Here is a 46,625-nt window from a genome sequence, read left to right as displayed (position 1 = left end):
CGCGATTCGCCCCCGGGGGTGTCGGGCGGGGGGGGGCGCCGGGGGGGGGGGCCCCGGGGGGGGGGGGGGGGGGGGGGGGGGGGGGGGGGGGGGGGGGGCCCCCCCCCCCCCTCGACAGGTGGTCCCGGGGGCGGCCCCGGCACGTCGGCTACTGCGGCCAGGCGGCGTCGATGTCGGCGGCGGTCTTCTGGATCGACTGCCCCTCCGCGAACCAGGCGGTGAGCGACTTCCACTCCTGCCCGGCGCCCACGGCGGCCGGCATCAGGTCGGAGCCGTCGAAGCGGAAGGTCGCCGACGGGTCGGTCAGCGCCTCGGCCGACAGCTTGTCGATCGGGTCGGTGTAGAGGCTCTTGTCCACGCCCTGGTTGGCCGAGACCCAGCCGCTCGCGGTCTTCACCCGGCTGCTCGCCCAGTCCGAGCTGGACAGGTAGTTCTGCACCGCCTGCACCTCGGGCCGGCCGGAGAAGGCCGCCAGGAACTCTCCGCCGCCCTCGACCGGGTTGGCGACCGACGGGTTCACCGCGGGCAGGTGGAAGGCGAAGACGTCCCCGTCCGGCCCGACCTTGGTGCCCTTGGGCCACTGCGCCTCGTAGAACGAGGCCTGCTGGAGCATCAGGCACTTGCCGCTCAGGATCGGCGTGCCCGCGTCCTGGAAGGTGGTGGTGGCGATCGACTTCACGTCGCCGAAGCCCGCGTTGACCCAGGCCGGGTTCTGCATCCAGTCGGCGACGGTCTTCATCGCGGTGGTGATCTTCTGGTCGGAGAACTTCACCTGGTGGCCGACCCACTGGTCGTACACCTCACCGCCGTACGAGCCGAGCACCACCTCCTCCAGCCAGTCGGTGGCCGGCCAGCCGGTGGCCGTCCCGGAGGCGATGCCGCCGCACCACGGCCTGGCGCCACCCGCCTTGGCGATCCGGTCGCCGAGCGCCATCAGGTCGGCCCAGGTCTTGGGCACCTCGTAGCCGGCCGTCTTGAAGGCCTTCGGCGAGTACCAGACCAGGGACTTCATGTTGGCGCTCATCGGGGCCGCGTAGAAGGTGCCGTTGACCGAGCCGTAGGTCTTCCAGATCGGGCTCCACTTGTCCTGGTTGGCGACGGTCTGGGCGGGCGGCTTCACCACCTTGCCGCTCTTCACCATCTGCGCCAGCAGGCCCGGCTGCGGGATGATCGCGAAGTCCGGGGCGTTGCCGCCGGAGACCCGGACCGGCAGCTGGGACTCGAAGTCGTTCGAGCCCTCGTAGCTGATCTTGATCCCGGTGCACTTGCCGAACTCGGCCCAGGACTTCTCCAGGTTGTCCGACTCCGGGCTCAGGATCGAGGCGAACACGGTCACGGTGGTGCCCGAGTGCCCGGCGTACGGCTGGTACCTGGCGCAGTCACCGGACAGCGACGCGGCCGACCCGCCTCCGCCACCACCCGAACCGCCGGAGCTGTTGGAGCAGGCCGCGGTCAGCGCCAGCACCGCCACCAGAGCTGGTACGGCGGCCAGGCGACGGCGGTAACTCACGTGCGGTGCGGTCGGGTTGAGGGTCAATGCGGTTCTCCTCGCCAGAGCATGCTGCCGACGGTGGACTGAACGACATTGCGCTGTACCGGAGATGGGCCTGCGGGGAGCAGCGGGACGGGCGGCCGAACTGATCGAAGACGTTAACGCAGCCGTCGGCCCGCGCCAAGGTGCACGACTGCCCCCGACCGGAAACCCGATCGGGGGCAGGTGACATGACGTGGCGTCAGAACAGCCGGATCGGCAGCTCCAGCAGACTGTTCACCACCAGCGAGGGGCTCGGCCGCAGCTCGGCGTCCGGCACCGCGAGCGACAGCCCCGGGAAGCGCTCGAACAGCGCGGGCAGCGCGATCCCCGCCTCCAGCCGGGCCAGCGGGGAGCCGGGGCAGACGTGCGGACCGTGGCCGAAGGACAGGTGGCGGGTCGGGTCCCGGGTGATGTCGAAGACCTCAGCCGTCACCCCGTGCTGGAGCGGGTCGCGGCCGATCGCGTTGTACGAGACCAGCACCGGCTCGCCCGCCGGGATCACCACGTCACCGACCGGGATGGGCTCGGCGGCGAAGCGGAACAGGAAGTTGCTGGTCGGCGGCGTCCAGCGGAGCGACTCCTCCACCACCGCGTCCCAGGAGACCCGGCCCGAGCGGGCCAGCTCCAGCTGGTCCGGGTGGGTCAGCAGGGCCCGCACCGCGTTGCCGATCAGGTTCACCGTGGTCTCGTGGCCGGCTGCGATGATCACCCGCAGGGTGGCCGCCGCCTCCGCGTCGGTCAGCGCCCCGCCCTCGGTGTCGGCCGCCAGCAGCACGCTTGCCAGGTCCTCGCCGGGAGCCGAACGGCGCTGCGCCACCAGGTCGTTGACGAAGGCGTTCAGTCCGGCGACGGTCGCCTGGATGCCCTCCGGGTTCGGCTTGATGCCGAAGAACCGCTCGTACAGGTCGCGCAGCAGCGCGTGGTCCGACTCCGGCACGCCCAGCAGCGAGCAGATCACCGTCATCGGCAGCGGGAAGGCGAAGGCCGTCTTGAGGTCCACCACCGGCTCACCCGCCGCCAGGGCGTCCAGCAGCGCGTGGGTGACCTCCTCGACGCGCGGGCGCATCAGCTCCACCCGGCGCGGGGTGAAGGCCTGGGCGACCAGCGCCCGCAGCCGGCGGTGCTCGGCGCCGTCGGTGGTCACCATGCTCGGGCCGGGCACCGCCAGGCCGATCAGCGGCCAGGTCTTCGACACCTCGCCGCGCTGGTAGGCCGCCCAGTGCGCGGCGTCCTTCACCAGCCGGGCGTCCGTCAGCAGGTCGCGCGCGGCGGCGTGCTGCGTCACCGCCCAGGCGCGGACCCCGCCGGGCAGCTCGACCGGCACCGCCGGGCCGGCGGCCCGCAGCAGCGCACCCTCGGCCGCGTTGTCGCGGGCCAGCGGGTCGAGGACGATTCGGGCCGGAGCAGCGGTCATCGACAACTCTCTTTCGAACGGCTGGTGTTGAATGATCAGGCCGGGTGGCCCGGGGTGAACGAGACCGGGAGCGCCACCAGCCCGCGCACCCAGGCCGACGGCCGCCACACCAGCGCGTGCTCGGCCACCGCCAGCCGCAGGTCCGGCAGCCGGTCGAGCAGCACCTCGATCGCGGTGGTGGCGATCACCTCGGCCGCCTCCTGGGCCGGGAAGGGACAGCCGTGCTCGCCGTACGAGTAGCTCATGTGCGCCCGGTTCCCCTCCGCCGGGCGGCCGTCCGCCTGCCGGACCGCCGGGTCGGCGTTGGCCCCGGCGATTCCGAGCAGGACCATGTCCCCCTCGCCGATCCGCTGACCGCCCAGCTGGGTGTCCCGGACCGCCCAGCGGCCGACGAAGATCTGGGTCGGGGTGTCCTCCCAGAGCGCCTCGTTCAGCGCCTGGCTGATGCTGCGCCGGCCGCCGGCCAGCGAGGCGGCGAACCGCTCGTCGGTGAGCATCAGCCGCAGCGCGTTGGAGATCCAGTACGAGCTCGGCTGGTGGCCGGCGATCAGGAGCACCCGCAGGTCGCGCATCACCTCGTCGTGGGTCAGCCCGGCCTCGTGCGCCAGCATCCGCGAGGCGATGTCGGCGCCCGGGTACTCGGCCTTCTCCTCCACCAGCGCGAGCATCAGCTCCAGCAGCCGCTGGGCGCCGGCCGGCGCGTCCGGGCCGCCGTCCAGCATGGCCAGCAGCGCCGCGATCAGCTGCGGCGCCTGCTCCTCGTCCAGGCCGAGCACCCGGCACAGCACCAGCAGCGGCATCCGGTGCGCGTACTCGGCGACCAGGTCGGCCTCGCCGCGCCCGGCGAACTCGTCGATCAGCCGGTCGGCGATCTCCTCGGCGTGCTTGCGCAGCTCGTACGGGTCGATCCCGGCCAGCGCGTCGGTGACCGCGCGCGAGCGCCGGACGTGCTCCTCGCCCTCGGCGTAGAGGATCGAGGGGACGGGCGCCATCATCGGCTTCAGCGGCCAGTCGGCGGGCAGCGTCGCCCAGGCGTGCCAACGGCTGGAGTCGCGGCCGAACAGCTGCGGCTGGCCGGTCACCTGCTGGAGCTCGCGGTAGCCGATCACCAGCCAGGCGGGCACCCCGCCGGCCAGCTCGACCGGGGCGACCGGGCCGTGCGCGGCACGCAGCTCGCGGTAGAGCTGGGATGGGTCGGTCTGGAAGCGCGGCCCGTACAGCGGCGTGGCGCCGGCGTGCGCCGGGCAGCCCGGGGGCGGGGTGGCGGCGGGCTCGGTCACGGGGTGCTCTCCTCGTAGATCGCGGTGCGGGACCCTGCCGGGGCGGGCTCTTCCCCTCCGGCGGCTACCGGGGCGGACCAGTCGGCGGTGACCGGGGCGGCCCCGTCGGCCGGGGAAGCCTCATCGGCCCCGTCGGCCAGGCTCGCCGCGTCGGCCCCGGCCAGGGCGGCCAGATGGTGGACCAGGGCGATCAGCACCCGCTTGCCGGACTCGCGGTCGCGCGCGTCACAGTCCACCAGCGGCACCCCGGCCGGCAGGTCCAGCGCCTCGCGGACCTGCTCCAGGGTGTGGCTCGGCTCGCCGAAGTTGTTGCGGGCCACGATGAACGGCGTGCCGTGGTGCTCCAGCCGGTCGATCGCGTACCAGGACTCCTCCAGCCGCCGGGTGTCCACCAGGACGACCGCGCCCAGGGCGCCGCTGAACAGCCGGTTCCAGAGGAACCAGAAGCGCTCCTGCCCGGGCGCGCCGAACAGGTACAGCACCTGGCGCTCGGAGAGGGTGATCCGGCCGAAGTCGAAGGCGACCGTGGTGGAGCGCTTGCCCCAGGTGCCGGCCGGGTCGATGCCCTCGCCCGCCCTGGTCATCACCTCTTCGGTGTTCAGCGGACGGATCTCGCTGACCGACCCGACCAGGGTGGTCTTGCCCACCCCGAAGCCGCCGACCACGACGATCTTCAGCGCGTTGTCGGCGGTCGCCCGCAGCGGGGTGCGCGAGCCGGCGGGCCGCACGCCGTCCCCGGCGGCGGACCGGACGTCGGCATCGGACCGGACGTCGGCGTCGGGCCGGCCGTCGGCATCGACCCGGCCGTCATCAGCGGCCCGGACGTCAGAGCTGTTGGAGGCCATGCAGCACCTGCTTCAGCGTGTCGAGGTCGGGCAGCCGGGCCTTGTTCGGCGCGAACCGGGGGTGGCGGGCGGTGACGGCCCCGGACTCCAGCAGGTCGCCGAGCAGGATCTTCACCACCGAGACGGGCAGCGCCAGCTCCGCCGCCACCTCCACCACGGCGGTCGGGGCCTCGCACATCCGCAGGATCCGGGCGTGCTCCGACTGCATCCCGGGCGCCGGCTGCCGCTCGGCGACGATCAGGGTCACCAGGTCGAAGGCGTTCTCCGGAGCCCGGCTGCGTCCCCGGGTGATGGTGTAGAGGCGGTCGGGGTCGTCGTCGCGCCCCGGCAGCACCGGCCCCGCGGTCATATCGTCGCGCTCTCTCGCACGGCCTCGCCTTCCGTACCCCGGGCGGGCGCGCTGAGATGGACCCCGATCTGCTCGATCAGGCCGTGCATGTTGTGGCCGACCACGCCGACGTCCGCCTCGTCGTCCGTGACCACCGCCAGGTGGGCTCCCTCGCCGGCCGCCACGATGCACAGGATGCCGCCGTGGAACTCGGTCATCGACTGCCGCACGCCTCCGCTGCCGTCACCGAACTCGATCGAGGCGCCGTGCGCCAGGCTCTGCAGGCCGGAGGCGATGGCGGCCAGCTGGTCGGCCTGGTCGGTGCTCAGTCCGGCGGTGTGGCAGAGCTTGAGACCGTCGGCGGAGAGAACCAGCGCGTGCCGGGTGCCGGGGGTCGCCGCCAGCAGGTTCTCCAACAGCCAGTCGAGGTCGCGGTCGTTGGCACTGCTCATCAGGTGTCCTTCTCGGTGACGGGGGAAGCGTCGGGCATGGTGTCGGGGTCCGTGGTCGGCGCCCCGGCAGGGGGCTGCTCGGCCCCCGCGGGACGGGCGGCGGCCCGTCGGAACGCGCCGAACCGGGCGGCCGCAACCGCCGCGTCGGCTCCTGCGGGCTTCGCGGCCCGGTCCGCCGCGGGAGCGGCGGTGGCCAGCGTCTGCCCGCGACGGCGCTGCGGCAGGCCGCTGTCGGTCATCCGGGCGGGCGCGGCCGGCAGCGCGGGCGCGGTGGCGGTCTGCGCCCCGGGCAGCGGTTGTGCCCCGGTTCGCGCCCCGACGGGGGTCCGCTGCGCGGAGGGCGCCGGAGGCAGGGAGGCGGGGGCGGGACGCGCCGAGGTGAGCGCCGGGCGCGCGTTCTCCGCGGACGGCGCCTGCGCCGGGACGGATGCCTGGACGGGCGCCGGGGCGGCAGTCGGTGCCAGGTGGGTGACCAGCTGCTGCGGGATCAGCACCACCACCCCGGTGCCGCCACGCGCCGACGGCCGGAAGGAGATCTGCAGCCCGTGCTTGCGCGCCAGCACGCCGACCACCGCCAGCCCCAGCCGGGTCCCGGCGGAGAGCGTGGCGAGGTCCAGCGGCTCGGCGGAGACGGCCCGCTCGGCCCGGCGCAGCCAGCTGTCGCTCAGGCCCAGCCCGCTGTCCTCGACGGTGACCGCCAGCCCGGCCGGCACCTCCTCGACGTAGACGTGCACCTCGGCCGGCGGGGCGGAGAAGTTGGTGGCGTTGTCCAGCAGTTCGGCCAGCGCGTGCATCACGCCCTCGGCCGCGTGCCCGGCGACCGCGGCGGTGCTGGCGTTGTGCAGCCGCACCCGCTGGTAGGCGCCGATCCGGCCGAGCGCACCGCGCAGCACCGACTCCACCGAGATCGGCTTGGCCCAGCGGCGCCCCGATCGGGCACCGGTGAGCACCGCGATGCTGTCGGCCATCCGGCCCGCCTGGGCGGTCGAGTGGTCCAGGCTCAGCAGGTCGCCGAGGACCTCCTCGTCGTGCCGGTGCTGCATCTCGCGCAGTTCGGCGTGCATGCTCGTGGCCAGCGCCTGGACCCGCCCGGCGGCGGTCGCGCAGACCGCGAGCGCGGCGGCCCGCAGCCGCTCGCCGCGGCCGATCTCCTCGCCGACGGCACGCAGCAGCGCGTACTGGGGGTGCTTGCGGTGGACGGCCAGCGCACTGTCCACGGCCGCGCCGGCCCGCAGCTTCGTCACCACCTCGGGCAGTACGCCGTCGACGATCCGGGCCAGCTCGGCACGCTCGGCCTCGGCCCTGGTCCGCTCCGCCTCCACCCCGGCGCGCTCGGCGTCGAGTTCGGCCCGCAGCCGGGCCAGCTCGGCGTGCACGGCGGTGACGTCCGCCTCCGCCCTGGCCTGCTCGGCACGGGCGGCGTCCCGCTCGGCGAGCGCGGCGGCGGCGTGGTCGGCGGCGGCCGTCTCGGCCTGCCGGGCCCTGCCAGCGGCGACCAGCGCGGCCCGGGTCTCCTCGTGCTGCGCGGCCAGTTCCTCGGTCAGCCCGCGGTTGCGCTCAACGCCGGTCGCCGCGAGCCCGACGGCGATCAGCCAGAGCACCGTGACGGCGACCACCGCGAGGGCGGTGAGCGGCTGGTGCGCGCCGAACGCCCGGGTGACGCCGACCGGCGCGGCGACCAGCGCCAGCAGCACGGCCACCGCGGTCAGGGCGACGGTGCGCGGCGCGGGCCGTCGGCGCGATCGGCCGTCGGGGCTGGTGGCTTCTCTCATCGGTGCGGTCCTCGGCAACGTCGGCGGGCGGCGGCGCGGGCAGCGGGTCGGCGACGGTCGCGGCCGCCGACAGCTGGTCGGGCGCGATACCGGACCGCCCGGCGACGCAGCGAATCGCCTCCGGGCATCTGATCGGTTCACGCTTTCGGCCGATCATATCGATTCAGACATAGGCCTCAAGCGGACAGTTGACGGCCAGTCTCCCGCCATCACGCCGACCCCCCAACCACCCAGCACCACCGACGGCACCCGCCGGGGCGCCACGGCTCACACCCCCGGGGAAGCCCCGAGCCTCCCCTCGACCGCCCGCCGCACGGCGTCCGGGTCCAGCCCGTGCTCGACGACCAACCTGGCCCCGAGCCCCTCCCCCTCGCGCAGCACCCCGAGCAGCAGGTGCCCCACCGCGATCTCCCTCGACCTCAGCCGCAGGGACTCGCGCAGCGACAGCTCCAGCGCCTTCTTCGCCCGGGCCGTGAACGGGACATGCCCGGACGCGCCGCTCCCCCTGCCACCGCCGGAACGGAACCAGCCCCGGCGCTTCGACTCCTCCTCAGGCGGGGCGTCCAGCGCCCCCTTGCCGAAGACCGACTCGACGGCCTCGCGCACCGCGCCCAGGTCGACCCCGATCGAGGCCAGTGCCTGCGCCGGATCCCCGTCGCCCGAGCGGCTGCGCACCGCCCGCCGCGCCGCCTCCCGGTCCAGCCCGGCGTCGGTCAGCACGGCGACGGCCGGATCCTCGGGCCGACCCAGGATCGCGAGGAGGAAGTGCTCCGTCCCGACGTGCTCGTGCCCCAGCTCCCGCGCCTCCTGCCGGGCCGCGACCACGACCTGTCGCGCCTCTTCCGTGAAACGCTCGAACACCGCTCAGCCTCCGTCCTCGTCCTTGCCGGATCCGCGTCGGGCGTACTTCTTGTGGACCGCCTGCCTGGTCACCCCGAGGCAGACCGCGATGTCCTGCCAGGACCAGCCCTGGGACCTGGCGTTGCCCACCTGAAGGCCCTCCAGACGGTCCGCCAGATCGCGCAGCGCACGCACCGCCCGGAGCCCCACGGCGGGGTCACGGCTGCTCGCGGCAGCCGCGAGTTCTCCGCTCTCGCTCATGCCGTCAACTTTGGTTGACATCCACTCGGATGTCAACCCTGGTTGACGTGCGAACGGCCTCAGCGACCGCCGAACCGTCGCTCCAGCGCCTCCTCGAAGGTCCCCCGACCCACCGCCCGATCCGGCGTCAGGTTGCCGCCCTCCCGCAGCCCGCGGCCGACCGCTCCCGGCAGGTGCAGCGGCAGCAGCACCCGGCGCTTGCCCGCCGCCCGCAGGTAGGTCCCGGCCAGCTCCCGGTACGAACGCACCTGAGGGCCGCCCACCTCCGGCGCGAAGCCGGCGGGCTCCCGCCCCGCCAGGTCCACGACCGCCTCGGCCACCTCGCGGACGTCCACCGGCTGGAACGCCGCCCCACTCACCACCGGGAAGACCGGCAGCCGCACGGAGGCGTCGAAGAACTTCAGCACCAGGTCGTGGAACTGCGTCGCCCGCAGCACCGTCCAGCCCACGCCCGACTCCCGCACCACCCGCTCGCAGGCGAGCTTCGTCCGGTAGTACGCGATCGGCACCCGGTCGATCCCGACGATCGACACGTACACCAGGTGCCGCACCCCGGCCTCCCCGGCCCGCGCCACCAGCGTCCGGACCCCGGCCACGTCCTCCTTCTTCTGGGTGGTCGCACAGTCCACCACCACCTCGGCCCCGGCCAGCGCCTGCGCCATCCCGGCCCCGCTCACCAGGTCCCCGACCACCCACTCGACCCCGTCGCCCCCGGCCCGCACCCGCCGGCTCAACCCCCGAACCGCCACCCCGCGCGCCACCAGCAGCCGCACCACCTCCCGCCCCAACGTCCCCGTCGCCCCGGTCACCAGCACCGTCCCGGCCATCGCCCCGCTCCTCTCGTCACATGCCTTCACCCCCTACGGACCGGACTCCACCCCCGAACGTGACATCGGCACGCCCGGGGACTCGACCTGGGCCGTCCGGACCCGCCTGACCGAGGTCCGGATCCGGTGGCAGTTCGCGCACACGACCTCGCACTTGGCGATCTCCGCCGCGATCTCCACCCACGGCTTCCTCTCGGCGATCATCTGCGACACGCTCGCCGACTTGGCTCCGCGCACGTGGTCCCAGTCGAGCCCCCGCGCCCATCCCCGCCAACCGCAGTCGGCGCAGCCCCGCGCCAGTTTCAGTCGGTCATTCCGGTCCTGCGACTCCACCCTCCGGGCCCAGGACGGGGGCATCCGTTCGCTTGACCGCCCGCGCTGGCGCATCGTCCGCGCCCGATGGCAACGGGCACAACGAACCTCGCACTTGGCGAGCTCGGCCAGCAGCCGCTCCTTGCTGACGCACAGCTGTACGAGGCGGGATATCGTCCCTGCCTTCTGCGCCGGGTCCAGGTGGTCGGGATCCAGCCCCCGCACGTCGGCATAGCCGCAGTCGACGCATCCACTGGACTTCCACTCGGTCACCACGGCCTGAAGCCTCGCCCGCGATCTCCGCAGATCGTGCCCGGCACCGAGCCTCGCCCGCCGGGCACGCTGCCGTTCCAGGGCCGCAGCCCGAACCTCCGGCCGCTCCCACTTCTTCCGCCGAGCCCGGTTCGCAGCCTCGCGGGCCTCCGGTTTCGCGGCCCTCGCCCGGACCACCCGCTTGCACTCGCTCTGCAGACCGCTCGGCCGACTCGCGTTCCTCGGGAACTCCGAGGCGGGGTGGTGTGCCCGGCACGCAGGGCACCAGATCGGGGTCTCGGGGGTGATCTCCGCCGCCGGTGGCCGTCGCGGCGCACGCCTTCCCGCTCCTGTCTCCATGCGCGCAGCAAAGCAACCCCGACTGACAAAAAGGCGGGGCGGGGACGTGAAGTCCCCGCCCCGCCTCAGGTTTTCACCTCATCGGGTGAAAACGGGGTCGGGCGCGGTCAGCTGCAGCCGCTGGTGGAGCCGCAGCCCTCGCAGAGGTAGCAGCTGCCGGCGCGGCGCATCTTGGTGCCGCAGGAGAAGCAGAGCGGGGCGTCGGCGTTGAGGCCGAGCTGGATCTCCATCAGCTCCGTGGAGTTGTGGGCCTGCTTCGGGGCCGCCTTGGGCGCCTCGACGGCCGGGGCCGGAACCACGGCCGGCCTGGCGGCGACTGGGGCGGACTGGGCGAGCGACTCGGTGTCGAGCTCCTCGGCCTCCAGCGGCTCGTACGAGCCCGTCTCCAGGTGGCGCTGGCGCTCCTCGACGGAGTGGATGCCGAGCGCCGAGCGGGTCTCGAACGGCAGGAAGTCGAGCGCCAGACGGCGGAAGATGTAGTCGACGATCGACTGCGCCATCCGCACGTCCGGGTCGTCGGTCAGACCGGCGGGCTCGAAGCGCATGTTGGTGAACTTCGAGACGTAGGTCTCCAGCGGCACGCCGTACTGGAGGCCTACCGAGACGGCGATGGAGAAGGCGTCCATCATGCCTGCAAGGGTCGAGCCCTGCTTGGACATCTTCAGGAAGACCTCGCCCAGACCGTCGTCCGGGTAGGAGTTGGCGGTCATGTAGCCCTCGGCGCCACCGACCGTGAAGGAGGTGGTGATGCCCGGACGGCCCTTGGGCAGGCGCTTGCGGACCGGGCGGTACTCGACCACCTTCTCGACCGCGGCGGCCGGGGCCTCCTCGGTCTTTTCCTCGGAGTCCTTCTTCTTGGCCGAGAGCGGCTGGCCCACCTTCGAGTTTTCGCGGTAGATGGCGAGCGCCTTGACGCCCATCTTCCACGCCTCGAAGTAGATCTCCTCGACGTCCTCGACGGTCGCGGCGGCCGGCATGTTCACGGTCTTGGAGATGGCGCCGGAGATCCACGGCTGGATCGCGGCCATCATCCGCACGTGCCCCATCGGGGAGATGGAGCGCTCGCCCATCGCGCAGTCGAACACCTCGTAGTGCTCGGGCTTCAGGCCCGGCGCGTCCACCACGTTGCCGTGCTCGCCGATGTGGGCGACGACCGCCTCGATCTGCTCGTCCTGGTAGCCGAGGCGCTTGAGGGCGCGCGGGACGGTGCCGTTGACGATCTGCATCGAGCCGCCGCCGACCAGCTTCTTGAACTTGACCAGGGCCAGGTCGGGCTCGACGCCGGTGGTGTCGCAGTCCATCATCAGGCCGATGGTGCCGGTCGGGGCGAGCACCGAGGCCTGGGCGTTGCGGAAGCCGTTCTGCGCGCCGATGCGCAGCACGTCCTGCCAGGTCTTGTTGGCGGCCAGCCGGACCGGGGAGTCCAGGTCGTCCACCGAGACGGCGTCCAGCGAGGCGTCCGCGTGCTGCTTCATGACCTGCCGGTGGGCGGTCGCGTTGCGGGCGTAGCCGTCGTACGGGCCGACCACGCCGGCGAGTTCGGCGCCGCGGCGGTAGGCGGTGCCGGTCATCAGCGAGGTGATGGCGCCGGCCAGGGCGCGGCCGCCCTCGCTGTCGTAGGCGTGGCCGGTGGCCATCAGCAGGGCGCCGAGGTTGGCGTAGCCGATGCCGAGCTGGCGGAAGGCGCGGGTGGTCTCGCCGATCTTCTCGGTGGGGAAGTCGGCGAAGCAGATGGAGATGTCCATCGCGGTGATGACCAGTTCGACGACCTTGGCGAAGGCCTCCGCGTCGAAGGAGTCGTCGTCGCGCAGGAACTTCATCAGGTTGAGCGAGGCGAGGTTGCAGCTGGAGTTGTCCAGGTGCATGTACTCGGAGCAGGGGTTGGACGCGTTGATGCGGCCGGACTCCGGGCAGGTGTGCCAGTGGTTGATCGTGGTGTCGTACTGGATGCCGGGGTCGGCGCAGGCCCAGGCGGCCTCGGCCATCTTGCGGAACAGCTTCTTCGCGTCGACGGTCTCGATGACCTCGCCGGTCATCCGGGCGCGCAGGCCGAATTCGGTGCCGTTCTCGACGGCGGTCATGAATTCGTCGTTGACGCGGACGGAGTTGTTGGCGTTCTGGTACTGGACGGAGGTGATGTCGTCCCCGCCGAGGTCCATGTCGAAGCCCGCGTCGCGCAGGGCGCGGATCTTCTCCTCCTCCTTCACCTTGGTCTCGATGAAGGCCTCGACGTCCGGGTGGTCGACGTCGAGGACGACCATCTTGGCCGCGCGGCGGGTGGCGCCACCGGACTTGATGGTGCCGGCCGAGGCGTCGGCGCCGCGCATGAAGGAGACCGGGCCGGAGGCGTTGCCGCCGGAGGAGAGCAGTTCCTTGGAGGAGCGGATCCGGGAGAGGTTGAGGCCGGCGCCGGAGCCGCCCTTGAAGATCATGCCCTCTTCCTTGTACCAGTCGAGGATCGACTCCATGGAGTCGTCGACGGACAGGATGAAGCAGGCGCTGACCTGCTGGGGCTGCTTGGTGCCGACGTTGAACCAGACCGGCGAGTTGAAGCTGAACACCTGGTGGAGGAGGGCGTGGGTCAGCTCGTGCTCGAAGATCTCGGCGTCGTCCTTGGAGGCGAAGTAGCCGTGCTTCTCGCCGGCGGCGCGGTAGGTGAGCACCACGCGGTCGATGATCTGCTTCAGGCTCCACTCGCGCTGCGGGGTGCCGACGGCGCCGCGGAAGTACTTGGACGTGACGATGTTGACGGCGTTGACCGACCAGAAGTCGGGGAACTCGACGCCGCGCTGCTCGAAGTTGATCGAGCCGTCGCGCCAGTTGGTCATGACGACGTCGCGCCGCTCCCAGCGGACCTCGTCGTACGGGTGCACGCCAGGAGTGGTGTAGATGCGCTCCATCCGGAGACCGCCCTTCGGGGCCTTGGCGCCCTTGGCCGCGGCCTTCTCGGACTTCGACCCGCGTGCGGAACCGCTCGTGGTGTCTGTCACTTTTCCTCCTCCTGGGCAAACGCCCGAAGTGCCCCTAAAAGTCCGGGCACTGCTGGTTCGTTCTTCCGGTGTGCGGGCAGGCGGAGACCCAGCCTGCTTGCGCACGGTTTGTAGTGTTTCGTGCCCCGATTTCGGGCACGCGTGGGCCCCGCGGGGCCGTGGTGGTGCGGAACAGGGCCCGCCAGGGGCCCGGCGCCCGCTAGGGCGCGGCGGCGGAGACGGACACGCAGGTGTCGTCCGTCTCCGGGGTGTGGGGCTGCTCTGCGCGGAGTTCCGCGATGGCGGCCTCGAAGTCTTCCAGTCCGTCGTACGCCTGGTACACGGAGGCGAAGCGCAGGTAGGCGACCACGTCGAGTTCCTTGAGCGGGCCGAGTATGGCCAGCCCCACGTCGTGGGTGGTCAGCTCGGCGTTGCCGCTGGCTCTCACGCACTCCTCGACCCGCTGGCCGAGCTGGGCCAGCGCGTCCTCGGTGACGGGACGGCCCTGGCAGGCCTTGCGGACGCCGGTGATGACCTTCTGCCGGGAGAACGGCTCGGTGACGCCGCTGCGCTTGATGACCATCAGTGCGGCCGTCTCCACCGTGGTGAAGCGGCGACCGCAGTCCGGGCACTGCCGACGGCGGCGAATGCAGCTGCCGTCCTCGGTGGTCCGGCTGTCGACAACACGGCTGTCGGAGTGCCGGCAGAAGGGGCAGTGCACCTCGGGATCCCTCCCTGGCAGAACGTTCGGACCAGTCGAGTCTATGCGATGTGCCCCCGGCCTCGGCAAGCTGATCATGCGGGGCGACCACTAGTACTGGGCACGGAGAGGACTGTAGCCACTACATCTAGGCCTCAGGGGGAGGTGGACGCCCTGGCGTGTCGGTGCCGATTAGACTGCCGAGGTCGAGTTCTTCTCGAACATTTACTCGATGTACAACAAAGCCTTGATCGAGTCAGTCAACTCCCGAATAATTCACTCGAACGTGTGTTTGGCGCAACCTTTCGATAGGAGGCGCGTTGGGCTGGAAAAGGGAGAGGACAGCCGTCGAGAGGGGCCGCCGTGAACACGATCGAAAGCAACACCATCCCGGTGCAGGAACACTCCCAGTTCAAGGTGGGGCAGCGCACCACGAATCAGCAGGGTGTGGACATCAACATGGACCGTAGCGAAGACCACCGTCTCTCCGGCGCGGCCCTTTCCGGGACGCCCCGCGTCCCCGACCAGCCGATCGAACACTCCGCCGCCATGGACGACAACCACCCCTCCCCCGCCCGCGCCATGCCCGGCCGCCCGCCCGGCATCCGCACCGACGAGGCCGGGCTCACCGAGCGCCAGCGCCGGGTGATCGAGGTCATCCGGGATTCCGTGCAGCGCCGCGGTTACCCGCCGTCCATGCGCGAGATCGGCCAGGCCGTCGGCCTGTCCAGCACCTCCTCGGTCGCCCACCAGCTGATGGCCCTGGAGCGCAAGGGCTTCCTCCGCCGGGACCCGCACCGCCCGCGCGCCTACGAGGTCCGTGGCGTCGAGGTGGCCCGCCCGAACACCGCCGAGACGGCCGGCCGCCCGTCCACCTCCTACGTCCCGCTGGTCGGCCGGATCGCCGCCGGCGGGCCGATCCTGGCCGAGCAGACGGTCGAGGACGTCTTCCCGCTGCCCCGCCAGCTGGTCGGCGAGGGCGAGCTGTTCGCGCTCACCGTGCGTGGCGACTCGATGATCGAGGCGGCCATCTGCGACGGCGACTGGGTCACCGTGCGCCGCCAGCCGGTCGCCGAGAACGGCGACATCGTCGCCGCGATGATCGACGGCGAGGCCACCGTCAAGCGGCTCAAGCGCGAGGACGGCCGGATCTGGCTCATGCCGCACAACTCCGCGTACGAGCCGATCAACGGCGACAACGCGACCATCCTGGGCAAGGTCGTCGCGGTCCTGCGCCGCCTCTGACGTACGGCGCACAGCGCCACAGGCCACCGCACCCGGGGCCACCACACCCGGGGCCGCCGCACACGGGAGAGGGGCTCCACCGCGACCACGGGGAGCCCCTCCGGCGTTCGTGTACCGCGGCGGGGCCCTCAGCCCCGCTTCACCACCGGCCGCACCGGCGCCGCCGAGGCGTCGATCGCCGCCAGCGAGCGGCGCACCTGGTTGCGGTCCGTGGTGTACCAGAACTCCGGCATCGAGGACCGGAAGAAGCCCCCGTACCGCTTGGTCTCCACCCGGGGGTCCAGCACCGCGACCACGCCCCGGTCGTCGGCCGCGCGCACCAGCCGGCCCGCGCCCTGCGCCATCAGCAGCGCCGCGTGCGTCGCCGCGACGGCCATGAAGCCGTTCCCGCCGCGCTGTTCGACGTCCTTCTGGCGGGCGCTCATCAGCGGGTCGTCCGGCCGGGGGAACGGGATCCGGTCCATCACCACCAGCTGGCAGGCCGAGCCGGGCACGTCCACGCCCTGCCAGAGCGAGAGCGTGCCGAACAGGCAGGTGGTCGCGTCCGAGGCGAACTCCCGGATCAACTCGCCCAGGGTGTCCTCGCCCTGGAGCAGGACGCGGTTGTCCAGCCGCTCGCGCATCGCCTCGGCGGCCGTCTGGGCGCCGCGCATCGAGGAGAACAGGCCCAGTGTCCGCCCGCCGGCCGCGCCGATCAGTTCGGCCAACTCGTCCAGCATGTCCGGCCGTTCCGGGTCCCGCCCGGGATCGGCCAGGTGCTTGGCGACGTACAGGATGCCCTGCTTGGGGTACTTGAACGGCGAGCCGACGTCGATCCCGCGCCAGTGCGGGACGGCGTCCTCCCCGAAGCCCGGTTCGGGGTTGTCCCCGTCGGTGCGGACGTCCGGCAGCCGCGTCTCGGACGGCAGGCCGACCGAGGCGGCGACGCCGTTGAAGTCCCCGCCGAGCTTGAGCGTGGCCGAGGTGAGGACGACCGAGCGCTCCTTGTACAGGCCCTCTCGCAGCAGCCCGGAGACGCTCAGCGGGGCGACCCGCAGCGAGGCGGTGCCCAGCCCGTAGCGGTCGCTGCGCTCGATCCAGACCACGTCGTACTCGGAGTCCTCCAGCAGCCGCTCGGCCGTCTCGTGCAGCGCCTCGGCCGAGGCCATCGCCTGCTTGCGGACGGCGTCCTCGTCGCTGAGCCCCTTGTCCCTGGTCTCGCCGAGCGAGGTGATCACCTGCCGGGAGGCGTCCCGGATCGCGGTGACCGCGTACGCCAGGTACTCGGGCAGTTCCTCGACCCGCCCGGGCTGGGCGGTCTCCATCAGGCCGTGGTAGTTCTCGGCGGCGGCCTGGAGCGCGTCGACGGCCTTCTCGTTGGCCAGCCGCGCGGCCCGCTTCACCGCCCGGTTGACCGCGCCGACGGTCAGCTCGGCGGTGGCCGCGCCGGTGACCCGGTTGACCAGCTCGTGCGCCTCGTCCACGATCAGCAGCCCGTGCTCGGGCAGCACCGGCGCGCCCTCGATCGCGTCGATCGCGAGCATCGCGTGGTTGGTGACCACGACGTCCGCCAGCTTGGCCCGCTCCCGCGCCTTCTCCGCGAAGCACTCCTGCCCGTACGGGCAGCGGGTGGCGCCCAGGCACTCCTTGGAGGTGACCGACAGCTGGGCCCAGGCCTTGTCGGAGACGCCGGGGCTGAGGTCGTCGCGGTCCCCGGTGTCGGTCTCGTCGGCCCAGTCGCGCAGCCGCAGCACGTCCTGCCCGAGCTTCCCGGTGGGCCCGCCGAGCGCGTCCACCGGGTCGAACAGGCCCTCGCCCTCGTCGCTCGGCGTGCCCTCGTTGGCCCGGTGCAGGCACAGGTAGTTGGAGCGGCCCTTGAGCATCGCGAACAGCGGGCGGCGGCGCAGCACCGGGTGCAGCGCGTCGACGGTGCGCGGCAAGTCCCGCTCCACCAGCTGGCGTTGCAGCGCCAGGGTGGCGGTGGCGACCACCACGCGGTCGCCGTGGGCGAGCGCGGGCACCAGGTAGGCCAGGGACTTCCCGGTGCCGGTGCCGGCCTGGACGAGCAGGTGCTCGCCGTGGTCGACGGCGTCGGCGACGGCCTCGGCCATCCGGACCTGACCGGGGCGCTCCACACCGCCGACGGCCGCCACCGCGGCGTGCAGCAGTTCGGGGATCCGCGAGCGCGGGACGGCTACGGCTTCCTCGGCCTCGTCGCCGAGGTCCGCCGCCCGCTGGGATTCGGAGTCGTGGGATTCGGAGTCGTTCGTCATGACCCTCCCACCCTACGGGGCGGGGGTGACAATCCGGTTCCGTTGCCCGGGCAGTCGCACGTCCACGGCGACCAGCGCGTTGGGCACGGTCCCGTACCGGGCGGCGTGCGGGCGGTGCGGGCGGTCCTGGTAGCCGTCCAGCAGCAGCCGGTTGCGGTTGAGGCAGAGCCGGTCGATCCGGGGGCGGAACAGGTCGAACAGCTCGAAGCGCTCGCTCAGCTCGGGGAAGCGGTCCTGGTAGCGCAGCACCTCGGCGCGCAGCAGCGCCCAGAACTCGGTCTCGGGCAGTCCGGTCTGCGCCTCCAGGAGCGGGGCGAGGTAGCGGAAGACACCGATGAACAGCCCGGAGTGGATGAACTGGCAGAGCCCCTGCGGGCTCTCCCGCAGCAGGACCTCGGCCACCTCGGCGGGCAGGCCGTGGAGTTCGGGCAGGCCCTGGGCGCTGAGGTTGACGTCGTCCACGAAGTCCTTGACCGCGAGCCGGGCGGGCGCCTCGGAGGAGTCGAAGACCACGATGGCGTTCTCGCCGTGCGGGGAGAAGACCAGCCCGTAGCGGTAGAGGAAGTGCAGCAGCGGCGGCATCATCGAGGCGAACAGCCGGGCGGTCCACTCGGCGGGGGCGAGGCCGGAGCGGTCGATCAGCTCGGCGGCGAGCGCCCGCCCGTCGGAACCGGTCTGCAGCAGCGCGGCCAGGGTGCGGGCCCGCTCCCCCTCGGCCAGGAAGGGCCCGAGCGGCTGGCGCCAGATCGCTCCGAGCAGTTCCTTGTACTGGTACGGCGCCTCGGGCAACTCGCGGTAGAGCGGGTGGTCGACGGTGACGGAGGCGATCTCGCCGAGCAGGATCACCCGGCACTCGTCGCGCAGGTACGGGTCGGCGTCGCGCACTCCGAGCAGCCAGGCGGTGACGGTGGGCGCGGCCAGCGTGCGCTCGACCGGCAGGCCGCGCCAGACCAGGGTGTTGAGGATGGACAGCGGCAGCTTGACCGTGCAGCGCTCGGGGTGGGCGGTGTTGAAGAAGGAGCGGATGGACTGCTGGGGCAGTCGTGGGTCCCCGTCCGAGGGCAGCGGGACGATCTCGCCGGAGGCGATCCAGGGCGCGAACAGCGGCAGGATCGTCTCGTCCCACTGCCAGGGGTGGACGGGCAGCAGCAGGTAGTCCTCGGCGTCCGGGCCGAGCGCGGCGCGCAGCGCGTCCACATCGTCCAGCTCGCGGGCGTACAGCTGCTCGGGCCGCTCGAGTCCGGGCACGCCGCGGTACTCGGCGAGCCGGCGGTGGACGGCGATCCAGGGCAGCGGGCGGGGGCTGCGGGCCTCGGGGGCCCAGCGGGCGGCGTCGGCGGAGGAGAAGCCGATTCTGCCCTTGTTGGGGACGATCCAGGGGTGGCCGGTCTGCCGGCCCTCCAGGGCGGTGTGGTCGAGGTCGGCGAGTTCGGCGGCGGTCAGCGCGGTGGCGAGCTGGCGGGCGTCGGCGGTCAGGGTGGCGGAGAGCTCGCGGATCAGGTGGCCGGTGGTCTCGCCGCGCATGCCGAGGGTCTGCCGGGCGTACGGGAGGAAGCGCAGCGGGTCCAGTCCGTCGGGGCGGGAGCAGCGGACGGACTCGGGGTCGACCTGCCAGCTGTCGTAGGCGCCGCGCCGGGCGGTGAAGCGGTACTCGGCCTCGGGCAGCTCCAGCCGGTACTCGCCGGGCGCGTCCCCGGGGACGGGCCGGAGCAGCTCCTCGTAGGCGAACTCGCCCAGCATCTTGGCCAGCAGGGCGCGGCCGGCCCGCTGCCAGTGCCCGGCGGTGAGGTGCGGGGGCAGGTGGAGCGGCGGTTCAGCGGCCGACGGTTGCGGCACGGGTCAACTCCTGGGGGCGGGGGACGACGGTGGTCTGGTCGAAGGTCGCGGACGCGGCGGCCGTGACGGGCGGCGCGAAGCCGGTCCAGGCGGTGCGGCCGGGCAGCCGGTGGACGGTTCGCCCGGTGACGGCGTTGAGGATCACGGCGGCCCGGTGGGCGCCGAGTCCGAGGTCGGGGGTGCCGACGCCGTGGGTGTGCAGTTCGGCGTTCTGGACGTACAGCCCGCCGGTGAGTTCGGGCCGGGTGGCGACCCGGTGGTCCAGGTCGACCCGGTAGCGCCCGGCCTCGTCCCAGTCGATCAGTTCGGCGAGCGGTTCGAGGGCGGCCGGGCGGGCCGCCCGGTAGCCGGTGGCGAGCACCACGGCGTCGGTGCGCAGCAGGTGTTCGGCGCCGGAGTCGGTGTGCCGGCAGTGCAGTTCGAGGCCGCCGCAGGGGCCGGGGCGGGCGGCGGTGACGGCGGTGCCGGGGGTGATCTCGACCGGGGCGGTGTCGATCGGGCGGCCGATGGTGCGCTCGTAGAGGTGGTCGTGGATCTCGGCGAGGGTCTCGGCGCTGGCGGCCTTGTGCAGCTGCCACTGGGCGGCGACCAGCGCGTCCCGGACGGGTGCGGGCAGGCCGTGGAAGTAGCGGGTGTAGTCGGGGGTGAAGTGCTCCAGGCCGAGCTTGGAGTACTCCATGGGGGCGAGTGCCCTGGTGCGGGTGAGCCAGCGCAGCCGGACGCCGTCGCCCTCGTGCTGCCGGAGCAGGTCGAGGAAGACCTCGGCGCCGGACTGTCCGCTGCCGACCACGGTGATGTCCCGGGTGCCGGCCAGGTCGGCGCGGCGGTCCAGGTACTCGGCGGAGTGGAAGGCCCGGGGGTGGCCGGCCAGCGCGGCGAAGGCCTCGGGCAGGACCGGCCGGGTGCCGACGCCGAGGGCGAGGTTGCGGGCCCTGGCCTCGGAGCGCCGGCCGGTGGCGGTGTCGGTCAGCTCGACGCGGTACCAGGGGGCGTCCCAGCGCAGGGCGGTGACCTCGGTGCCGAAGCGGCAGTTGGCGAGCCGCTCGGCGGCCCAGCGGCAGTAGTGGTCGTACTCGCGGCGCGGCAGCTGGAAGCGCTCGGCGAAGTAGAACGGGAACAGCCGGTCCTGGTCGCGCAGGTAGTTGAGGAAGGACCACGGGCTGGTCGGGTCGACCAGGGAGACCAGGTCGGCGAGGAACGGCACCTGCATCCGGGCTCCGTCCACCAGCATCCCGTGGTGCCAGCGGAACTCCGGGCGCTGGTCGCAGAAGAGCGTGCGCAGGCCGGGGACGGGCTCGGCGAGTGCGGCGAGCGAGAGGTTGAACGGACCGATGCCGACGCCGAGCAGGTCGTAGGGAGGGGGTGTCGTGGTGTCCACAGGGTTGTCCTAGGCGGGGAGTTGGGCCTGCGCGACGGGCCCGTCGGCCCGGTCGCGGACCATCAGGGCGGCGCGCTTGTCGGGCAGGTCGAGTTCGGCGACGGCCCGGAATCCGGCTCGTTCGAAGGCCCGGACGGACCGCCGGTTGCGGACGTCCGGCTCGGCCACCACCCGTTCGCAGCGCGGGTTCCGGAGCAGAATCAATTCTGCGAGGGCGGCCAGGAGGACGGCGCCGAGCCCGCGGCCACGGCTGGCGGCGGGACCGAGCAGCAGGTGCACGCCGGTGTCGTGCGGCCGGGCCGGGTAGTGCGCGGCGAGCGGGTCGAGGTCGGCGCGGTAGACCTCCCAGTAGCTCAGCGGCTCGCCGTCGAGCAGGCCGAGGCACGGGGTGCTGCGGCCGTCGCCGTCCAGCTGGGCCCGGACGTGCCGTTCGGTGACCTCCGGCGGCCCGGCGAGTTCCCAGAAGGCGTCGACCTCGGGGTCGTTCATCCACCCGGCGAGCAGCGCCAGGTCGGCGGGCAGCCGGACCGGGCCGAGCCGGAACTCGCCGGCCGGGGTGGGGACGGAGCCCCACCCGGGCGGGTCGCAGAGCATCAGGCGCCCGCCACCGGGTTGGGGATGTCCACGTACACGGACTGGCTGGCGACCGGGCCGACCAGCTCGTCCATGCCGTTGATCCGGGTGAGCAGGTTGGCCTTGCAGGGCAGGGTGGGCGCGTCCAGCAGCAGCGCGGGCAGCGCCGAGCCGGTGGCGGCGGCCCGCGGGCCGGCCAGGAACCGGCGCAGCGCGGCCAGCAGCACCGTCTCGTCGGCGAGCCGCTGGGAGCCGAAGGCGCCGATCAGGCCGAGCACGTGGTTGATGCCGAGGTAGTAGGCGAAGTGGTGGTCGATCACCTCGTCCGGCAGGAAGGTGTCGCTGTCCGTGCCGAGCCCGGGCAGCCGGGCGGCGAGCCTGGCGGTGGCGCTCTCCCGGTAGTAGTAGCCCTGGTTGTCGCGGTAGCGGCCGCCGCGCGGCCAGCCCGCGGCGTCCAGCAGCACGAGGCTGTTCTGCTGGTGCGCCTCCAGGGCGATGCCGCCCCGGCCGTCCAGCCAGAGGATGGGCAGCACGACCGCGTCCAGGTAGCGCAGGAACCATTCGGCGGCGACGGTCGGCAGCGGGCGGGCGAAGCGGGCGGCGAGCGCCCGCAGGGTGTCGCCGAGCCGGGAGGGCACGGTGTCGCCGGTGCCCAGCGGCTGTTCGGCGACCAGTCCGGCGACGCACAGCGCGCGCTCGGTGGGCGCGAAGGGCTGGGCGCGCAGCACGGTGTCCAGGCCGCCCGGGTCGCCGAGGTCGGGGTGGTCGACGCCGATCCAGGCCGGGTCGCGGACGATGTCGAAGCCGGGGTGGGCGGCCCGCCACTCGGCGGCCAGTCCGCTCTCCAGCAGCCGGTGCATCTCCAGGCCGCGGTGGAGTTCCTTGCGCAGGTTCTCCCGGCGGGAGTTGGTGATCCGCAGGCCGAGCGAGAGCTTGAGCATCCACGGGGTGCCGGGCCGGTAGACGGTGCGCACCGAGGAGGTGGGGTACCAGGGCTCGCCGGCCGGGCCGAGGTCGTGCAGCAGCCCGTCGGCGAGCAGTGCGGCGACGGCCGGGCGGTGGGCGAGTTCGCGGGCCTGCCAGGGGTGCAGCGGGACGGCGGCGGTGCCGGGCGGCAGCGTCGTGCCGCCGTCGAGGAGGCCGGCGGTGAGTTGTTCGGCGCTCTCGGCGACGGCGGAGCCGGCCGCGAGCAGCTCGCGGTCCACGGCGTACCAGTGCAGTTGGAAGGAGCCGTGCAGTTCGGGCGAGTAGGCGGCGCTCTGGGCGGGGCCGAGGCCGTCGCGGCTCTTCGGCGTGGGGTGCAGCGGGTGGCCGAGCAGCAGGGACTGCTCGGCGACGAGGAAGTGGGAGCGCTCGGGGCCGCCGGGGGTGGCGGCGGTGCGGCGGTGGGCGAGGATCTCTGCGGTGCGCACGACCGAGTCGGCGACCCTGGCGGCCAGGTCGGCGACCTGCCCGGGGTCGGGCCGTTCGGCGGCCGCGGCGGCGAGCAGCGCGGCGGTGGTGACGGCGTCCACCGGGGCTTCGGAGACGTCGCCCGCCGCGGTGGCCTCCCCGACCGCGAGGGTGGCGGGCCCGAAGCGGTGCCAGCCGCCGGGCGACCAGTAGCGGACGGGGGCGGTGAGCCGGGCGGCCCCGCCGAGGACGGCGATCCGCAGCCGGCCGTCCGGTCCGGGCCGGGCTCCGGTCTCGCGCGTCCAGCAGCGCAGCAGGGCCTCCAGTCCCGCCTGTTCGGCGGCGACGGCCGGGTCGGGGTGCAGCAGCAGGTCGTGCTCGAGGTCCGCCCGTTCCACGGCGGGCGGCGGTACGGGCGGTGCTCCGGTGAGGGCGGCGGTGCTCAAGGCTGCTCCTTGGGGCGCGTGGGGGTGCGGACGCGCACTGTGGTGGAGGGGATCGGCGGGCACCCGCACCGTCGCGTCAGGTAAGGGTTACCTATCCATGACGGGTGATCACAAGGACGGCTCACTCGTCCGGGTGAGAATCGGCGATTGTCCACCTCCGGGGCCGATCGTCCTGCTGGGCCGGTGCGCCGGCCGGGCCCGGGTCACGGATCGGTGACCTCCGGCCCGCGCCGCAACCCGGGGGGCGGGCACCGTCGTCCTCGTCTGCGATGGAAGACTCCAGGACGGCGGAGCGCCGCACCGCGAACCGGCCGGGCCCGTACCGCTCCGGTCCGAAGCCGCCGGCCCGGCACCGTCAGGGGGCCCGGCACCGCCCGGCACCCGGCACCGATCGAACGAGCACAGGGGGAAGCGCACAGATGCCCACGATCCACCGGTCAGCCCTGGCCGCCGCCCTGGCCGCGGGCACCCTGCTCGCCGTGACCGCCTGCGGGCCGGACGGCCCGGCGGGCGGCGGAGGGACCGCCGCCGCGGCGCCGCCCTCCTCCTCCACGGCCCCGACCGCGGGCTCGGGCGGGGTGATCGGCGGGCTCACCCTCCCGTCCGGGATCCCGACCAGCCTGCTGGAGGGGCTGCCCAGGAGCTGGGACGACCTGAAGAAGTGGAAGTACGAGGACTGGGACAAGTGGGCGTCCAAGCACGTCTTCAACAACCCGGTGGTGAAGGACTTCTGGGACCCGGACAAGATGGGCGACTCCAAGCCCGCCGACCCGGCGCCGCCCGCCGCCAAGCCCGCCCCGGCCACGCCCGCGCCGGCCACCGACGACGGCGTGACCGACCCCGAGCCCGCGCTCGTCAAGGCCGTGGCGATGCCCCGCCCGTACACGAAGCAGCCCTCCGGCAAGGTGTTCTTCTCCGCCCAGGGCGGCCGCGGCAACTGCTCGGCGACGGTGATCGCCGACCCGCAGCACCCGGGCAAGAGCAACCTGGTCTGGACGGCCGGCCACTGCGTGCACGAGGGCAAGGGCGGGAACTTCTACAAGGACCTGGTCTTCGTGCCCGCCTACAACAACTCGGGCGCCTCCAGCGGCGGCAAGCGCGCCCCGCTGTCCGAGCTGGCCCCGCTCGGCACCTGGTGGGCCGACCAGGTCACCACCTCGCCGCAGTGGATGGTCGAGGGCGGCGGCAGCGGCGACGCCGCCAACCAGTACGACTTCGCGGTCATGCGCGTGCACAACCAGAACGACACCGGCAAGTCCCTGGAGGAGACGGTCGGTTCGGCCGTCCCGGTCTGGTTCGACGCCCCGCGCGACCAGCTCAAGGTCGCGGCCGTCGGCTACCCGCTGATGAAGCCGTTCGACGGCCAGGAGCTGTACAGGTGCGAAGGCGGCAAGCCCACCCGGCTCTCCTTCGACGCCAAGCGCCCGACCATGCTGACCATCGGCTGCAACATGACCCAGGGCGCCAGCGGCGGCGGCTGGTTCGCCACCATGCCGGACGGCAGGACCGCCCTGGTCAGCAACACCTCGATCGGCACCCAGGAGCACACCTCGCTGAGCGGTCCGTACCTGGAGGCGGTCGCCCGGCAGGCGCTGGACTGGATCTCCAAGAAGTGACCGGCCACCCGGGACGCGGCAGCGGCCGCCACCGGGGGCGGTGACGGAACCACCAGCACAGCACGGGGGACGAGCCAGCATGCCGAGAACCACCAGCCGCGGGCGCCGGGCCGCGACGGCCGGCGCCGCGCTGCTCGCCGCGCTCGCGCTGGGCGCGGCCGGGTGCGGCCCGGACGGCCCGGCCCGGCCCCCCACCGCGCCGCTCGCCCTGCCGAGGTCCGCGCCCACCAGCACCGGCGACCTGACCGGCTGGAAGGTGGAGGACTGGGCCCGCTACGTCGCCGACAGCGCCTTCGCCGACGACCCGGCGCCCCGCCCCTGGACGGCGGCCCGGATGGACGCCGCCAGGCCCCGGCCCACCCCGGAGTACTCCCTGACCGCCCCCGCCGCGCCCGGCGTCGAGCGGGACGCCCCGCCCGCCGCCGTCCCGGCCGCGCCGCAGCCGCACCCGTACGGCCCGGCCGGCTCGGTGGTCGGCCGGCTCTTCATGACCACGCCGCAGGGTGACGCGGCCTGTTCCGCCACCGTGGTCTCCGACCCGGTCAACCCCGGCCGCAGCAACCTCGTGTACACCGCCGCGCACTGCCTGCACGACGGCAAGGGCGGCGACTGGCTGCGGAACCTGGTCTTCGTGCCGGGCTACAACCGGGACGGCCGGCTGGTCCACGGCAAGCCGAACCCCGACCAGCGGGCCGCCCCGTACGGCCGGTGGACGGCGGTGCGCGCGCTGGTCTCGCCGACCTGGCTCCAGGAGGGCGGCGTCGGCGCCCGCGACCAGTACGACTACGGCGTCCTGCGGGTGAGCGGCGAGGACGGCTCCGGCAGGTCCCTGGAGGAGGCGGTCGGCGGGGCGGTGCCGATCTGGTTCAACGCCCCGCGCGAGCAGATCACCGCGGTCGCCGCCTACGGCTATCCGGCCGAGCGGCCGTTCGACGGGCTGGAGCTCGCGCACTGCGACTCCCCGGTCGCGCCCGGGCGGCTGTCCTTCGACCGGAGCCGGCCGCCGATGTACGTGATCGGCTGCACCATGACGGCCGGCGCCGCCGGCGGCGGCTGGTTCGTCACCAGGGACGGCAAGCCCAACCTGATCAGCGTCGGCGCGGTCGGCGACCGCAACCCGGCCGACTACCAGGCCGGCCCCTCCCTGCAGGACCAGGCGAAGCAGGCCTTCGACTACTTCGCCAAGAACGTCAGGTGACCCGGCCGGCCAGGGCGCGCGAAGGGCCCCGGGACGAACACCGTCCCGGGGCCCTCGGTACGCTCCGGCGTCAGCCCTGCAGGGCCACCGCGAAGTACTCCAGCTCGGCGGCCAGCTCGGCCTGCACCTTGGCGTGCAGCAGGGTGCCCTCGCCGGTGTGCTCGGTGGAGAGCAGCTCCCCCTCCGCGTGCACCCGGGAGACCAGCGCGCCCTGGGTGTAGGGCACCAGGGCCCGCACCTCGACCGCCGGACGCGGCAGCTCGTCGTCGATCAGCTGCAGCAGCTCCTCGATGCCCGCGCCGCTGCGGGCCGACACCACGATGGCGTGCGGCTCGCGGCGCAGCAGCCGCTGGAGCACGTGCGGATCGGCGGCGTCCGCCTTGTTGATCACCACGATCTCCGGCACGTTCTGCGCGTCGACCGAGACGATGACCTCGCGGACGGCGGCCAGCTGCGTCTCCGGCTCGGGGTGCGAGCCGTCCACCACGTGCAGGATGAGGTCCGCGTCGGCGACCTCCTCCATGGTCGAGCGGAAGGCCTCGACCAGGTGGTGCGGCAGGTGCCGGACGAAGCCGACGGTGTCGGCCAGGGTGTAGAGCCGCCCGCTCGGGGTCTCGGCCCGGCGCACGGTCGGGTCCAGGGTGGCGAACAGCGCGTTCTCCACCAGCACGCCCGCGCCGGTGAGCCGGTTGAGCAGGGAGGACTTGCCGGCGTTGGTGTACCCGGCGATGGCCACGGACGGCACCTGGTGGCGCTTGCGCTCCTGGCGCTTGGTGTCGCGGCCCTTCTTCATGTCGGCGATCTCCTTGCGGAGCTTCGCCATCTTCTCGCGGATCCGGCGCCGGTCGGTCTCGATCTTGGTCTCACCGGGACCACGGGTGGCCATGCCGCCGCCCGAGGTGCCGGAGCCACCGCCACCCATCTGCCGGGACAGCGACTGACCCCAGCCTCGCAGCCGCGGCAGCATGTACTGCATCTGCGCGAGCGAGACCTGCGCCTTGCCCTCCCGGGACTTGGCGTGCTGGGCGAAGATGTCCAGGATCAGGGCCGTCCGGTCGACGACCTTGACCTTGACCACGTCCTCCAGGTGGATCAGCTGCCCGGGGGTGAGCTCACCGTCGCAGACCACGGTGTCGGCGCCGCTGGCGGCGACGATGTCCCGCAGCTCCTTCGCCTTGCCGGAGCCGATGTAGGTGGCCGCGTCGGGCTTGTCACGGCGCTGGATGACGCCGTCCAGCACCTGGGAGCCGGCCGTCTCGGCGAGCGCGGCGAGCTCGGCCATCGAGTTCTCCGCCTCCTCCAGCGTGCCGTCCGTCCAGACGCCGACGAGCACCACGCGCTCCAGGCGGAGCTGGCGGTACTCGACCTCGGTGACGTCTTCGAGTTCGGTGGAGAGGCCGACGACCCGGCGCAGGGCCGCTCGCTCGCTGCGGTCGTACTGGTCGCCGTCGTAGTGGTGGCCGAGGTCCTCGTCGATGGCCGCGAGGTCCTCGTCCATGAGGGCTTCCGCCCGCAGACCGTCGAGGCGGCGCGGAGCGTCGGCGTGGTCGCGGGTGTCGAACGTGGAGGTCATTCTGTCCTTTGGCTCGCTGGTACGGGTGGCCTTCGGGGACCGCGGTGACGGTCCCGTACGGAGTCTGCCCAGCTGCCGCCCCGGCTACCGTCCGGGCGGGGTGAGCTACCCCTCAGGTCCGCGGACGCGAACCCGGGCTCCTGTGCCCGGAGAACGCCGTGGACCGGCCGTGAATTCCCCATGATGGTCGCACGCCCGACGCGGGCCGGTCATCCCCATTTCCCCCGCGCCACCGGGCCGGGGGCGCGCCCCGGGGGCCGCTCCCCCGCCTCCCGGGCGCCCTCCGGGGCGTGCGGGCGGCTCACGTCGTACACCCCGGACACCTTGAGCATCGCCCGCATCAGCCCCGGCAGCGCGGCCGGCTCGGGCAGTTCGACGGTGTAGGTGTGCCGGACCCTGGACTCCTGCGGCGGCTCGACCTCGGCCGAGACGATGCCGACGCCCGCGCCGGAGATCGCCGCGGTGAGGTCGGCGAGCAGCCGGGGCCGGTTCAGCGCCTCGGCCCGCAGGGTCGCCCGGTGTCCGGCCGCCGGCGCGCCCTCCGGGCACCAGCGGACCTCCAGCTCGGCCCGCCCGTCCGCGCGCATCCGCTCCCCCGCCGGACAGCCGGTGCGGTGCACCGCGACCGCCGCTCCGCCGCGGATCGGGTAGCCGGCCACCTCGTCCGGCGGCACCGGGGTGCAGCAGCGGGCCAGCCGGACCGAAGCCCCGGGCCGGCCGGCCACCGCGACCGGGGCGCCCGGCCGCCGGGTGGCGGGGCGCCCGGGCGGGGCGGGCTGGCCGCCGGCCGGGCCGGTGCGGACCACCGGCTGCCGGGCCGGGTGGCCGGCCAGCCAGCGCTCGATGGCCAGCCGGGCGGCCGGGGTGCGGGCGTGCGCCAGCCACTCGGGGGCGGGGCCGGAGGGCTGCCCGCCGCCGGCCGGGAGGGTCTCGGTGAGCACCGCGATCTGGTCGCCGTCCTCCAGCACGGTGGAGAGCGCGGTGAGCCGCCCGTTGACCCGCGCGCCGATGCACCGGTGGCCGGTCTCCTCGCCGAGCAGGTAGGCCGCGTCCACGCAGGTGGCGCCCGCCCTCAGCTGAAGCGTTTCGCCGCCCTCCGTCACCACGGTGATCTCGCGGTCGCCGGCCAGGTCGGCGGTGAGCGTGGACCAGAAGGCGTCCGGATCGGGCGTCTCCTGCTGCCACTCCAGCAGCCGGCTGAGCCAGCCCGGGCGGGCCGGGTCGGTGCGGTCCAGCTCGTCGGTGTCCTGCACGGCGCCGGCCGGGGACGGGTCCCCGAGCGCGACCACCCCGGTCTCGGCCACCTCGTGCATCCGCCGGGTGCGGACCAGCACCTCGACCACCGCGCCGCCGCTGAGCGCCACGGCGGTGTGCAGCGACTGGTAGAGGTTGAACTTGGGCGCGGCCACGAAGTCCTTGAACTCCCCGGGCAGCGGCGTCCAGCAGGTGTGCAGCTCGCCGAGCACCGCGTAGCAGTCGGCGTTCTCCTCGACCACCACCAGCAGCCGCCCGAAGTCGGCCGGACGCGGCCCCTGCGGCCGGCCGTCCGGGCCGGGCACGGCGGCCCGCCGGAGCAGCACCCGGTGCAGCGAGACGCAGTGCCGGGGCCGTACGGTCACCTCGGCGGACACCCCGGCCTCGGCCAGCTGGCGGGCCAGCCGGCGGGCGAAGGGCTCCAGCAGGGTGTCCGGCTCGGACTCGTGACCGGCCATCAGGGCGCGGGTGCGGGCGTGCTCCTCGGGGTGCAGGGTGGCGAAGACGATGTCCTCCAGCTCCGCCTTGAGCACCTGGATGCCGAGCCGCTCGGCCAGCGGGATCAGCACGTCCCGGGTGACCTTGGCGATCCGCACCTGGCTGGCCGGCTTCATGTGCCGGATGGTGCGCATGTTGTGCAGCCGGTCGGCCAGCTTGATCACCATCACCCGGACGTCGTCCCCGGTGGCGACCAGCATCTTGCGGAAGGTCTCGGCCTCGGCGGCGGCGCCGAAGTCGACCTTCTCCAGTTTCGTCACCCCGTCGACCAGGTAGGCGACTTCGGGCCCGAACCCTGCGCCCACCTGGTCCAGCGTCAACTCGGTGTCCTCGACCGTGTCGTGGAGCAGCGAGGCGACCAAGGTCGTCGTCCCGGCGCCGAGTTGGGCCAGGATCATGGTGACGGCCAGCGGGTGGGTGATGTACGGCTCGCCGCTCTTGCGCTTCTGGCCGCGGTGGCTGGCCTCGGCGAGCCGGTACGCGCGGGCGAGCAGGCCGAGGTCGGCCTGCGGATGGTGCCGGCGGTGCACCCGGACGAGCGGTTCCAGGGCGTCCGGCACGGGCGGCCGGCCGGTGGCGAGCAGTGCCGCCCGCCCGGCCCGGCCGAGGGCGGCCAGGCCCAGCTCTCCGAGGGGCCTCCTGGCCCCGGCCGGCCGTACGGTCGTCGGCTGCCCCGTCAGGGGCTGCCCGGCTGCTTCGATGGTCATCGGCACCTCCGGCAACGGTCGCCGGGCGCCGCCCCGTGCAGGGGGGTGATCTTGACACCCCTCCCCATGGGGTGATCGACCCGGTGGTCCATGCTACCGAGCAGAGCACGTTCCGCGACGCCCTGATTCCCGTCCGCGACCGGTATCACCCGATCGGGGGGATTCGTCACCGCACGAATTGGGCAAACCGGGCCTCGGGCCCGGCAGACCTCAGCGCACCGACTCCCACCAGCGCCCGTCCAGGCGCCCCTCGGCCACGATCACCGCCGGCCCGGCCATCTCGACCCGGCCGTCCGGGTGCTCGGTGATGACCAGTCGGCCGCCCAGCACGTCCACGGTGTACGAGACCGCCTCGCCGGTGACGGCCGGGTCGGCACCGTCCCGGCGGATGGCGGCCACCGCCACCGCGCAGGCACCGGTGCCGCAGGAGCGGGTCTCGCCCGAGCCGCGCTCGTGCACCCGCATCGCGACGTGCCGCGGCCCGCGGTCCACCACGAACTCGACGTTGACGCCCTCCGGGTAGGCGCCGGCGGGGCTGGTGAGCGGCGCGTCGAACAGGTCACCGGCATGGTCCAGGCTCTCCACGAAGGCCACCGCGTGGGGGTTGCCCATGTTGACGTTCAGGGCCGGCCAGCGCCGCTCGCCGACCGCGACCTCGATGCCGTCGGGGCCGGGCAGCCGGGCCCGGCCCATGTCGATGGTGACGTCGCCGGGCGTGCCGTCCTCGGCGGCCTCGGCGACCTTCGCGGTGAGCACCCCGGAGCGGGTGGCGACGGCCAGCTCGCCCGGCTCGGCCAGGCCGGCCTCGACCAGGAAGCGGGCGAAGACCCGCAGGCCGTTGCCGCACATCTCGGCGATGCTGCCGTCCGAGTTGCGGTAGTCCATGAACCACTCGGCCCGGTCGGCCATCCCCGCGGCGGCCGGGTCGGCGGCGGCGCGCACCACGCGCAGCAGCCCGTCCCCGCCGACGCCGGCCCGCCGGTCGCACAGCGCGGCGACGGTCTCGGGACCGATCTCCAGCGCGCCGTCCGGGTCCGGGACGATGACGAAGTCGTTCTGGGTGCCGTGCCCCTTGAAGAAGGGGATGCCGACCTGCTGGGGAGAGGATGCGCTCACCCCTCCGATGGTACTGAGCGGCGAACCACCCGCTCGCCCCCGGGCGCTCCCGGACCGGCGCCACCCCGGACGTTCCCGGACCGGCGCCGCCCCGGACGTTCCCGGACCGGCGCCGCCCCGGACGTTCCCGGACCGGCGCCGCCGGTGGGCGCTCAGCGCAGGTACGCGACCCGCCAGACCGCGAGCGCGCAGGCGGCCACCGCGATCAGGGTGTAGACCACGATGGCCTTCCAGCCGGCCCGTTGCCCGGAGCCCCGGCGCGGCAGCCCCGGCCACTTGTAGCCGGCGTGCCGGGCGGCCATCGCGCCCCAGCCCATCGAGGCGGCGGTGAGCAGCAGCCCGAGCATCCCGACCATGGTGGCGCGGGCCCCGGCCGAGCCGAAGGCGAGCGGGAAGGCGAACATCAGCGAGCCGAGGGTGCCCAGCAGGGCGATCGGCAGGGTCTGCCACCAGCGCAGCCGGCGCAGCGGGCGGATCTCCCGCTCGTGCACCGCGCCGCCGGGCGGGGTGCGGGTGTCCAGGGCGGGCACCGCGGCCGCGTAGGAGGTCGGCGCCTCCAGGCCGGTCAGCACGGGGAGGTCGCCCATCGTCGACTCGTCGAACTCCTCGGCCGGCGCGGTGACGCTTCCGCTCTGGCCGGAATCGGGGCCGGTACCCGTCGACACACGGCCTCCCCTGACAGTTCGACACGAGCGGACTCGCGGCCGGGCACGGTCGGCCCGTTCGGCCGACCCCTACGGCATCGATGATGGCATGTCCAGAGGGGCGTTCCGGGCCTGACCGGGGTCGACGGGTGATCCGTGGCCATCACGTGATCGGGCCGTGACCGCCGGTTCGTCCTGCACGGTCCCCTGCGCGCGCAGGTGCACCGCCGGATTGGCCAAAAACCCTTCCTACGCGGCCGGAACTCCCTGACGGCCGATCAGTTCGAGGGACTGTTCCAGCAGCTCGACGGGGTCGGTGCCGGCCGGTCGGGAGAGCCAGTTGATCCGGTCGTCGCGGCGGAACCAGGACTCCTGACGGCGGGCGAAGCGCTTGGTGGCCCGGACGGTCTCGGCCCGGGCCTCGTCCTCGGTGCACTCGCCGGCGAAGTGGTCGAGCACCTGCTGGTAGCCGAGCGCCCGGGAGGCGGTCCGCCCCTCCCGCAGCCCGGCCTTCTCCAGCTCCCGCACCTCGTCCAGCAGCCCGGCCTCCCACATCCGGTCGACCCGCAGGGCGATCCGCTCGTCCAGCTCGGGGCGCAACACGGCGACGCCGATCTGCACCGCCTGGTAGACGGCGGTGTTGCTCGGCAGGTTGGCGGTGAACGGCTGCCCGGTGATCTCGATGACCTCCAGGGCCCGGACGATCCGCCGGCCGTTGCCGGTGAGGATCGCCTCGGCGGCCGCCGGGTCCAGCTCGGCGAGCCGCCGGTGCAGCTCGTACGGGCCGGACTGCTCCAGCTCGGCCTCCAGCCGGGCCCGCACCGCCGGGTCGGTGCCCGGGAACTCCATCTCGTCGATCGCCGCCCGGACGTACAGCCCGGAGCCGCCGACCAGGACGGGCGTGCGGCCGGCGGCGAGCAGCCGGTCGATCTCGGCCCGGGCCAGCCGCTGGTACTCGGCGACGCTGGCGGCCTCGGTGACGTCCCAGATGTCCAGCAGGTGGTGCGGCACTCCCCCGCGCTCGGCCGTGGTGAGCTTGGCGGTGCCGATGTCCATGCCCCGGTACAGCTGCATCGAGTCGGTGTTGATCACCTCGCCGTCGAGACTGCGGGCGATGGCGACGGCCAGGTCGGACTTGCCGGCGGCGGTCGCGCCGACAACCGAGACGACATGCGGGGTACTGGAGCTGCTCACCGCTCCAGTCTCCCAAAACCGCCGGGTGACCGGAGACCGGGCCGCCACCCGCCCGCGGCTGCGCGACGATATGACTGTTTCCCGGAGACTTTCCGGCCGTTTCCCCGGTTGAGCCGGTTTTGCGAACGCTTTGCCGGGCCCGGACGTTGTCCGGGAAACAGCGGACGAAGGAGATCGCCATGGGCCTGATGGACAACCTCAAGGGCAAGGCCGAGGAACTCAAGGACAAGGCCAGCGAGTTCGCGGGCAAGCACAGCGACCAGATCGAGAAGGCCGTGGACAAGGCCGGCGGCGCGATCGACAAGGCGACCAAGGGCAAGTACAGCGACAAGATCGAGCACGGCGCGGGCAAGGCCAAGGGCGCGGTCGGCGACTTCGCCCACAAGCCGAAGCCGGGCGACGCGGAGCAGCCCCCGCAGTCCTGACCGGCCGTCCTGACCGGCCGTCCTGACCCGGCCGTTCCTGCCTCGCGGCCTGCCCGTCCCGGTCGGCTAGGACCAGGACGCCACGAAGTACCCGACCCCGTACGGCGCGTCCTGGTAGCCCAGCCGCCCGGTGAGGCCGGCGCCCTCCGCGGCACCGGCCAGCACCTGCCAGGGCGCCCGGCCGTCGGCCTTGAGTTCGGCGGCCAGGCCGGCGTCCAGGACGGCCAGGGCGGGCAGGTCGGCCGTGCCCAGGGCGGCGGCCAGGGCGGTGTCGAAGTCCTCGGCCCGCTCGTCCAGGTAGCCGGGCGCCTTCACCGAGCGGCAGGCGCTGCCGTCGCCGAGCACCAGCAGGGCGACCCGGTCGGCGAGGCCGGCCAGGCCCTGGCCGAGGCCGAGCATCCGGTCGGCGGGGGCGTCCGCGGGCACCGCGCAGGCGTGCGTCGGCAGGCTCACCCCGGCGCGCTCCAGGAGCCAGGCGCCGACGGTCAGCGAGGGCGCCAGCTCCGGCCCCTCGACCCGCTCGCCGGGCAGCTTGGCGACCAGCGGCACGCCGTAGCGGTGGAAGGAGCCGGCCCCGCCCTCGGTCCACACCTCGGCCACCGGCCCGGTGCCGACCACCACGACCAGCTGCGGGGCGGCCTCGACCAGCGCGGCCAGCGCCTCGTCGCAGGCCGCGCGCAGGCCGTCCAGCTCGGGCGCGGCCCCGGCGGCGACCTCGGGGACGAGCAGCGGCGGACAGGGGCACACGGCGGCGGCTACCAGCATGTGGATCACTCTAGCCGGGAAGCCGAACGGCCCGGCCGGAGCTGGGGAGCTCCGGCCGGGCCGTCAAGGACCGTGGCGTCAGTCGCCGCAGCAGGCCCCGCCCGCCGGCGCGGCGAGCGGCAGCTCGGCCGGGGCGCCGATCTTCGGCAGGCCCAGCATCACGCCGGCCGGCTTGGCGGCGGCCGCGGCCTGGCGCTTCTCCCAGGCGTCGCCGGCCCGGGTGCGGCGCACCGCGAGTGCCGGGCCCTCGGCGAGCAGGTGGTGCGGGGCGGCGTAGGTGATCTCGACGGTCACCATGTCGCCGGGGCGCACCGGCTCCTCCGGCTTGCCGAAGTGCACCAGCCGGTTGTCGGGCGCGCGACCGGAGAGCCGCCGGGTCTGGTCGTCCTTCTTGCCCTCGCCCTCGGCGACCAGGATCTCCAGGGTGCGTCCGACCTGCTTCTTGTTCTCCTCCCAGGAGATCTCCTCCTGGAGGGCGATCAGCCGGTCGTAGCGGGCCTGCACGACCTCCTTCGGCACCTGGTCCTCCATCTCCGCGGCGGGGGTGCCGGGGCGCTTGGAGTACTGGAAGGTGAAGGCGTTGGTGAAGCGGGCCTCGCGGACGGCGTGCATCGTCTCCTCGAAGTCCTCCTCGGTCTCGCCGGGGAAGCCCACGATGATGTCGGTGGAGATCGCCGCGTCCGGCATCGCCTCGCGGACCTTGCGGATGATCCCGAGGAAACGCTCCTGCCGGTAGGAGCGGCGCATCGCCTTGAGGACGCGGTCCGATCCCGACTGCAGCGGCATGTGCAGCTGGTGCATCACGTTCGGGGTCTCGGCCATCGCGGCGATCACGTCGTCGGTGAAGTCGCGCGGGTGCGGCGAGGTGAAGCGGATCCGCTCCAAGCCGTCGATCTGGCCGGCGGCGCGCAGCAGCTTGGAGAAGGCCTCGCGGTCGCCCAGGTCGGAGCCGTAGGCGTTGACGTTCTGGCCGAGCAGGGTCACCTCGATGACGCCCTCGTCCACCAGCGCCTCGATCTCGGCGAGGACGTCGCCGGGGCGGCGGTCCTCCTCCTTGCCGCGCAGCGCGGGGACGATGCAGAAGGTGCAGGTGTTGTTGCAGCCGACCGAGATGGCGACCCAGGCGGCGTACGCGGACTCGCGGCGGGTCGGCAGCGTGGAGGGGAAGGTCTCCAGCGACTCCAGGATCTCGACCTGGGCCTTGCGCTCGACCGCGGCCCGCTCCAGCAGCGCCGGCAGGTGGCCGATGTTGTGGGTGCCGAAGACCACGTCGACCCAGGGGGCGCGCTTGACGATGGTCTCGCGGTCCTTCTGCGCCAGGCAGCCGCCGACGGCGATCTGCATGCCCTTGTGGCGGGTCTTGACCGGCGCGAGCTGGCCGAGGTTGCCGTACAGCTTGTTGTCGGCGTTCTCGCGCACCGCGCAGGTGTTGAACACCACCAGGTCCGGGTCGCCCTCGGGCCCGGCCTTGACGTAGCCCGCGTCCTCCAGCAGGCCGGACAGCCGCTCGGAGTCGTGGACGTTCATCTGACAGCCGTGCGTGACGACCTTGTAGCTCTTCAATCCGCTCTCACCGCTCACCAGACCAGGGTACGGGCAGCGGCGAAGCGCTTTTCCCGGAGCTTCCACCCCCCGTTCCACTCCCGTTCGGCCGGAGCGCCTGGCAGTATCCCTGCATGGCCCCCACCACCCCGTCCCGTCTCGGCGCCGCCGTCCGCGCCGCGGCCCGCAGCCCGTTGTGGCGGACGGTGCTGGTGCTGGTACTGCTGGTGGCCGGGTTCGGCGGCTGGTGGCTGTCGGCGGGCCGCTCGCCCGGGTACCCGCGCGGCGAGGTCCGCTTCGCCACCGGGGTGCAGCGCGGCGTCTACGACCGGTACGGGCAGCTGCTCCAGGCGCACGTCTCCCGGGCGATGCCGGGCGTACGGCTGGCGCTGGACAACTCCGAGGGCTCGGTGGACAACCTCACCCGGGTGATCGACGGCCGGGACACCTTCGCGATAGCCACCGCCGACGCGGTCGCCGACTACCAGCGCCCCGGCAAGGAGAAGCTGCGGGCGATCGCCCGGCTGTACGACGACTACCTGCAGCTGATCGTCCCGGCCTCCTCGCCGGTGCGCCGCACCGCCGACCTCAAGGGCCTGCGGGTCGGCGTCGGCCTGCCGCAGTCCGGGGTGAACCTGGTGACCAAGCGGCTGCTGGCCACCGCCGGGCTGGACCCGGACCACGACATCGTCCCGGTGCCGAAGGGGATCGGCGAGGCCGCCGACGACCTGCGCGCGGGCAGGCTGGACGCCTTCTTCTGGTCCGGCGGCCTTCCCACCAGCGCGCTCACCGACCTCTCCGACCACTTCCCGATCCGGCTCGTGCCGCTGAGCGACCTCTCCGAGGCCCTTCACAACGCCGAGGGCGGCGGCACCGACGCCTACCGGGCGGCCACCATGCCCAAGGGCACCTACCCGAACGCCGAGCCCAAGGACGCCGTCGCCACGGTGGCCGTGCCCAACCTGCTGATCACCCGGGACGACGCGGACCCGGGCCTGGTCGAGGGCGTGACCCGCGCGGTGATCGACAGCCGGGACCAGATCGGCGCCCAGGTGCACGCCGCCCAGCTGGTCGACCTGCGCACCGCCGTCTACACCGACCCGCTCCCGCTGCACACCGGCGCGGCGCGCTACTACCGCTCGGTGAAGCCGTAGGGCCCGCCCACACGGCTCCGGCCCGCACCTCTCCGGCCCGCGCCTATCCGTCCTCGGCGGCTCCGGCCCGCGGCTGTCCGGCCCGCGCCTATCCGTCCTCGGCGGCTCCGGCCCGCACCTCTCCGGCCCGCGCCTATCCGTCCTCGGCGGCTCCGGCCCGCGGCTGTCCGGCTGCGGCTACTCCGGCCGCGACTACCCGGGCCGCGGCACCGCCAGCGTCACCGCCAGCCCGGTCGGCGTGACCGGCGCGAAGCCGAGCGAGCCGCCGCCGGCCGCCAGCAGGGTGCGGGCGATGGACAGCCCGAGCCCCGACCCGTCCACGTTCTGGTGCCGCGGGCTGCGCCAGAACCGGTCCCCGGCCCGGGACAGCTCGTCCTCGGTGAGGCCGGGCCCGGCGTCGGTGACGGTCACCGCGACCTCGTCCCGGCGCACCGCGACCCGCAGCCGCACCTCGCTGCCGGCCGGGCTGAACTTGAGCGCGTTGTCCAGCACGGCGTCCAGGGCCGAGCCGAAGCCGATCGGGTCGGCCATCCCGATCGCCCGCGCCGGGCCCTCCCAGCGCAGCCCGATCCCGCACTGTTCCGCCGTCGGCCGCCAGGCGTCCACCCGGGCCAGGGTGAGCTCGGCGAGGTCGGTGCGCTCCGGTTCGGGGCGGGCGTGCTCGGCCGTGGCCAGTCCGAGCAGGTCGTCCAGCACCCGGGCCAGCCGGGTGCCCTCCTCCCGTACGCCGCTGAGCTCCTCCTCGTGGCCCTCGGGCAGTTCCAGGCCGAGCAGCTCGACCCGCAGCAGCAGCGCCGACAGCGGGTTGCGCAGCTGGTGCGAGGCGTCCGCGACGAAGGCCTTCTGCTGGTCCATGGCGAGCACCACGTGGTCCGCCATCTCGTTGAACGAGCGGGCCAGCCGCTGGAGTTCGGGCGGTCCGCCGCCGGGGGCGACCCTGGCGGCCATCCGGCCGGTGGCGATGTCGTGGGTGGCCCGGTCCAGGGTGCGCACCGGGCGCAGCACCCACTCGGTGAGCCGGACGGCGAGCAGCACGGCGACGATCATCGCGGCGGCCTCGCCGCCGCCGATCACCAGCCACTGGTGCAGCACCCGGGTGCGCAGCGCCTCGGTCGGGGACTCGCTCAGCACCACCGCGACCACGTCGCCGTCGCGCACCACCGGGGCGGCGACGGTGATCGTCCGGTCCGGCGTCCAGGGCCAGACCTGCGGCGGGTTGTGGCTGCGCCGCCCGTCCAGCGCCTCCTGGAAGGCCTGGGCGCCCCAGCCGCCGGCGGGCACCCGCCAGTCCTTCGGGGCGGCGGCGATCGGCTGGCCGTCGCGCTGGAAGATGCCCAGGCGCACGCCGTACAGGTCGTGGTAGCGGCGGACCTCGGCCTCGATGGCGCGCTTGCGGCTGAGGTCGCCCGGGGCGGGTTCCGGGTCGCCCTTGCGGGCGGAGTCGGCGGCGCCGGAGGTGGGCAGGTCCTGGGCGAGGCGGGCGGCGTCGTCGAGCCGGTCGACGACCACCTTGGTCTGCTCGGCCGCCGCGACCGCCGCCGCGAGCGGCAGCCCCAGGGCGGCCAGGACGCAGAGCATGAGGGCGATCAGGATGCCGAGCAGGCGGGTGCGCACGTGCGGTCAGTGCTCCGCGGGTGCGGGCGGGGCGGGTTCGGTCGCGGGGGCCGTCGGACGGTCGGGGATCAGCCGGTAGCCGACCCCGCGCACGGCCTCGACCAGGCCGGGCAGCGCCAGCTTGTTGCGCAGCGAGCCGATGTGCACCTCCAGGGTGCGCCCGTTGCCCTCCCAGCCGCTGCGCCAGACCTCGCTGAAGATCTGCTCGCGCCGGTAGACCACGCCCGGGCTCTGGGCGAGCAGGGCGAGCAGGTCGAACTCCTTGCGGGTGAGCGGCACGTCGCGGCCGTCCACGCTGACCCGCCGGCGCTCCCGGTCGATCCGGATGCCGCGGGACTCCAGCGGGCCGCGCTGCTGGGGCACGGTGTCGGGCGTGGGCGCCGGCACCGCGGCGGGGGCGGCGCCGCGGCGGGCCACGGCGTGGATGCGGGCGAGCAGTTCGCCCATGTCGTACGGCTTGGTGACGTAGTCGTCGGCGCCCAGGTTGAGGCCGTGGATCCGGGAGCGGACGTCGGCGCGGGCGGTGACCATGATCACCGGAACGCCGCTGCCGGCCCTGATCCGGCTGCACACCTCGAAGCCGTCGCGGTCGGGCAGCCCGAGGTCGAGCAGCACCACGCGGTACGGCTCGTTGCCGTCCGGTACCAGGGCGTCCAGCGCCTCGTGCCCGCTGCGGGCGTGCCGGACCTGGAAGCCGTGCCGGCCCAGCACCGCGACCAGCGCGGCGGCCACGCGTTCGTCGTCCTCGACGAGCAGCAGTCGCATCCTGTTCTCCTCCTTCCCCCACGTGATCACCCGTGATCACCGGGCCGATCGTTCGGGTCCCGGTCCTGCGCAGTATGGGCCAGTGAACGGCCCGACGCCAGGCTCGACCGCGCACCGGGCTCGTGCGGAACGGGGAGCACCGGAACGGATTCCCGCTGTGACATGCCCCGTCGGCGCCCGCGCGAACAGCAGGTGGGCACCGTGTGGCCGTTTCGTGATCCTCAAGTTCCGCTCAGATCGGCTGACGGCGCGCGGCCGTGGCTTCTAAGGTCGGCCCACCGGGGGCTGCGGCTCCGCCGGCCGCGGCCCCCGGATTTCGTACCACCATTGCCTCCCAAGGGAGTTGAGACTTCTCGGGCAGGCGTGATTCGACGACAGAGGGAGCAGGCGCGATGACCGAGAGCCCGGTCGAGGACTCCACCCCCGCAGCCGCCCCACTGGTCGTGCTGAGCAACGTCAACAAGCACTACGGCGCGCTGCACGTGCTGCAGGACATCGATCTGCAGATCGGCCAGGGCGAGGTGGTCGTGCTGATCGGCCCGTCCGGCTCGGGCAAGTCGACGCTCTGCCGGACGATCAACCGGCTGGAGACGATCGACTCCGGCACGATCACCATCGACGGCCGCCCGCTGCCGGCCGAGGGCAGGGAACTGGCCCGGCTGCGCGCCGAGGTCGGGATGGTGTTCCAGAGCTTCAACCTGTTCGCGCACAAGACCGTGCTGGAGAACGTGGTCATCGGCCAGGTGAAGGTGCGCAAGGTGCCCCGCCCGCAGGCCGAGAAGACCGCCCGGGAGCTGCTGCAGCGGGTCGGCGTCGGCGCGCAGGCGGACAAGTACCCGGCCCAGCTCTCCGGCGGCCAGCAGCAGCGCGTGGCGATCGCCCGGGCACTGGCGATGAAGCCCAAGGTGATGCTCTTCGACGAGCCCACCTCGGCGCTGGACCCGGAGATGGTCAACGAGGTGCTGGAGGTCATGCGCCAGCTGGCCGCGGACGGCATGACGATGGTCGTGGTCACCCACGAGATGGGCTTCGCCCGCTCCGCCGCCAACCGCGTGCTGTTCATGGCCGACGGCAGGATCGTCGAGCAGAACACCCCGGACGCCTTCTTCACCGCGCCGCGCTCCGACCGCGCCAAGGACTTCCTCTCGAAGATCCTCCACCACTGACGCTTCGAGACCAGCGGGGCCACCTCCGGCATCGGCGCCGGAGGCCCTGCCCCGTGCCCGCCTTCCAGACGCCAGAGCCCGGTTGACACCGCGGCCCACCCCCAGGAGAACCTCATGAGGACTTCCCGCACCCTCGCCGTCGCGCTCTGTGCCGTCGCGCTCACCGCCACCGCCGCCTGCGGCAAGGACGGCAAGCCCGGCGCCACCGCCGCGAGCAGCGGCGCCGGCGCCCCGGCGCTGCCGAGCTACACCGTCAAGACCGACGTCAAGGTCGACTCCGCGATCCTCGCCGAGGCCAAGAAGCGCGGCCAGCTGATCATCGGCGCCAAGGCCGACCAGCCGAACCTCGGCTGGGAGGACGTGGCCAGCGGCGACCGCAGCGGCTTCGACATCGAGATCGCCAAGATGATCGCCGCCGACCTCGGCTTCACCCCGCAGCAGATCAAGTGGCAGACCCTGGTCTCCTCGCAGCGCGAGCCGGCCATCGCCAAGGGCCAGATCGACTTCTACGTCGGCACCTACAGCATCAACGACGAGCGCAAGAAGAGCGTCTCCTTCGCCGGCCCGTACTACATCGCCGGCCAGGACCTGCTGGTGAAGGCCGACAACACCTCGATCACCGGCCCGGAGAGCACCGGCGGCAAGAACGTCTGCACCGCCACCGGCTCGACCTCGATCAAGAACATCCAGCAGTACAACCCGAAGGTCACCCAGTTCGACACCTACTCGGCCTGCGTCGAGAAGCTGATGTCCGGCGAGGTCGACGCGGTCACCACCGACGACGCGATCCTCAAGGGCTACGCCTCCAAGTACGCCCCCAAGCTCAAGGTGGTCGGCAAGCCGTTCACCAAGGAGAACTACGGCGTCGGCCTCAACAAGGACGACAAGGCCCTGCGCGACGCGATCAGCGACGCCCTCAAGGCCCACGAGGACAACGGCGACTGGAAGAAGGCCTACGACGCCACCCTGGGCGCCTCCGGCTCCCCGGCGCCCGAGGTCCCGGCCCTCGAGCGCTACTGATCCGCCCGCCGTACGTCGGTTTCCCGACCATGAGTTGAGAGGAGGGCCGCCGGATGGGGTTCCTGTTCGAGGACGACAACTTCGCGTTGTTCCGCGACGGCTTCCTACAGACGATCGAGGTGAGCGCGCTCAGCGCGCTGCTCGCCCTGCTGCTGGGCACCCTGCTGGCGGCCTTCCGGGTCTCCCCGGTGCCGGTCCTGCGCGCCTTCGGCACCACCTGGGTGACGCTCTTCCGCAACACCCCGCTGACCCTGCTGTTCTTCGCCGTCACCTTCGGGCTGCCGCCGCTGGGCGTGCACTTCAGCCACCTGGCGTTCGCGGTGCTGGCACTCGGCGGGTACACCGCCTCGTTCGTCTGCGAGGTGATCCGCTCCGGCATCAACACCGTGCCGCTCGGCCAGGCGGAGGCCGCCCGCAGCCTCGGCATGGGCTTCGGCCAGACCCTCACCCTGGTCGTCCTGCCGCAGGCCGCCCGGACCGTCCTGGGCCCGATGAGCAGCGTGTTCATCGCCCTGCCGAGGAACTCGGCGATCGCCGGCGCGTTCAGCGTCCCCGAGCTGTACAGCGCCCAGCAGACCTTCTCCGAGCGCGGCTACTCGATCTTCGCCATCTTCTTCTGGGTGGCCTGCGCCTACCTGCTGATCAGCGCGACGATCGCCACGCTCTTCCGCTTCCTGGAATCCCGACTGGCGGTGGCCCGATGAGTATTTTCCAGCGGCAAGCTTCCGCCAGCGTCCTCTACGACACCCCCGGCCCGAAGGCCCGCACCCGCAACCGCGCGCTCGGCGTCCTCGCGGTGCTCGCCATCGCGGGACTCCTCTGGTACGTCTTCGGCGCGCTGAACGACAACGGCCAGTTCGACCCCGGACTCTGGGACGCCTTCCAGTACACCTACGTCCAGCAGCAGATCGTGGACGGCCTGCTGTCCACCCTGGAGGCCTTCGGGCTGGCCGCGGCGTTCTCGCTCACCCTGGGCGCCCTGCTGGCGGCCGGTCAGCTCTCCGACCACCGGCCGGTCCGCTGGGTCTGCACGGCCTTCACCCAGTTCTTCCGGGCGATGCCGCTGCTGATCCTGATCGTCGGGCTCTACTACGCCTTCTTCGCCCAGCAGCCGATGTGGGCGCTGGTGCTCGGCCTCACCCTCTACAACGGGGCGGTCCAGGCCGAGATCATCCGCAGCGGCGTCAACGCCGTCCCGCGCGGCCAGGGCGAGGCGGCGTACGGGCTCGGCATGCGCAAGACCCAGGTGATGACGTCGATCCTGGTGCCGCAGGCCGTCCGCTCGATGCTGCCCTCGATGATCGGCCAGCTGGTCGTCACCCTCAAGGACACCTCGCTCGGCTTCATCATCACCTACCACGAGCTGCTGTTCGTCGGAAAGGCCCTCGCCAGCCAGCCGATCAACGCCGCGGGCTTCCCCTACATCCCCGTGGTGCTCGTGATCGGCCCGATCTACATCGCGATGTGCCTGCTGTTGACCGCGCTCGCACGCTGGATCGAAGCACGCGGCCGTCGCGGCGCGAACCGGCGCACTTCGGCTTCTGCTTGACGGACACGCAGGTGAACTGTTGCATTGCTCTTCGTGACACCTCCCGGGAGCATCCACACGGCATATGCGGCAGCGGTAACTGACGCCGGCCGATCGGCCGGTTCGTGCCCGGAGGTTCCCTCATGGACCCGGTGATCGTGGTCGGGGCCGGACCGGTCGGTCTGGCCCTGGCCCTCGCCCTGGCCCGGCACGAGGTGCCCACCATCGTCCTGGACGAGGGCTCCGGGCTCTGCCCCGAAGGCCCCCGCAGCCTCGTGCTCGGCGCCGACACCGCCGCCTTCCTGACCCGGATCGGCTACCCGCGGGCCGTCTCGGACTCCGCGCTGTGGGACTCCTTCGCCGTCTGGCGCCGCCGCCAGGAGGTGCTGCGGATCGACCTCACCGACTCGCCCACCTTCCACCTGCCCCAGCACCGCCTCCAGCGCGGGCTGCGCGACGCCCTGAGCGGCACCCCGCTGATCCGGCTGGTCCCGCTCAACCGGGTCGTCGAACTCGAACAGGACCGGGACGGCGTCAGCATCCGCACCACGGGCACCCAGGACGGCTCCACGACCTGGTGGCGCGGCAGCCACCTGGTCGGCTGCGACGGCGCGAGGTCCAGCGTCCGCAAGCTCCTGAAGATCCGTTTCCCCGGCCGCCCGGCGGTCGACCGCAACGCCATCGCCACCGTCCGGGTCGACCTGCCCTTCGACGGCGCCCGGCTGCACCGCGAGCCCCCGTGGCGCGGCGACCGCGAGGCCTCCGCCCGCCCGCTGCCGGACGGCGTCTGGCGGCTCGACTGGCGGCTGCCCCCCGGCCGCCCCGCCGCCACCGAGACGGTGGACCCGCACGCCACCTGGCCCGGCATCGTCACCGGCGACACCCTGCTCAACCGGGTCACCTCCACCCTCACCGGCTGGTGCGGCGAGCTGCCCCGCTTCGAGCTGCTGGCCGCCGCCGACCACACCGCCCAGCAGCGGCTCGCCGCCCGCTTCCGGGTCGGCCGCTGCTTCCTGGCCGGCGACGCCGCCCACCTGCACGGCGCGCTCGGCATGCAGAACCTCGTGGACGGGCTGCGCGACGCCGACAACCTCGCCTGGCGGCTCGCCCTCGCCTGGCACCTCCACTCCGGCGGCCCACAGCCCGGCGGCGCCCTGCTGGACGGCTACGAGGCCGAGCGGCGCGGGGCGGTCGGCGCCCGGCTGCGCGCGGTCGACCAGTCCATGCCGCTGCTGCGCCCGCTGCGCGGCTGGCAGCAGACCCGGCGCTCACTGCTGGTCGGCGGCTTCCGCAAGCACGCCCCGCTGCTCGCCGACGGCCCGCTCGGCACCGGCCGGTTCGGCGGCGCGCCCGCCTACCCGGCGGCGCCCTCCGGCGTCCCCGGCCGGGTCCCGGCGCAGCGCGGCACGCGCGGCACCACCTCGCTCAGCGAGCTGCTGCCCGCCACCGCCCCCGGCGTGCTCGTCCCGGACCTGCCGGTGCTCGCCGACGACGGCACCCCCGACCACCTGCACGCCCGGCTCGGCACCGCCTTCCTGCTGCTGCTGGTCGCCCCCGGCACCGCCGTCTGGTCCTCCGAGCACTGGCTCGGCGCCGGCCTGATGCCCCGCCTCGCCGAGGTCGCCGCCGCGCTGCCCGTCCCCGCCGAGGTGCTGGTCACCGAGGACTACCCGGGCGCCGGTCCGCACACCGTCCTGCTGATCCGCCCGGACGGCCACCTGGTCGGCGTCACCCAGGGCGCCGTCGCCGAGGACCTCCTCGCCCTCGCCGACCGCGCCCGAGGCGGCCCGGCCACCCTCACTCCGGCCCCCGACCCGTCCGACCGGCCCGCGGCCCGGCAGGTGGACTCCCCGAGCCAGGGCGTCTCCTAGGAAGGCCGCCTAGCCGGCCACCGCCGTGGCCCGGCTCTCGCGGACCACCGTCACCCGGATCCGGCCCGGATAGGTCAGCTCGGTGGAGACCTGGCGGGCGACCTCGCGGGCGATCAGTTCCGCGCCGAGGTCGTCCACCGCGTCCGGACGGACCATCACCCGCACCTCCCGGCCGGCCTGCATCGCGTACACCTCGGCGACGCCCTCGTGCGAGCGCGCGATCTCCTCCAGCCGCGCCAGCCGCCGGACGTACAGCTCCAGCGACTCCTTGCGCGCGCCCGGCCGGCCGCCCGAGCAGCCGTCCGCGGCCTGGGTCAGCACGGCCGTCACGGTGCGCGGGTCGACCTCGTTGTGGTGGGCGGCGATCGCGTGCACGACCTCGGGGGACTCGTCGTACCGCCGGGCGAGCTCCGCGCCGATCGCGGCGTGGCTGCCCTCGGACTCGTGGGTGAGCGCCTTGCCGATGTCGTGCAGCAGCGCCGCGCGCCGCACCGGCTCCGGGTCCACCCCGAGTTCGGCGGCCATCATCCCGGCCAGGTGCGCGGACTCCAGCAGGTGCCCGAGCACGTTCTGCCCGTACGACGCCCGGTAGCGCAACGAGCCCAGGGTGCGGACGAGTTCGGGGTGCATCCCGCCGATCCTGGCCTCCAGCAGGGCGTCCTCGCCGGCCCGGACGCAGCGCTGTCCGACCTCCTCGCGGCTGCGCTCGTGCAGGTGCTCGATCCTGCTCGGGTGGATCCGGCCGTCCTCGACCAGTTGCTCCAGGGTGAGCCGGGCGGTCTCCCGGCGGACCGGGTCGAAGCAGGACAGCTGCACCGACGCGGGGGTGTCGTCGACGATCAGGTTCACGCCGGTGACCGCCTCGAAGGCACGGATGTTGCGGCCCTCGCGGCCGATGATCCGGCCCTTGATGTCCTCGTTCGGCAGCCGCAGGACGGTGACGACGCTCTCCGCGGTCTGCTCCGTCGCCAGCCGCTGGACCGCCCCGGCGACGATGTCCCGGGCCCGGCGCTCGCCCTCCTCCCTGGCCTCGCGCTCGATCTCCCGGACGGTGACGGCGGCCTCCCGCCGGGCCGATTCCGTGGCCTCCCGCAGGAGTTCGGCGCGGGCCTGCTCGGCGGAGAGCCCTGCGGCCCGTTCCAGCGCCGTCACCCGCCGGGTGACCAGCGCCTCGGCCTCGCCCCGGGAGCGCCCCAACTCGGCAGAGCGCTCCGCCAGTTCGTCCTCCCGGCGGCGCAGCCTGCGCAGTTCCTCGGCCAGGTCCTCCTCGCGGCGGGCGAGTTCGGCCCGCTGCCCGGCGGTCTGCTCCTCGGCCCACCGGCGGGCCCGCTCGGCCTCGGCCAGCGCGCCGCTCCGGGCCGCCCGGAGCCGTCTGACCGCCAGCCCGGCGGCCACCGCGAGCGTCAGCAGGAGCAGCGCGGCCGATCCGGCGACCGACACCAGCGAGCCACTCGGGCCGGTGCCCGCCGAGATCCCCATTGCCGCCCACTCCCCCGTCGCCGCACGGGGTGCCGTCCACAGGCCCCCCTGGCACTGAAGGCGAGGCTAGGTGGGGGTCACGAAACGGTCAAGAGTTGACCTGGTTCACTCCAAGACGCCTACAGAACTGCCACTAGTGTCCTGCGCCGGAGATCCATCGTTAGATCTTGCATGAGCTCTTCTCCGGACGCGCCGCTGCGTCGTCGAGGTCCCAAGTTGGAGCCACTG

At 73.5% G+C, this 46,625-nt stretch carries 38 protein-coding genes; 10 read left to right on the top strand and 28 right to left on the bottom strand.

Annotation, left to right across the window (positions count from 1 at the left end):
- Window positions 1-148: 148 nt before the first annotated feature.
- The 13 genes from ACGF0D_RS37985 to nrdR form a co-directional block, all read right to left on the bottom strand.
- Complete coding sequence (locus ACGF0D_RS37985; protein ID WP_392883672.1) at window positions 149-1,537, bottom strand: ABC transporter substrate-binding protein; 1,389 nt, start codon at window positions 1,535-1,537, stop codon at window positions 149-151.
- A 196-nt stretch (window positions 1,538-1,733) separates the two neighbouring features.
- Window positions 1,734-2,948: a cytochrome P450 gene (locus tag ACGF0D_RS37980; protein WP_392924350.1), complete on the bottom strand. Its 1,215-nt coding sequence runs from the start codon at window positions 2,946-2,948 to the stop codon at window positions 1,734-1,736.
- Window positions 2,949-2,983: 35 nt separating this feature from the next.
- Window positions 2,984-4,228 carry a cytochrome P450 gene (locus ACGF0D_RS37975; protein ID WP_392883668.1) on the bottom strand — a complete coding sequence of 415 codons (1,245 nt, stop codon included), beginning with the start codon at window positions 4,226-4,228 and terminating at the stop codon, window positions 2,984-2,986.
- Complete coding sequence (locus ACGF0D_RS37970) at window positions 4,225-4,956, bottom strand: ATP/GTP-binding protein (protein ID WP_392924356.1); 732 nt, start codon at window positions 4,954-4,956, stop codon at window positions 4,225-4,227. The genes ACGF0D_RS37975 and ACGF0D_RS37970 overlap by 4 nt, the downstream gene beginning before the upstream one ends.
- 97 nt (window positions 4,957-5,053) lie before the next feature.
- On the bottom strand, window positions 5,054-5,422 hold the full coding sequence (locus ACGF0D_RS37965) for a DUF742 domain-containing protein (RefSeq protein ID WP_392883665.1): 369 nt from the start codon (window positions 5,420-5,422) through the stop codon (window positions 5,054-5,056).
- A complete protein-coding gene (locus tag ACGF0D_RS37960; protein WP_392883663.1) occupies window positions 5,419-5,853 on the bottom strand; it encodes a roadblock/LC7 domain-containing protein in 435 nt (144 codons plus the stop codon). Before ACGF0D_RS37960 ends, ACGF0D_RS37965 begins: the two co-directional genes overlap by 4 nt.
- Window positions 5,853-7,625, bottom strand: coding sequence for a sensor histidine kinase (locus ACGF0D_RS37955; protein ID WP_392924347.1), 1,773 nt, complete (start codon window positions 7,623-7,625; stop codon window positions 5,853-5,855). Before ACGF0D_RS37955 ends, ACGF0D_RS37960 begins: the two co-directional genes overlap by 1 nt.
- A 267-nt stretch (window positions 7,626-7,892) precedes the next feature.
- The gene (locus ACGF0D_RS37950) at window positions 7,893-8,486 is read right to left on the bottom strand and encodes a Clp protease N-terminal domain-containing protein (protein ID WP_392924344.1); all 594 of its coding nucleotides are present in this window, start codon (window positions 8,484-8,486) and stop codon (window positions 7,893-7,895) included.
- Between the two features lie 3 nt (window positions 8,487-8,489).
- Entirely contained in the window at window positions 8,490-8,726 is a 237-nt protein-coding gene (locus tag ACGF0D_RS37945) for an RNA polymerase subunit sigma-70 (RefSeq protein ID WP_363393067.1), read from the bottom strand.
- Between the two features lie 59 nt (window positions 8,727-8,785).
- The gene (locus tag ACGF0D_RS37940) at window positions 8,786-9,553 is read right to left on the bottom strand and encodes an SDR family oxidoreductase (protein WP_392924341.1); all 768 of its coding nucleotides are present in this window, start codon (window positions 9,551-9,553) and stop codon (window positions 8,786-8,788) included.
- A 33-nt stretch (window positions 9,554-9,586) separates the two neighbouring features.
- Window positions 9,587-9,757 (bottom strand): hypothetical protein, encoded by a 171-nt coding sequence (locus tag ACGF0D_RS37935; RefSeq protein ID WP_392924338.1) that lies wholly within the window; start codon window positions 9,755-9,757, stop codon window positions 9,587-9,589.
- 827 nt (window positions 9,758-10,584) lie between these two features.
- Complete coding sequence (locus tag ACGF0D_RS37930) at window positions 10,585-13,467, bottom strand: vitamin B12-dependent ribonucleotide reductase (RefSeq protein ID WP_392924335.1); 2,883 nt, start codon at window positions 13,465-13,467, stop codon at window positions 10,585-10,587.
- A gap of 199 nt (window positions 13,468-13,666) precedes the next feature.
- On the bottom strand, window positions 13,667-14,167 hold the full coding sequence (gene nrdR / locus ACGF0D_RS37925; RefSeq protein WP_392883657.1) for a transcriptional regulator NrdR: 501 nt from the start codon (window positions 14,165-14,167) through the stop codon (window positions 13,667-13,669).
- A 528-nt stretch (window positions 14,168-14,695) separates the two neighbouring features.
- Between nrdR and lexA the strand changes: the two genes are divergently transcribed.
- Window positions 14,696-15,391 carry a transcriptional repressor LexA gene (gene lexA, locus ACGF0D_RS37920; protein ID WP_392883748.1) on the top strand — a complete coding sequence of 232 codons (696 nt, stop codon included), beginning with the start codon at window positions 14,696-14,698 and terminating at the stop codon, window positions 15,389-15,391.
- Between the two features lie 128 nt (window positions 15,392-15,519).
- Here lexA and ACGF0D_RS37915 read toward each other — a convergent pair whose 3' ends face one another.
- From ACGF0D_RS37915 to ACGF0D_RS37895, 5 genes are read right to left on the bottom strand one after another with little or no spacing between them, the layout of a single operon-like run.
- Window positions 15,520-17,643, bottom strand: coding sequence for an ATP-dependent DNA helicase (locus ACGF0D_RS37915; protein WP_392883655.1), 2,124 nt, complete (start codon window positions 17,641-17,643; stop codon window positions 15,520-15,522).
- Between the two features lie 12 nt (window positions 17,644-17,655).
- Window positions 17,656-19,479 (bottom strand): IucA/IucC family protein, encoded by a 1,824-nt coding sequence (locus ACGF0D_RS37910; protein ID WP_392883654.1) that lies wholly within the window; start codon window positions 19,477-19,479, stop codon window positions 17,656-17,658.
- Window positions 19,457-20,857 (bottom strand): lysine N(6)-hydroxylase/L-ornithine N(5)-oxygenase family protein, encoded by a 1,401-nt coding sequence (locus ACGF0D_RS37905; protein ID WP_392883652.1) that lies wholly within the window; start codon window positions 20,855-20,857, stop codon window positions 19,457-19,459. Before ACGF0D_RS37905 ends, ACGF0D_RS37910 begins: the two co-directional genes overlap by 23 nt.
- A gap of 9 nt (window positions 20,858-20,866) precedes the next feature.
- A complete protein-coding gene (locus ACGF0D_RS37900) occupies window positions 20,867-21,559 on the bottom strand; it encodes a GNAT family N-acetyltransferase (protein ID WP_392924353.1) in 693 nt (230 codons plus the stop codon).
- Complete coding sequence (locus ACGF0D_RS37895) at window positions 21,451-23,268, bottom strand: IucA/IucC family protein (protein ID WP_392924332.1); 1,818 nt, start codon at window positions 23,266-23,268, stop codon at window positions 21,451-21,453. The genes ACGF0D_RS37900 and ACGF0D_RS37895 overlap by 109 nt, the downstream gene beginning before the upstream one ends.
- Window positions 23,269-23,687: 419 nt before the next feature.
- Here ACGF0D_RS37895 and ACGF0D_RS37890 point away from each other — a divergent pair, with 419 nt between their 5' ends.
- Together ACGF0D_RS37890 and ACGF0D_RS37885 are read left to right on the top strand one after the other, a co-directional pair.
- Entirely contained in the window at window positions 23,688-24,884 is a 1,197-nt protein-coding gene (locus tag ACGF0D_RS37890; protein WP_392883649.1) for a trypsin-like serine peptidase, read from the top strand.
- A 79-nt stretch (window positions 24,885-24,963) separates the two neighbouring features.
- Entirely contained in the window at window positions 24,964-26,082 is a 1,119-nt protein-coding gene (locus ACGF0D_RS37885) for a trypsin-like serine peptidase (RefSeq protein WP_392924329.1), read from the top strand.
- 70 nt (window positions 26,083-26,152) lie between these two features.
- Here ACGF0D_RS37885 and hflX read toward each other — a convergent pair whose 3' ends face one another.
- The 5 genes from hflX to miaA all read right to left on the bottom strand — a co-directional run bounded on the left by hflX (window position 26,153) and on the right by miaA (window position 33,068).
- A complete protein-coding gene (hflX, locus tag ACGF0D_RS37880; RefSeq protein WP_392883646.1) occupies window positions 26,153-27,655 on the bottom strand; it encodes a GTPase HflX in 1,503 nt (500 codons plus the stop codon).
- 209 nt (window positions 27,656-27,864) lie between these two features.
- Complete coding sequence (locus tag ACGF0D_RS37875; RefSeq protein ID WP_392883644.1) at window positions 27,865-30,114, bottom strand: RelA/SpoT family protein; 2,250 nt, start codon at window positions 30,112-30,114, stop codon at window positions 27,865-27,867.
- 210 nt (window positions 30,115-30,324) lie between these two features.
- Complete coding sequence (dapF, locus tag ACGF0D_RS37870) at window positions 30,325-31,230, bottom strand: diaminopimelate epimerase (RefSeq protein WP_392883643.1); 906 nt, start codon at window positions 31,228-31,230, stop codon at window positions 30,325-30,327.
- Between the two features lie 152 nt (window positions 31,231-31,382).
- A complete protein-coding gene (locus ACGF0D_RS37865; RefSeq protein ID WP_392883641.1) occupies window positions 31,383-31,895 on the bottom strand; it encodes a hypothetical protein in 513 nt (170 codons plus the stop codon).
- A gap of 228 nt (window positions 31,896-32,123) precedes the next feature.
- Window positions 32,124-33,068: a tRNA (adenosine(37)-N6)-dimethylallyltransferase MiaA gene (miaA, locus tag ACGF0D_RS37860; RefSeq protein WP_392924326.1), complete on the bottom strand. Its 945-nt coding sequence runs from the start codon at window positions 33,066-33,068 to the stop codon at window positions 32,124-32,126.
- A gap of 179 nt (window positions 33,069-33,247) precedes the next feature.
- Between miaA and ACGF0D_RS37855 the strand changes: the two genes are divergently transcribed.
- The gene (locus ACGF0D_RS37855) at window positions 33,248-33,493 is read left to right on the top strand and encodes an antitoxin (RefSeq protein WP_392883639.1); all 246 of its coding nucleotides are present in this window, start codon (window positions 33,248-33,250) and stop codon (window positions 33,491-33,493) included.
- A gap of 66 nt (window positions 33,494-33,559) precedes the next feature.
- On the opposite strand, the gene ACGF0D_RS37850 is transcribed toward ACGF0D_RS37855, so the two are convergent.
- Together ACGF0D_RS37850 and miaB are read right to left on the bottom strand one after the other, a co-directional pair.
- Window positions 33,560-34,258 carry a class III extradiol dioxygenase subunit B-like domain-containing protein gene (locus tag ACGF0D_RS37850; protein WP_392924323.1) on the bottom strand — a complete coding sequence of 233 codons (699 nt, stop codon included), beginning with the start codon at window positions 34,256-34,258 and terminating at the stop codon, window positions 33,560-33,562.
- Between the two features lie 78 nt (window positions 34,259-34,336).
- Window positions 34,337-35,839, bottom strand: coding sequence for a tRNA (N6-isopentenyl adenosine(37)-C2)-methylthiotransferase MiaB (gene miaB / locus ACGF0D_RS37845; RefSeq protein ID WP_392924321.1), 1,503 nt, complete (start codon window positions 35,837-35,839; stop codon window positions 34,337-34,339).
- A 95-nt stretch (window positions 35,840-35,934) separates the two neighbouring features.
- Between miaB and ACGF0D_RS37840 the strand changes: the two genes are divergently transcribed.
- A complete protein-coding gene (locus ACGF0D_RS37840) occupies window positions 35,935-36,954 on the top strand; it encodes a TAXI family TRAP transporter solute-binding subunit (protein ID WP_392883635.1) in 1,020 nt (339 codons plus the stop codon).
- 192 nt (window positions 36,955-37,146) lie between these two features.
- On the opposite strand, the gene ACGF0D_RS37835 is transcribed toward ACGF0D_RS37840, so the two are convergent.
- Together ACGF0D_RS37835 and ACGF0D_RS37830 are read right to left on the bottom strand one after the other, a co-directional pair.
- A complete protein-coding gene (locus ACGF0D_RS37835; protein WP_392883633.1) occupies window positions 37,147-38,568 on the bottom strand; it encodes a sensor histidine kinase in 1,422 nt (473 codons plus the stop codon).
- 6 nt (window positions 38,569-38,574) lie between these two features.
- On the bottom strand, window positions 38,575-39,333 hold the full coding sequence (locus ACGF0D_RS37830) for a response regulator transcription factor (protein ID WP_392924318.1): 759 nt from the start codon (window positions 39,331-39,333) through the stop codon (window positions 38,575-38,577).
- A 392-nt stretch (window positions 39,334-39,725) separates the two neighbouring features.
- On the opposite strand from ACGF0D_RS37830, the gene ACGF0D_RS37825 reads away from it, so the two are divergent.
- The 5 genes from ACGF0D_RS37825 (at window position 39,726) to ACGF0D_RS37805 (ending at window position 44,918) form a co-directional block, all read left to right on the top strand.
- Window positions 39,726-40,499, top strand: coding sequence for an amino acid ABC transporter ATP-binding protein (locus tag ACGF0D_RS37825; protein ID WP_392883629.1), 774 nt, complete (start codon window positions 39,726-39,728; stop codon window positions 40,497-40,499).
- A 114-nt stretch (window positions 40,500-40,613) separates the two neighbouring features.
- Entirely contained in the window at window positions 40,614-41,519 is a 906-nt protein-coding gene (locus ACGF0D_RS37820) for a glutamate ABC transporter substrate-binding protein (RefSeq protein ID WP_392883628.1), read from the top strand.
- A gap of 53 nt (window positions 41,520-41,572) precedes the next feature.
- Window positions 41,573-42,223, top strand: coding sequence for an amino acid ABC transporter permease (locus ACGF0D_RS37815; RefSeq protein ID WP_392883626.1), 651 nt, complete (start codon window positions 41,573-41,575; stop codon window positions 42,221-42,223).
- Window positions 42,220-43,068 carry an amino acid ABC transporter permease gene (locus ACGF0D_RS37810; protein ID WP_392883625.1) on the top strand — a complete coding sequence of 283 codons (849 nt, stop codon included), beginning with the start codon at window positions 42,220-42,222 and terminating at the stop codon, window positions 43,066-43,068. The genes ACGF0D_RS37815 and ACGF0D_RS37810 overlap by 4 nt, the downstream gene beginning before the upstream one ends.
- 122 nt (window positions 43,069-43,190) lie before the next feature.
- On the top strand, window positions 43,191-44,918 hold the full coding sequence (locus ACGF0D_RS37805) for an FAD-dependent monooxygenase (protein ID WP_392883624.1): 1,728 nt from the start codon (window positions 43,191-43,193) through the stop codon (window positions 44,916-44,918).
- A 9-nt stretch (window positions 44,919-44,927) separates the two neighbouring features.
- Here the strand turns inward: ACGF0D_RS37805 and rny are convergent, their stop codons facing one another.
- The gene (rny, locus tag ACGF0D_RS37800; RefSeq protein WP_392924315.1) at window positions 44,928-46,397 is read right to left on the bottom strand and encodes a ribonuclease Y; all 1,470 of its coding nucleotides are present in this window, start codon (window positions 46,395-46,397) and stop codon (window positions 44,928-44,930) included.
- Window positions 46,398-46,625 lie beyond the last annotated feature (228 nt).

Source organism: Kitasatospora sp. NPDC048298 (assembly GCF_043201465.1).
Lineage (GTDB): Bacteria > Actinomycetota > Actinomycetes > Streptomycetales > Streptomycetaceae > Kitasatospora.
Note: the sequence above shows the minus strand (reverse complement) of the source record. Positions and strands in the feature narration are given on the sequence as shown.

Excerpts from the sequence above, each read along its gene's own strand:
- ACGF0D_RS37935 (WP_392924338.1), bottom strand. The coding sequence starts at position 9,757 with ATGATCGCCGAGAGGAAGCCGTGGGTGGAGATCGCGGCGGAGATCGCC.
- ACGF0D_RS37825 (WP_392883629.1), top strand. The coding sequence starts at position 39,726 with ATGACCGAGAGCCCGGTCGAGGACTCCACCCCCGCAGCCGCCCCACTG.
- ACGF0D_RS37830 (WP_392924318.1), bottom strand. The coding sequence starts at position 39,333 with ATGCGACTGCTGCTCGTCGAGGACGACGAACGCGTGGCCGCCGCGCTG.
- ACGF0D_RS37810 (WP_392883625.1), top strand. The coding sequence starts at position 42,220 with ATGAGTATTTTCCAGCGGCAAGCTTCCGCCAGCGTCCTCTACGACACC.
- ACGF0D_RS37840 (WP_392883635.1), top strand. The coding sequence starts at position 35,935 with ATGGCCCCCACCACCCCGTCCCGTCTCGGCGCCGCCGTCCGCGCCGCG.
- ACGF0D_RS37850 (WP_392924323.1), bottom strand. The coding sequence starts at position 34,258 with ATGCTGGTAGCCGCCGCCGTGTGCCCCTGTCCGCCGCTGCTCGTCCCC.
- hflX (WP_392883646.1), bottom strand. The coding sequence starts at position 27,655 with ATGACCTCCACGTTCGACACCCGCGACCACGCCGACGCTCCGCGCCGC.
- lexA (WP_392883748.1), top strand. The coding sequence starts at position 14,696 with ATGGACGACAACCACCCCTCCCCCGCCCGCGCCATGCCCGGCCGCCCG.
- ACGF0D_RS37820 (WP_392883628.1), top strand. The coding sequence starts at position 40,614 with ATGAGGACTTCCCGCACCCTCGCCGTCGCGCTCTGTGCCGTCGCGCTC.
- ACGF0D_RS37855 (WP_392883639.1), top strand. The coding sequence starts at position 33,248 with ATGGGCCTGATGGACAACCTCAAGGGCAAGGCCGAGGAACTCAAGGAC.
- ACGF0D_RS37875 (WP_392883644.1), bottom strand. The coding sequence starts at position 30,114 with ATGACCATCGAAGCAGCCGGGCAGCCCCTGACGGGGCAGCCGACGACC.
- ACGF0D_RS37945 (WP_363393067.1), bottom strand. The coding sequence starts at position 8,726 with ATGAGCGAGAGCGGAGAACTCGCGGCTGCCGCGAGCAGCCGTGACCCC.
- ACGF0D_RS37980 (WP_392924350.1), bottom strand. The coding sequence starts at position 2,948 with ATGACCGCTGCTCCGGCCCGAATCGTCCTCGACCCGCTGGCCCGCGAC.
- ACGF0D_RS37805 (WP_392883624.1), top strand. The coding sequence starts at position 43,191 with ATGGACCCGGTGATCGTGGTCGGGGCCGGACCGGTCGGTCTGGCCCTG.
- ACGF0D_RS37915 (WP_392883655.1), bottom strand. The coding sequence starts at position 17,643 with ATGACGAACGACTCCGAATCCCACGACTCCGAATCCCAGCGGGCGGCG.
- ACGF0D_RS37940 (WP_392924341.1), bottom strand. The coding sequence starts at position 9,553 with ATGGCCGGGACGGTGCTGGTGACCGGGGCGACGGGGACGTTGGGGCGG.
- rny (WP_392924315.1), bottom strand. The coding sequence starts at position 46,397 with ATGGGGATCTCGGCGGGCACCGGCCCGAGTGGCTCGCTGGTGTCGGTC.
- ACGF0D_RS37955 (WP_392924347.1), bottom strand. The coding sequence starts at position 7,625 with ATGAGAGAAGCCACCAGCCCCGACGGCCGATCGCGCCGACGGCCCGCG.
- ACGF0D_RS37965 (WP_392883665.1), bottom strand. The coding sequence starts at position 5,422 with ATGACCGCGGGGCCGGTGCTGCCGGGGCGCGACGACGACCCCGACCGC.
- ACGF0D_RS37815 (WP_392883626.1), top strand. The coding sequence starts at position 41,573 with ATGGGGTTCCTGTTCGAGGACGACAACTTCGCGTTGTTCCGCGACGGC.
- ACGF0D_RS37960 (WP_392883663.1), bottom strand. The coding sequence starts at position 5,853 with ATGAGCAGTGCCAACGACCGCGACCTCGACTGGCTGTTGGAGAACCTG.
- ACGF0D_RS37885 (WP_392924329.1), top strand. The coding sequence starts at position 24,964 with ATGCCGAGAACCACCAGCCGCGGGCGCCGGGCCGCGACGGCCGGCGCC.
- ACGF0D_RS37890 (WP_392883649.1), top strand. The coding sequence starts at position 23,688 with ATGCCCACGATCCACCGGTCAGCCCTGGCCGCCGCCCTGGCCGCGGGC.